The organism is Rhodovarius lipocyclicus, from assembly GCF_009900765.1.
Classification (GTDB): Bacteria; Pseudomonadota; Alphaproteobacteria; order Acetobacterales; family Acetobacteraceae; genus Rhodovarius; species Rhodovarius lipocyclicus.
The window spans coordinates 1-53724 of sequence record NZ_JAAABL010000020.1; the positions used below are offsets into that span (position 1 = coordinate 1).

Annotated in this window: 61 protein-coding genes (1 of these 61 only partly in view); 30 read left to right on the forward strand and 31 right to left on the reverse strand. The window is 69.3% G+C overall.

Translation table 11 applies throughout. The annotated features are described in order from the left end of the window. The first annotated feature begins 367 nt into the window (after positions 1–367). Positions 368–1009, forward strand: a complete 642-nt coding sequence (locus tag GT007_RS13605) for a histidine phosphatase family protein (protein WP_160122172.1) — start codon at positions 368–370, stop codon at positions 1007–1009. Here the strand turns inward: GT007_RS13605 and GT007_RS13610 are convergent, their stop codons facing one another. Further along, positions 1010–1297: a putative quinol monooxygenase gene (locus GT007_RS13610; protein ID WP_160122173.1), complete on the reverse strand. Its 288-nt coding sequence runs from the start codon at positions 1295–1297 to the stop codon at positions 1010–1012. A gap of 81 nt (positions 1298–1378) precedes the next feature. Here GT007_RS13610 and aat point away from each other — a divergent pair, with 81 nt between their 5' ends. Beyond that, positions 1379–2083 carry a leucyl/phenylalanyl-tRNA--protein transferase gene (gene aat, locus GT007_RS13615; protein ID WP_160122174.1) on the forward strand — a complete coding sequence of 235 codons (705 nt, stop codon included), beginning with the start codon at positions 1379–1381 and terminating at the stop codon, positions 2081–2083. On the opposite strand, the gene ada is transcribed toward aat, so the two are convergent. From ada to GT007_RS13665, 10 genes are all read right to left on the reverse strand, one after another. Continuing rightward, the gene (gene ada, locus GT007_RS13620; RefSeq protein ID WP_160122175.1) at positions 1971–3077 is read right to left on the reverse strand and encodes a bifunctional DNA-binding transcriptional regulator/O6-methylguanine-DNA methyltransferase Ada; all 1107 of its coding nucleotides are present in this window, start codon (positions 3075–3077) and stop codon (positions 1971–1973) included. The two genes, aat and ada, sit on opposite strands and share 113 nt — an antisense overlap. Before the next feature lie 64 nt (positions 3078–3141). Beyond that, positions 3142–3453: a type II toxin-antitoxin system RelE/ParE family toxin gene (locus GT007_RS13625; protein ID WP_160122176.1), complete on the reverse strand. Its 312-nt coding sequence runs from the start codon at positions 3451–3453 to the stop codon at positions 3142–3144. Beyond that, on the reverse strand, positions 3454–3705 hold the full coding sequence (locus GT007_RS13630) for a type II toxin-antitoxin system ParD family antitoxin (RefSeq protein ID WP_201451917.1): 252 nt from the start codon (positions 3703–3705) through the stop codon (positions 3454–3456). A gap of 60 nt (positions 3706–3765) precedes the next feature. Next, positions 3766–4350 (reverse strand): tetratricopeptide repeat protein, encoded by a 585-nt coding sequence (locus tag GT007_RS13635; protein WP_160122177.1) that lies wholly within the window; start codon positions 4348–4350, stop codon positions 3766–3768. A gap of 271 nt (positions 4351–4621) precedes the next feature. Then, a complete protein-coding gene (locus GT007_RS13640; RefSeq protein WP_160122178.1) occupies positions 4622–5617 on the reverse strand; it encodes a Bug family tripartite tricarboxylate transporter substrate binding protein in 996 nt (331 codons plus the stop codon). Further along, entirely contained in the window at positions 5614–6798 is a 1185-nt protein-coding gene (locus GT007_RS13645) for a pyridoxal-phosphate-dependent aminotransferase family protein (RefSeq protein WP_160122179.1), read from the reverse strand. The genes GT007_RS13640 and GT007_RS13645 overlap by 4 nt, the downstream gene beginning before the upstream one ends. A gap of 34 nt (positions 6799–6832) precedes the next feature. Further along, a complete protein-coding gene (locus tag GT007_RS13650; protein WP_160122180.1) occupies positions 6833–7231 on the reverse strand; it encodes a VOC family protein in 399 nt (132 codons plus the stop codon). After that, positions 7232–7621 carry a RidA family protein gene (locus GT007_RS13655; protein WP_160122181.1) on the reverse strand — a complete coding sequence of 130 codons (390 nt, stop codon included), beginning with the start codon at positions 7619–7621 and terminating at the stop codon, positions 7232–7234. Beyond that, a complete protein-coding gene (locus GT007_RS13660; RefSeq protein WP_160122182.1) occupies positions 7618–7860 on the reverse strand; it encodes a DUF1272 domain-containing protein in 243 nt (80 codons plus the stop codon). The genes GT007_RS13655 and GT007_RS13660 overlap by 4 nt, the downstream gene beginning before the upstream one ends. 5 nt (positions 7861–7865) lie before the next feature. Next, positions 7866–9515, reverse strand: a complete 1650-nt coding sequence (locus GT007_RS13665; RefSeq protein ID WP_160122183.1) for a fumarate hydratase — start codon at positions 9513–9515, stop codon at positions 7866–7868. Positions 9516–9602: 87 nt separating this feature from the next. Between GT007_RS13665 and GT007_RS13670 the strand changes: the two genes are divergently transcribed. Next, complete coding sequence (locus tag GT007_RS13670; RefSeq protein ID WP_160122184.1) at positions 9603–9953, forward strand: hypothetical protein; 351 nt, start codon at positions 9603–9605, stop codon at positions 9951–9953. Between the two features lie 158 nt (positions 9954–10111). On the opposite strand, the gene GT007_RS13675 is transcribed toward GT007_RS13670, so the two are convergent. After that, on the reverse strand, positions 10112–10618 hold the full coding sequence (locus tag GT007_RS13675; RefSeq protein WP_160122185.1) for an SspB family protein: 507 nt from the start codon (positions 10616–10618) through the stop codon (positions 10112–10114). Between the two features lie 128 nt (positions 10619–10746). On the opposite strand from GT007_RS13675, the gene GT007_RS13680 reads away from it, so the two are divergent. The 6 genes from GT007_RS13680 to GT007_RS13705 all read left to right on the forward strand — a co-directional run bounded on the left by GT007_RS13680 (position 10747) and on the right by GT007_RS13705 (position 16814). Continuing rightward, positions 10747–11226, forward strand: coding sequence for a hypothetical protein (locus GT007_RS13680; protein WP_160122186.1), 480 nt, complete (start codon positions 10747–10749; stop codon positions 11224–11226). Next, on the forward strand, positions 11223–12560 hold the full coding sequence (locus GT007_RS13685; protein WP_160122187.1) for a glutamate--tRNA ligase: 1338 nt from the start codon (positions 11223–11225) through the stop codon (positions 12558–12560). The genes GT007_RS13680 and GT007_RS13685 overlap by 4 nt, the downstream gene beginning before the upstream one ends. Beyond that, positions 12560–13978 (forward strand): cysteine--tRNA ligase, encoded by a 1419-nt coding sequence (gene cysS, locus GT007_RS13690; RefSeq protein ID WP_160122188.1) that lies wholly within the window; start codon positions 12560–12562, stop codon positions 13976–13978. The genes GT007_RS13685 and cysS overlap by 1 nt, the downstream gene beginning before the upstream one ends. A 258-nt stretch (positions 13979–14236) precedes the next feature. Beyond that, positions 14237–15028 (forward strand): RNA methyltransferase, encoded by a 792-nt coding sequence (locus tag GT007_RS13695; protein WP_160122189.1) that lies wholly within the window; start codon positions 14237–14239, stop codon positions 15026–15028. Continuing rightward, positions 15028–15852 carry an alpha/beta fold hydrolase gene (locus GT007_RS13700; protein WP_236571665.1) on the forward strand — a complete coding sequence of 275 codons (825 nt, stop codon included), beginning with the start codon at positions 15028–15030 and terminating at the stop codon, positions 15850–15852. Before GT007_RS13695 ends, GT007_RS13700 begins: the two co-directional genes overlap by 1 nt. Beyond that, complete coding sequence (locus GT007_RS13705) at positions 15849–16814, forward strand: Bug family tripartite tricarboxylate transporter substrate binding protein (protein ID WP_160122191.1); 966 nt, start codon at positions 15849–15851, stop codon at positions 16812–16814. The genes GT007_RS13700 and GT007_RS13705 overlap by 4 nt, the downstream gene beginning before the upstream one ends. A 7-nt stretch (positions 16815–16821) precedes the next feature. Here the strand turns inward: GT007_RS13705 and GT007_RS13710 are convergent, their stop codons facing one another. From GT007_RS13710 to GT007_RS13720, 3 genes are all read right to left on the reverse strand, one after another. Further along, entirely contained in the window at positions 16822–17067 is a 246-nt protein-coding gene (locus GT007_RS13710; RefSeq protein WP_160122192.1) for a hypothetical protein, read from the reverse strand. A gap of 111 nt (positions 17068–17178) precedes the next feature. Next, a complete protein-coding gene (locus GT007_RS13715) occupies positions 17179–18132 on the reverse strand; it encodes an NAD(P)H-dependent flavin oxidoreductase (protein ID WP_160122193.1) in 954 nt (317 codons plus the stop codon). Positions 18133–18142: 10 nt separating this feature from the next. After that, entirely contained in the window at positions 18143–18829 is a 687-nt protein-coding gene (locus GT007_RS13720; protein ID WP_201451918.1) for a Crp/Fnr family transcriptional regulator, read from the reverse strand. Positions 18830–19027: 198 nt separating this feature from the next. On the opposite strand from GT007_RS13720, the gene GT007_RS13725 reads away from it, so the two are divergent. The 6 genes from GT007_RS13725 (at position 19028) to rimI (ending at position 25202) form a co-directional block, all read left to right on the forward strand. After that, complete coding sequence (locus tag GT007_RS13725) at positions 19028–20005, forward strand: sensor histidine kinase (RefSeq protein ID WP_160122195.1); 978 nt, start codon at positions 19028–19030, stop codon at positions 20003–20005. Between the two features lie 53 nt (positions 20006–20058). Beyond that, the gene (gene uvrB / locus GT007_RS13730; protein ID WP_160122196.1) at positions 20059–22266 is read left to right on the forward strand and encodes an excinuclease ABC subunit UvrB; all 2208 of its coding nucleotides are present in this window, start codon (positions 20059–20061) and stop codon (positions 22264–22266) included. A gap of 296 nt (positions 22267–22562) precedes the next feature. Further along, positions 22563–23249: a fumarylacetoacetate hydrolase family protein gene (locus GT007_RS13735; RefSeq protein ID WP_160122238.1), complete on the forward strand. Its 687-nt coding sequence runs from the start codon at positions 22563–22565 to the stop codon at positions 23247–23249. Between the two features lie 110 nt (positions 23250–23359). Then, positions 23360–24157, forward strand: a complete 798-nt coding sequence (locus GT007_RS13740) for an exodeoxyribonuclease III (protein WP_160122197.1) — start codon at positions 23360–23362, stop codon at positions 24155–24157. Then, positions 24154–24774 (forward strand): tRNA (adenosine(37)-N6)-threonylcarbamoyltransferase complex dimerization subunit type 1 TsaB, encoded by a 621-nt coding sequence (gene tsaB, locus GT007_RS13745; protein WP_160122198.1) that lies wholly within the window; start codon positions 24154–24156, stop codon positions 24772–24774. The genes GT007_RS13740 and tsaB overlap by 4 nt, the downstream gene beginning before the upstream one ends. Further along, positions 24771–25202, forward strand: a complete 432-nt coding sequence (rimI, locus tag GT007_RS13750; RefSeq protein ID WP_160122199.1) for a ribosomal protein S18-alanine N-acetyltransferase — start codon at positions 24771–24773, stop codon at positions 25200–25202. The genes tsaB and rimI overlap by 4 nt, the downstream gene beginning before the upstream one ends. On the opposite strand, the gene GT007_RS13755 is transcribed toward rimI, so the two are convergent. Continuing rightward, positions 25189–25410, reverse strand: a complete 222-nt coding sequence (locus GT007_RS13755) for a sulfurtransferase TusA family protein (protein WP_160122200.1) — start codon at positions 25408–25410, stop codon at positions 25189–25191. The two genes, rimI and GT007_RS13755, sit on opposite strands and share 14 nt — an antisense overlap. A 102-nt stretch (positions 25411–25512) precedes the next feature. Between GT007_RS13755 and GT007_RS13760 the strand changes: the two genes are divergently transcribed. The 3 genes from GT007_RS13760 to GT007_RS13770 all read left to right on the forward strand — a co-directional run bounded on the left by GT007_RS13760 (position 25513) and on the right by GT007_RS13770 (position 27340). Then, entirely contained in the window at positions 25513–25944 is a 432-nt protein-coding gene (locus GT007_RS13760; protein WP_160122201.1) for a Ros/MucR family transcriptional regulator, read from the forward strand. Positions 25945–26047: 103 nt separating this feature from the next. After that, positions 26048–26521: a Fur family transcriptional regulator gene (locus GT007_RS13765; RefSeq protein WP_160122239.1), complete on the forward strand. Its 474-nt coding sequence runs from the start codon at positions 26048–26050 to the stop codon at positions 26519–26521. Continuing rightward, entirely contained in the window at positions 26522–27340 is an 819-nt protein-coding gene (locus tag GT007_RS13770) for a GNAT family N-acetyltransferase (RefSeq protein WP_160122202.1), read from the forward strand. On the opposite strand, the gene GT007_RS13775 is transcribed toward GT007_RS13770, so the two are convergent. The 5 genes from GT007_RS13775 to GT007_RS13795 form a co-directional block, all read right to left on the reverse strand. Continuing rightward, positions 27329–28354, reverse strand: coding sequence for a glycosyltransferase family 4 protein (locus tag GT007_RS13775; RefSeq protein ID WP_160122203.1), 1026 nt, complete (start codon positions 28352–28354; stop codon positions 27329–27331). The genes GT007_RS13770 and GT007_RS13775 overlap by 12 nt on opposite strands. Further along, on the reverse strand, positions 28351–29364 hold the full coding sequence (locus tag GT007_RS13780) for a glycosyltransferase family 4 protein (protein ID WP_160122204.1): 1014 nt from the start codon (positions 29362–29364) through the stop codon (positions 28351–28353). The genes GT007_RS13775 and GT007_RS13780 overlap by 4 nt, the downstream gene beginning before the upstream one ends. A 244-nt stretch (positions 29365–29608) precedes the next feature. Continuing rightward, a complete protein-coding gene (locus GT007_RS13785) occupies positions 29609–30373 on the reverse strand; it encodes a glycosyltransferase family 2 protein (RefSeq protein ID WP_160122205.1) in 765 nt (254 codons plus the stop codon). Then, the gene (locus GT007_RS13790) at positions 30370–31299 is read right to left on the reverse strand and encodes a glycosyltransferase family 9 protein (protein WP_160122206.1); all 930 of its coding nucleotides are present in this window, start codon (positions 31297–31299) and stop codon (positions 30370–30372) included. The genes GT007_RS13785 and GT007_RS13790 overlap by 4 nt, the downstream gene beginning before the upstream one ends. Positions 31300–31468: 169 nt before the next feature. Then, a complete protein-coding gene (locus GT007_RS13795; protein ID WP_160122207.1) occupies positions 31469–31960 on the reverse strand; it encodes a P-loop NTPase family protein in 492 nt (163 codons plus the stop codon). A gap of 54 nt (positions 31961–32014) precedes the next feature. Here GT007_RS13795 and ygfZ point away from each other — a divergent pair, with 54 nt between their 5' ends. From ygfZ to GT007_RS13815, 4 genes are all read left to right on the forward strand, one after another. Beyond that, a complete protein-coding gene (gene ygfZ, locus GT007_RS13800; protein WP_160122208.1) occupies positions 32015–32824 on the forward strand; it encodes a CAF17-like 4Fe-4S cluster assembly/insertion protein YgfZ in 810 nt (269 codons plus the stop codon). A 54-nt stretch (positions 32825–32878) separates the two neighbouring features. Then, positions 32879–34003: an S-(hydroxymethyl)glutathione dehydrogenase/class III alcohol dehydrogenase gene (locus GT007_RS13805; protein ID WP_160122209.1), complete on the forward strand. Its 1125-nt coding sequence runs from the start codon at positions 32879–32881 to the stop codon at positions 34001–34003. 118 nt (positions 34004–34121) lie between these two features. Further along, positions 34122–34379 (forward strand): type II toxin-antitoxin system prevent-host-death family antitoxin, encoded by a 258-nt coding sequence (locus GT007_RS13810; protein WP_160122210.1) that lies wholly within the window; start codon positions 34122–34124, stop codon positions 34377–34379. A gap of 4 nt (positions 34380–34383) precedes the next feature. Beyond that, positions 34384–34821 (forward strand): hypothetical protein, encoded by a 438-nt coding sequence (locus GT007_RS13815; RefSeq protein WP_160122211.1) that lies wholly within the window; start codon positions 34384–34386, stop codon positions 34819–34821. A 3-nt stretch (positions 34822–34824) separates the two neighbouring features. Here the strand turns inward: GT007_RS13815 and GT007_RS13820 are convergent, their stop codons facing one another. The 7 genes from GT007_RS13820 to GT007_RS13850 form a co-directional block, all read right to left on the reverse strand. Continuing rightward, on the reverse strand, positions 34825–37581 hold the full coding sequence (locus GT007_RS13820) for an ATP-dependent DNA helicase (RefSeq protein WP_408015551.1): 2757 nt from the start codon (positions 37579–37581) through the stop codon (positions 34825–34827). An 89-nt stretch (positions 37582–37670) separates the two neighbouring features. Then, entirely contained in the window at positions 37671–38498 is an 828-nt protein-coding gene (locus tag GT007_RS13825; protein WP_160122212.1) for a DMT family transporter, read from the reverse strand. A gap of 23 nt (positions 38499–38521) precedes the next feature. Further along, a complete protein-coding gene (locus GT007_RS13830; RefSeq protein ID WP_160122213.1) occupies positions 38522–40213 on the reverse strand; it encodes a polysaccharide biosynthesis/export family protein in 1692 nt (563 codons plus the stop codon). Continuing rightward, positions 40203–41255, reverse strand: a complete 1053-nt coding sequence (locus GT007_RS13835; protein WP_160122214.1) for a capsule biosynthesis protein — start codon at positions 41253–41255, stop codon at positions 40203–40205. The genes GT007_RS13830 and GT007_RS13835 overlap by 11 nt, the downstream gene beginning before the upstream one ends. A 151-nt stretch (positions 41256–41406) precedes the next feature. Next, positions 41407–42060 (reverse strand): ABC transporter ATP-binding protein, encoded by a 654-nt coding sequence (locus tag GT007_RS13840; RefSeq protein WP_160122215.1) that lies wholly within the window; start codon positions 42058–42060, stop codon positions 41407–41409. Positions 42061–42073: 13 nt separating this feature from the next. Then, a complete protein-coding gene (locus GT007_RS13845) occupies positions 42074–42904 on the reverse strand; it encodes an ABC transporter permease (protein WP_160122216.1) in 831 nt (276 codons plus the stop codon). A gap of 2 nt (positions 42905–42906) precedes the next feature. Further along, entirely contained in the window at positions 42907–43308 is a 402-nt protein-coding gene (locus GT007_RS13850) for a DVU3141 family protein (protein WP_160122217.1), read from the reverse strand. A 116-nt stretch (positions 43309–43424) separates the two neighbouring features. Between GT007_RS13850 and GT007_RS13855 the strand changes: the two genes are divergently transcribed. Continuing rightward, the gene (locus GT007_RS13855; RefSeq protein ID WP_160122218.1) at positions 43425–44891 is read left to right on the forward strand and encodes a capsular polysaccharide export protein, LipB/KpsS family; all 1467 of its coding nucleotides are present in this window, start codon (positions 43425–43427) and stop codon (positions 44889–44891) included. Further along, on the forward strand, positions 44888–45652 hold the full coding sequence (locus tag GT007_RS13860) for an SDR family NAD(P)-dependent oxidoreductase (RefSeq protein WP_160122219.1): 765 nt from the start codon (positions 44888–44890) through the stop codon (positions 45650–45652). Before GT007_RS13855 ends, GT007_RS13860 begins: the two co-directional genes overlap by 4 nt. On the opposite strand, the gene GT007_RS13865 is transcribed toward GT007_RS13860, so the two are convergent. From GT007_RS13865 to GT007_RS13875, 3 genes are all read right to left on the reverse strand, one after another. Continuing rightward, the gene (locus GT007_RS13865) at positions 45630–45908 is read right to left on the reverse strand and encodes an RNA-binding S4 domain-containing protein (protein ID WP_160122220.1); all 279 of its coding nucleotides are present in this window, start codon (positions 45906–45908) and stop codon (positions 45630–45632) included. The genes GT007_RS13860 and GT007_RS13865 overlap by 23 nt on opposite strands. 254 nt (positions 45909–46162) lie before the next feature. Beyond that, entirely contained in the window at positions 46163–46498 is a 336-nt protein-coding gene (locus GT007_RS13870) for a DHCW motif cupin fold protein (protein ID WP_160122221.1), read from the reverse strand. After that, positions 46495–46899 (reverse strand): ketosteroid isomerase-related protein, encoded by a 405-nt coding sequence (locus GT007_RS13875; protein ID WP_160122222.1) that lies wholly within the window; start codon positions 46897–46899, stop codon positions 46495–46497. Before GT007_RS13875 ends, GT007_RS13870 begins: the two co-directional genes overlap by 4 nt. Positions 46900–46964: 65 nt before the next feature. On the opposite strand from GT007_RS13875, the gene GT007_RS13880 reads away from it, so the two are divergent. The 6 genes in view from GT007_RS13880 to GT007_RS13905 are tightly spaced (at most 51 nt apart) and all read left to right on the forward strand, a layout consistent with a single transcriptional unit that may run on beyond the window. Continuing rightward, positions 46965–47822: a glycine--tRNA ligase subunit alpha gene (locus tag GT007_RS13880; protein ID WP_160122223.1), complete on the forward strand. Its 858-nt coding sequence runs from the start codon at positions 46965–46967 to the stop codon at positions 47820–47822. A 27-nt stretch (positions 47823–47849) separates the two neighbouring features. Continuing rightward, positions 47850–48098: a type II toxin-antitoxin system VapB family antitoxin gene (locus GT007_RS13885; protein ID WP_160122224.1), complete on the forward strand. Its 249-nt coding sequence runs from the start codon at positions 47850–47852 to the stop codon at positions 48096–48098. Between the two features lie 2 nt (positions 48099–48100). Then, on the forward strand, positions 48101–48484 hold the full coding sequence (locus tag GT007_RS13890) for a type II toxin-antitoxin system VapC family toxin (RefSeq protein WP_236571664.1): 384 nt from the start codon (positions 48101–48103) through the stop codon (positions 48482–48484). After that, the gene (glyS, locus tag GT007_RS13895) at positions 48484–50622 is read left to right on the forward strand and encodes a glycine--tRNA ligase subunit beta (protein ID WP_160122226.1); all 2139 of its coding nucleotides are present in this window, start codon (positions 48484–48486) and stop codon (positions 50620–50622) included. Before GT007_RS13890 ends, glyS begins: the two co-directional genes overlap by 1 nt. Positions 50623–50634: 12 nt before the next feature. After that, positions 50635–53295 carry a pyruvate, phosphate dikinase gene (gene ppdK / locus GT007_RS13900; RefSeq protein WP_160122227.1) on the forward strand — a complete coding sequence of 887 codons (2661 nt, stop codon included), beginning with the start codon at positions 50635–50637 and terminating at the stop codon, positions 53293–53295. A 51-nt stretch (positions 53296–53346) separates the two neighbouring features. Next, positions 53347–53724, forward strand: the start of a protein-coding gene (locus GT007_RS13905; protein ID WP_160122228.1) for an NAD-dependent epimerase/dehydratase family protein. The gene runs 624 nt beyond the window's last position; 378 of the gene's 1002 nt are visible here — the first part of the coding sequence; its start codon is at positions 53347–53349; the stop codon falls past the right edge of the window.

The window sequence follows — 53724 nt, forward strand, 5'->3', positions numbered from 1 at the left end:
GATTTCCTCTCGCCACACTCGACCTCAGGGACGAAACACCCCATCTCAAAACCGTCAGGGATGTCTCCGTACACCTGTCAAACATCTCTCCAGTCTGAACAGCCCCCGAACCCCCAGTCAGGGGCTCTGCCCCTGACAACCCCGCCAAAGGCCGAAAGGCCCTTGGAACCCAGGCGTTTGGCGCCCATCCTGACAGGCAGGGCGCCAATTATGTTATAAATATCAATAAGAAACACGTTTTCAGGATGTGGCGCCAACTGCTCGGGGTCCAGGGCCGCTACGGTCCTGGCGGGGGTGTCGGGGGCGGAGCCCCTGACGGCTGCCTCCCTCGCTTGACCCCGCCCCGCAACCCCTGCATGCACCCCCTATGCCGATCACGCGTTTCTTCCTCATCCGCCACGCCATCGTCACCCCTGCCGCCCGCGGCATTCTCTATGGCAGCATGGATGTCGCGCTCTGCGACATCGCCATGGCGCAGGAGGCCGCGCTGTACCGCTGGCTGGCCTTCCGCCTGCCGCATGGCGCGCATTGGGTGACCAGCACGCTGGCCCGCACCCAGGCCACGGCCGAGGGGATTTTCGCCGCGGGCTACCCCCGCACCCCCCTGGTGCGGGAGCCGGAGCTGGTGGAGCAGCATCTGGGCGAATGGCAGGGCATCACGCATGAGGAGCTGGTGGAGCGCCTGACGGAGCCCGCCCACCCCTTCTGGCCGCATGGCGCGGGTGAGCGCCCGCCGGGCGGCGAGGCCTTCGACGATGTGGTGGAGCGCGTGGGCCCGGTGCTGGACGGCCTGGCCGACAGCCACCCGGACCGTGACGTGGTGATCGTGGCGCATGGCGGCTCGATCCGCGCGGCGCTCGCCCATGCCACGGGCATCAGCGCGCACCAGGCCCTGCAATTCAGCATCAAGAATCTGGGGCTGACGCGGCTGGAACGCCATGACGGCGACTGGCGCGTGGCCGCGGTGAACGAGGAGCCCTGGACCCCGCCCCCGGAAAGCGCGGCCTGATCAGCCGACATCCATCACGGTGAAGTGCGGGGCCTCCATCGAACATTCCAGCGCGGTTTCGATCATGTCCGCCGTATGGGCGGTTTCGTGATGGGCATTGGCGGCGGCCCGGTCGCGCCAGCGCCCGACGCTGCACAGGTCCAGCGGGTCGGTCGCGGAGACGAGGACATCGAAGTCGATGCAGCCCGGTTCCGCCCGGGTGCCGGCGACGAAGCCGGGGATGACGGCCATCATCCGCGCCCGCTTTTCGGGCTTCATGCGCAACTGCACCAAGACCAGAACCGGCATCCTTGATTCCTTCCGGCCGAGTTCGCGGTTGCGGCACGGCCCCCTTCAGGCGTTGGATATCATCTCCGAGGTAAATGCCGCATGAGCCGACGTGGCGTCGAGATCACTCCCGAACTCATGCTCCGCGCCTATCAGGCCGGGCTGTTCCCCATGGCCGAGAAGCGGGAAAGCAACCGCCTGTACTGGCTGGACCCGGAGCTGCGGGGCGTGCTGCCGCTGGATGGCTTCCACCTGCCCCGGCGGCTGCTGCGCACGGTGCTGTCCGGCCCCTATGCCGTCACGGCCAACCAGGCCTTCGCCAACACCATACTGGGCTGCGCCGAACCCGCCCCGGGGCGGGAGGAAACCTGGATCAACCCGGAAATCGAGCGCCTGTTCAACGCCCTGCACCATATGGGCCACGCCCATTCGGTGGAGGTGTGGCAGGGCAACGCGCTGGTGGGCGGGCTGTATGGCGTGGCGATCGGCGGCGCCTTCTTCGGCGAGAGCATGTTTAACCGGGCGCGCGATGCCTCCAAGGTGGCGCTGGTGCATCTGGTGGCGCGGCTGCGGCTGGGCGGCTTCACCCTGCTGGACACGCAGTTCCTGACCAGCCACCTGGCGCAATTCGGCACGCGGGAAATTCCCCGCGCCGCATACAAGGCCCAGCTGGAGGCCGCGGTGGCGCGGCCCTCTAACTGGCTTTCCGCGCCGGAACCGGCGGCGCTGGAGGAAGCGATCCGTGCGCTGCGGCCTCACTCGCCAGCAGACGCGCCTTGTTCGGCACCCCCCAGCGATAGCCCGTGAGGTTGCCGTCCGCCGCCACCACCCGGTGGCACGGCACGGCGAGCGACACGGGGTTCTGCGCGCAGGCCCGCGCCACGGCGCGCGTGGCGGCCGGCGTGCCCATGCGGGCGGCCAGGCCGGAATAGGTGGTGGTCTCGCCCAGCGGGATGGCCTGCAGGGCCTCCCACACGCGGCGCTGGAAGGCGGTGCCGCGCAGGTCCAGCGGCAGGCGCAGCGCGGCCTGGGGCTCCGCGATGAAGGCCACGATCTGGCGCATGGCATCGGCCAGGGCCTCGGGCGCTTCCTCGATGGCGGCGGCGGGGAAGCGGTGGCGCAGATCGCCTTCCAGCGCGTCCATCTCCTCACCGAAGCCGAGGAAGCAGATGCCGGCGGCGGTGGCCCCCACCAGCAAGGGCCCCATGGCGGAATCGGCGCGGGCGATGCGGATCACCTCTCCGGCGCCGCCGCGCCGGGCGGCGCCTGGGGTCATGCCCAGATGGCGGGCGGGGTTTTCGTACACGCGGCTTTCGCTGCCAAAGCCGGCGCCGGCGACGGCATCGGCCACGCGCTCCCCCTTCGCCAGCGCGGCCGAGAGGCGGCGGCCGCGCGCGTTCTCAGCGTAGGAGCGCGGGGTCAGGCCCGTGATCTCCTTGAACAGGCGCAGGAAATGGTGGCGGGCGTACCCCGCGCGGGCGGCGAGCGCGGCGAGGGAGGGGATATCCTCCGCTTCCTCGATCATGCGCATCGCGGCCTCGATGGCGGCGCGGTGCAGGGCAGCGCGATCGCCCTTGGGGTCGCAGCGCTTGCAGGCGCGGAACCCCCCGGCCTCGGCGGCGGGGATATCGGCGAAGAAGCGGGTGTTGCGGCGCAACGGCGCGCGAGAGGGGCAGCCCGGCAGGCAGAACACCCCCTGCGTCGTCACGGCATACAGGAAGGGGCCGCAGGCGGGGGCCGCGTCACGCGCCACCACCGCCTGCCAGCGGGCTTCGTCGAGGGAGAGGGTCAGCGTGTCCATGCGGGGGTTGTGGCCTGGGTGGGGGGTGGGGTGCCATCCGGTTGGTGCGGTGGTGTGTGGGCGCTCACCCCGCATCGTCGCGATAATAGGCCAGGATATCGCGATGGCCTTCCAGGATGTTCACCACTTCCAGCGCCTCCGCGCCGTATCGGAAGAAGATCACATAGCTTTTGAAGGCGAAACTGCGCATGCCCGGGCGCAGTTCCTCCCGCGGGCGGCCCAGCGTGCCCGGCAGGGCGGCCAGCCTGGCGCATTGGCGGTACAGCACCTCGGCAAAGCCCCGGCCCGTCGCGGCATTCGCGCTTTCCCGGGTGATATGGGCCTGGATCGCCAGCAGATCCTCCAGCGCGGCATCCAGCAGGATCAGCTGGCGCACTCAGAAGCCGGCCTTACCCAGCTCCTCGGCCTTGGCATCCAGGGCGCGCAGCACGGCGGCCTCATCGTTGCGGCCGCCTCGCGCCAGGGAGGCATCCAGCGTTTCCCGCAGCGCCGCCAGCCTGGCTTCGCGTTCCTCCACCAGCCGCAGCCCGTCGCGATAGACTTCGCTGACCGTCGTGTAGCGGCCAGTGCGGACCATCCGGGCCGCGAATTCTTCCCAGTGGCTGCCTACGGATACGTTGGCCATCATGCCCTCCTGATCGGTGCAGCGTGGCACAATAACGAAAATGGTGCAATTTTCGTTATCGGGTCACGCATCCTCACCCAGCGCCCGCCGGCGTAGGTCCCGCACCCGCTGCGCGCCGCCCGTCAGGAAGGGATGGATCGTCAGCGCCGCCTCCTGGCTGCGCAGGGCGCCCGCGAAATCCCCCCGTTCCTCCTGCCATTGCGACAGCAGCAGCAGCGCGCCCCAGAGCCGGGGCTCCAGCCGCAGGGCCTGTTGCAGGTCGGCCAGGGCGGCGGCGGTCTCGCCGGTCGCGTGGTTGGCCTGGGCGCGAGCCAACCAGGCATCGGGGAAATCGGGCGCCAGGGTAATGGCGGCGTCGAAATCCTCCAGCGCGTCGGCGGGCTGGTGGGCGGCCATGTTGCGCTGGCCGCGCGCCAGCAGCAGCGTGATGGCCGGTGTGGCACGGGCGGACAGCAATTGCAGCAGCCGGCGCTCGACCAGCGCCGCGCCCTCGGCATCCGGCGCGGTGCGCAGGGCGGCGAAGGCGCTGTCCAGCTCCTGCGCCGGGTTCGGGGCGGGGGCAGCCGCGGGCGGGCGAGGCGCCGGGCGCTGCTGCGCCATCGCGGGGGTCGCCAAGGCCAGGGTCAGCAGAAAGGGTGCCACGCGCATGGCACAGCATGTGCGCAGCAGGGTGGGGGGCGTCAATGACGGATACAGGCGGATTGAGGGGGCGCCGCCCCCTCAAACTCCCCCGCCAGGAGCCGAAAGGCCCCTGGACCCCATGAGTTTGGTGCTGACCTTGGGAAGGTGTTTCCCTTTGATATTTATAATATAATTGGCGCCCCACCTGCCAGGATGTAGCGCCAATTCCTGGGTTCCAAGGGCCTTTCGGCCTTTGGCGGGGAGCCCGAGGGGCAGAGCCCCTCGGCCTTTTACGCGTTCACCCTCGCCCCAGCTGGATCCCCGCCTGATCCACGATCCGCCGGAACTTCTCCAGCTCCGCCGTCAGGAAGGCCCGGGTGCTGTCGGGTGTGCTGGGCGCCGCCGGGTCCACCCCGGCCTCACGCAGGCGCCGGGCCGCGTCGGGTTCGGCCAGCACGGCGTTCACCTGGGTGCTGATGTGCCGCGCCAGGCCGGGTTCCATCCCGCGCGGGGCCAGAAGCACGTTCCAGGTCGTCACCTCGAAGCCCGGCAGGCCGGATTCGTTCAGGGTCGGGATCTCCGGGAACAGCGGGTGCCGCGCCAGTGAGGTCACGGCCAGCCCGCGCGACAGCCCGTCGCGCAGGTGGGCGGCGGTGCTGGCCAGCACTTCCAGGCTGTATTGCACCTCGCCCTTGGCCAGGGCTTCCATGACGGCGGAGCCGCCGCGATAGGGCACGTGCTCCGCCACCAGCCCGCCGGCCGCGATCTTCATGTATTCGCCGGTCAGATGGCCGATGCCCCCGGCGCCGGAGGTCGCCCAGCTGTCCCGCCCCGGATTGGCACGGATATGCGCGAACAGTTCCTGCGCGGTGCGGAAGCGGGAGGTGCCGGGCACCACCAGCACCATCGGCCCGCCGCCGACCAAGGCGATCGGGGTGAAATCCGCCACCGGGTCATAGGGCGTCTGGCGCGGCAGGGCCGCGGGGTTGCTGCCGTGGGAGGACGCGGTGCCCAGCAGCAGCACCGCGCCATCGGGGGCGCGGTTCTTCACCCATTCGCTGCCCACGGCGCCGCCGGCGCCCGCTCGGTTTTCCACGATGACGCGCGCCTGCGGGCCCAGGCGGGGGGAGATCCGCTCCGCCAGGATGCGGGCCGCGATATCCGTGCTGCCGCCCGCCAGGAAGGGGACGACGAGGGTGATCGGCCGGTCCGGCCAGCCGGCGGGCTGGGCGGAGGCACCAAGGGGGAATACAGCGGGGGCGGCCAGCGCCCCCAGCAGGGCGCGGCGCTTCATGCCGTCAGGGCCTCCATCGCGGCGGCCACGCCGCCGGGGCGGTGCGGCACGTTGTTCAGCTTCAGGGCCATTTCCACGCTGGCCAGCGTGCCCAGGATCATCGGCTCATTCAGGTCGCCCAGATGGCCGATGCGGAACACGCGCCCGGCCAGCTTGTTCAGCCCGGCCCCCAGCGAGACATTGAACCGGTTGCGGCAGACGGCGCGCAGGGCGTCGGCGTCATCGCCCTCCGGCATCAGGATGGCGGTGACGCTGTCGCTGGCGCGGGTGTCGTCCTGGCAATACAGCTCCGGACCTTGTCCATTGCCGGACCAATGCTTCACGGCGGCGCGCACGGCCCGCGCCAGGCGGGTGTGGCGGGCCCAGACCTGCTCCAGCCCTTCTTCCTCGATCAGGCGCAGGGATTCCGCCAGGCCATAGAACAGGGTGGTGGGCACGGTGCCGATGAAACTGCGGTGGCGGCGCGTCAGCATCTCCGACCAGTCGAAATAGTGCTTGGGGATGCGGGAGTTCTTGTGGGCCGCCAGCGCCTTCTCCGACACGCCGGTGAAGGCGAAGCCGGTGGGCAGCATCAGCCCCTTCTGGCTGCCGCCCACCACCACATCCACGCCCCAGGCATCCATCTCGAACGGCAGGGAACCCAGGGAGGAAATGGTATCGCCCAGCAGCAGGGCGGGGTGGCCGGCCGCGTCCATGGCGGCGCGCACGGCCGCGATGTCCAGCACGGTGCCCGCCGCCGTCTCGTTGTGCACGGCGCAGACGGCCTTGATGCGATGTTCCGTGTCGCCCGCCAGCTTGGCACGCAGCGCTGCGAGATCCGCGCCGCGGCGCCAGTCGGCGGGCAGGGTGTCGATGCACAGGCCCAGCGCCTTGCCCATCTTCGCCCAGGATTCGGAAAAATGCCCCGTCTCGATCACCAGCAGCGTGTCGCCGGTGTTGAACAGGTTGGCCATGCTGGCTTCCCACGCGCCATGGCCGGAGGCGGTGTAGAAGAACAGGTGCTGGCTGGTGCGCAGCACCCGCTTCACCCCCGCCACGCACCGCTCATACAGCTCGAAGAACTCCGCATCGTTGAAGTCGATGCTGGCATGGGCGACAGCGCGCAGAACGCTGTCCGGGATGTTGGTCGGCCCCGGGTTGGCGAAGAACAGGCGGCCCCTGGGCTTGGCGATGGCGTTCATTGTTTCTGTGTTCCCCCCCTGCGCCCGGCGACGCTCAGTCGCCGTAGCTGCTGATCTCGATCAGGTTCCCGTCCGGGTCCCTGCAATAGACGCTGTTCATGGGCCCCAGCGCGCCGAACTTCACCACCGGCCCGTCCAGGATGGCGATGCCGCATTCCTGCAGATGCTCCACCACCTGCTCCGCCTTCACCGTCACGATGAAGCACAGGTCCTGCGAGCCCGGCGCGGTGTTCATGCCGGAGTGCCATTCATCCTGCGTCTTGTCGCTGGGGCGCAGGTTGATCTTCTGGCCGCCGAAGCGCAGCGCGGTGCGGTGGTCCTTGCCGAAGGTCTCGCGCTCCATCCCCAGCACGCGCTGGTACCAGGAGGCCGAGACCTCCACGTCCTTCACATTGATGACCAGGTGGTCCAGGCGATCGACGGCGAAACGCATTCAGGCGTCCTTTTTCAGGCGGGCGGTGACTTCGATCTCGATGCGCATCACGTCGGTCTGCAACCCCGCGTGAATGAGGGTGGAGGCCGGGCGAGCGATGTTGAAGTATTTGCGCACGATGGGCCAGCAGGGTTCCCAATCCTCCCGCCGGGGCACGATGAAGGTGGCGCGCACCACATCGTCCAGGCTGGCGCCGGCCTGTTCCAGGGCCATCGCGATGTTGCGGAAGCACTGGTCCGCCTGGGAGACGACATCCTCGGCGATGGTCATGGTGGCGTAGTCGTAGCCGGTGGTGCCGGAGACGAAGACGAAGCCCCCATCCACCACGGCACGGGAATATCCGATCTGCTCCTCGAAGATGGAGCCGGAGGAGATGAGGCGGCGGGTCATCGGGCGCATGTCTCCGGGCGGTGTTTGCGTTCGGTGCTGGCAGGGAATTTCGCCAGCATGGCGGCGGGGCGGATGGGCCTCGCCACCAGATTGCCCTGGCAGTTCGGGCAGGTCATGCCCAGGCGCTGCTCGGCGCATTCCCGGCACCAGGTGCATTCGAAGGTGCAGATCAGGGCCTGGTCGCTGTCCGGCGGCAGGTCCCGATTGCAGCATTCGCAATTGGGACGCAGCGCCAGCATCGCGGTTACTCCAGCCCGTCGTAGAAATCGTTGCCCTTGTCATCCACGACGATGAAGGCCGGGAAGTCCACCACCTGGACCTTCCACACCGCTTCCATGCCCAGCTCCGGGTATTCCAGCACCTCGACATGCTTGATGCAGTCCTGCGCCAGCCGGGCCGCCGGGCCGCCCACGCTGCCCAGGTAGAAGCCGCCGTATTTCTGGCAGGCATTGCGCACGGCCTTGCTGCGGTTGCCCTTGGCCAGCATCACCAGCGAACCGCCCGCGGCCTGGAAGCCCTCGACATAGCTGTCCATGCGCCCGGCCGTGGTGGGGCCGAAGCTGCCGGTCGCCATGCCCTCGGGCGTCTTGGCGGGGCCGGCGTAATAGACCGGGTGGTCCTTGATGTATTGCGGCAGGCCCTCGCCACGGTCCAGCCGCTCCTGCAGCTTCGCGTGGGCGATGTCGCGCGCCACCACGATGGTGCCGGTCAGCGAGACACGGGTCTTCACCGGATACTGGCTCAGCGTGGCGCGGATGGCGTCCATGGGCTGGTTCAGGTCGATCTTGACCACGTCGCCGCCCAGGATGTCCTCCGTGTGCTCCGGCAGGTAATGGGCCGGGTCGGTCTCCAGCTGCTCGAGGAACACGCCTTCGGGCGTGATCTTCGCCTTGATCTGGCGGTCCGCGCTGCACGACACGCCGATGCCGATCGGCAGGGACGCGCCATGGCGGGCCATGCGGATCACCCGCACGTCATGGCAGAAATACTTGCCGCCGAACTGCGCGCCGATGCCAAGGTTCTGCGTCAGCTTGTGGATCTCGGCCTCCAGCTCCGGGTCGCGGATGGCGTGGCCGGACTTGTCGCCCGAGGTCGGCAGGGCATCGAGATACTTGGTGGACGCCAGCTTCACCGTCTTCAGGTTCATCTCGGCGCTGGTGCCGCCGATGACCACCGCCAGATGATAGGGCGGGCAGGCGGAGGTGCCGAGCGTCTTGATCTTCTCCTCCAGGAAGGCCAACAGCTTGGGCTTGTTCAGCACCGCGCGGGTCTGCTGGTACAGGAAGGTCTTGTTGGCCGACCCGCCGCCCTTGAGGACGAATTGCAGGAAGAATTCGTCGGCGTGGTAATCGCCGGGGCTGGCCATGATGTCGAACTGCACCGGCAGGTTGTTGCCGGTGTTCACCTCATCGAACATGCCGATGGGGGCCATCATGGAATAGCGCAGGTTCGTCTCGGTATAGGTGCGGGCGACACCCCAGGAGAGCGCCTCCTCCTCATCGCCCTCGATCCAGACGCGCTGGCCCTTCTTGCCGAAGACGAGCGCCGTGCCGGTGTCCTGGCACATGGGCAGCACGCCGCCGGCGGCGATGTTGGCGTTCTTCAGCAGGTCGAGCGCCACGAAACGGTCGTTCCCGCTCGCCTCCGGGTCCTTCAGGATGTTGGACAGCTGCTGCAGATGCGCGGGGCGAAGCAGGTGGGAGACATCGTGGCAGGCGGCGAAGGCCAGCTTCTCCAGCACCTCCGGCTTGATCTTCAGCACCGTCTTGCCATCGACCTGGACGGTGGAGACGCCCTCGATGTCCAGCTTGCGGTATTGGGTGGTGTCCTCGCCGAGCGGGAACATGGTGCTGAAGGCGTAACCCTGAGGACGGGCGGGCTGGTCGAGCGGCATGGGCGGCCCCTGAAGCTGGCTGGTTTGTGAATGAGTCTATAGGCCCAGCCGGGGCGTGGGAACAGGTGCGGGAAGGGAGCGGGGGCGATGAGCGTGCGGACGGATCTCATCGAGGATCTGATCGAGGAGGGCAAAATAGATTATGTGAGCCTCTCCGATGTATTATCGGAGGCCGAACAGCAGGGGGCGCAGATATCCGGCTCCGACGAATTCGAGCGCGCGATGTTCTTGCTCGAACAGATGCTGGAGTACGGTTTTGTCGCCGTCGATCTGGGCCCCGAGGATGGCAGTTGCACCCCGTGGAAGGACCAGGACCATCAAGCCATCCTCGCCCGTGTCCGTCACGCCTGGAACACCGGCCCAGACCAGGACCTCGTTGCGCTGACCCACTGGTTCTGGCTGCCCGAGCATCTGCACGGAGATCCCGCAGCCGGATGAGGCGCCAATTCCTGGGTTCCAAGGGCCTTTCGGCCTTTGGCGGGGTGCCCGAGGGGCAGAGCCCCTCGGTCTTTACGCCCTTTGGGGGCAGAGCCCCTCGGTCCTTACGCCCTTTGGGGGCAGAGCCCCTCAGTCTTTACGCCCTTTGGGCGCTCACCTCAGTCCCGCTTCCGCCTGAACGCATCCAGGCTCACCACCTGCGCCGGTGCTTCCGGCGCGGGGGCGGCGTCATCCTTCGCCTCGGGTTCCGGTGCCGCTTCCGGTTCCGGCTCCACGGCTTCCGCCTCGGCTTCTTCCGGCTCGAAGCGCAGGCCGAAGCGCACATGCGGGTCGTGGAAGGCCGTCAGCGCGTTCAGCGGCACCACCAGCTGCGCCGGGATGCCGCCGAAGCTCAGCCCCACGGAGAAGCCGGGCTTCTGCCGGTCCACCTTCAGGTCCCAGAAGCGGTGTTGCAGCACGATGGTGATCTCGTGCGGGTATTTCGCCTTCAGGTGCGGCGGGATGGACACGCCGGGCAGATCGGTGCGGAAGCTGATGTAATAGTGGTGCTCGCCGGGCAGGCCGTGCTCGGCGGCATAAGCCAGCGCGTCCAGGACCACGGCGCGCAGGGCGTTCTCGGTCCAGCGCTCATATGGCAGCAGGCTGTCGGGGGGCTGATCGCTCATGCCGCGCAACTTAAGGCCGCACGCCCCCCCAGGGAAGGCGCCCCCCGGGCCTGGAATGCCCAAAAATCCGCCCTGGCCTGTCGCACGGGCGGGTGCGGAAAGCCGCGCCACCGGTTACAAGCCGCCGGATGACCAGCGACGATGCGATCGACCCGATCTTTTCCCCCGCCCCCGCGCCCGGGCTGTGCGTGCGTATCATGGACCTGTCCGGCGCCAATGGCAGCGATCCGATCGAGGTCGTGACCGGCTTCGGCTCGCTGGGCCATGCCAACACCTTCGCGCGGCGCTATGTGCGCGACAGCCTGGAACGCTGCCGCATGCCGGGCATGAGCGCGGATGAGGTGGTCGCCGCCTGGTTCGCCTTCGGCGAGGACGCCGAGGTGGAGGGCGGCGCCGAGGGCGCTGTCTGGCGCACGGAAACCGAACTGCACGATTTCGCCGCCCGCGCGCTGGAGGACGGCGCCGAGCAGCGCGACTGGCGCATGCTGGACCCGCGGCGCGACGGCGCGGACGCGCCCTTCGCCCTGCATGACGGGCTGGACGACGAGGAAGACGAGGAAGACGACGCGGACGAGGAAGAAGACGCGGATGCGGAGGACGAGGCATGAAACTGCGCTTCGCCCCCTCGCCGACCGGCTGGCTGCATGTGGGCAATGCCCGCATTGCCATCGTCAACGCCCTGCTGGCCATCCAGCGCCAGGGCCAGCTGATCCTGCGGCTGGATGACACGGATGTGGAACGCTCCCGCCCCGAATACGCGGCGGGCATCGAGGAAGACCTGCGTTGGCTCGGCATTTCCTGGCAGGGCTTCCAGCGCCAGCAGGACCGCACCGAACGCTATGCCCTGGCCGCCGAGAAGCTGAAGAAGGCCGGCTTGCTCTACCCCTGCTTCGAAAGCGAGGAGGAGCTGAAGTTCAAGCGCGAGTTGCGCCTGCGCCAGAACAAGCCGCCCTTGTACGACCACGCCGCGCTGAAGATGACGCCCGAGCAGTACGAGCGCGCGCTGGCCAACGGCAAGACGCCCCACTGGCGCTTCAAGCTGGGCAACAAGCCCCGCCGCTGGGACGACGGCGTGCTGGGCGAGCGCCAGGTGAAGCTGACCGCCATCAGCGACCCCGTGCTGGTGCGCGCCGATGGCAGCTACCTCTACACCTTCTGCTCGGTGGTGGATGACCTGGAGATGGGCATCACCCACATCGTGCGCGGTGAGGACCATGTGACCAACACCGGCGTGCAGCTGGATATCTATGAGGCGCTGGGCGGCCGGCCGGACCGGCTGGCCTTCGCGCATCTGCCGCTGCTGACCGATGCCGATGGCGGGCCGCTGTCCAAGCGCATCGGCTCGCTCTCCCTGCGGCAGATGCGCAAGGATGGCGTGGAGCCGCAGGCGCTGGTGGGCTACCTGGCCGCGCTGGGCACCGCGCAGGACCCGGTGCCGGGCCTGCCGGCCGATCTGGCGGCGCGGTTCGACATCCATGCCGTGTCCAAATCCAGCGCGCGCTTCGACCCGCGGCAGATGCTGGGGCTGAACAAGAAGCTGCTGCACGCCCTGTCCTTCGAGGACGCGAAGCCCCGCCTGCCGGAAGGCGCCACCCCGGAATTCTGGAACGCCATCCGCGGCAATCTGGACATGCTGGCCGAGGCGCGCCTGTGGTGGGAGGTGGCCACCGGCCGCATCGCCCCCCCGGTGCTGGACGGCGAGGGCGAGTTCCTGAAGGCCGCGCTGGCCACCCTGCCCGCCGGCCCCTTCGACGCCACCAGCTGGTCCGTCTGGACCGAGGCCCTGCGCGCCGCCACCGGCCGCAAGGGCAAATCCCTGTTCCTGCCCTTGCGCCTGGCCCTGACCGGTGAAGAACATGGGCCGGACCTGAAGGACATGCTGCCCCTGATCGGCCGCGACCGCGCCGAGGAACGCCTGCGCCACGCTGGAGCGACGTCGTAATGCAACTGCACTTCCACAACAGCCTGACGCGCCGCAAGGATGCGTTCACGCCGATCGACCCCCAGCATGTGCGCATGTATGTCTGCGGCCCCACCGTCTATGACCTGGCGCATCTGGGCAACGCCCGCCCGGTGGTGGTGTTCGACGTGCTGGCGCGGCTGCTGCGCCGAACCTTCCCGCGCGTGACCTACGCCCGCAACATCACGGACGTGGACGACAAGATCAACGCCCGCGCCCGCGAAAGCGGCCGCCCGATCGCGGAGATCACCGCCCGCACCACGGCCGATTTCCACGCCGACATGACGGCGCTGAACAACCTGCCGCCCGACGTGGAACCCCGCGCCACCCAGTACATCCCGCAGATGGTGGGCATGTGCCAGCGGCTGATCTCGCGCGGCCACGCCTATGCCGAACAGGGCCATGTGCTGTTCAGCGTCCCCAGCTTTCCCGAATACGGCCAGCTCTCGGGCCGCACCCCGGATGAGTTGCTGGCCGGCGCCCGGGTCGAGGTCGCGCCCTACAAGCACGACGCCGGCGATTTCGTGCTGTGGAAGCCCTCGGACGCCGAAACCCCCGGCTGGGATTCCCCCTGGGGCCGGGGCCGGCCGGGCTGGCACATCGAATGCTCCGCGATGTCCGAGGACATTCTGGGCCCGGAATTCGATATCCATGGCGGCGGGCATGACCTGATCTTCCCCCACCACGAGAACGAGCTGGCCCAGAGCTGCTGCGCCAACAACACCCGCCGCATGGCCAATTACTGGGTGCACAACGGCATGCTTCTCGTGGATGGCGAGAAGATGTCGAAGTCGCTCGGCAATTTCCTGACGGTGCGGGACATCCTGGCGCGCGGCCCCTGGGCCGGCGAGGCCTTCCGCCTGCTGCTGCTGCGCACCCACTACCGCTCGGCGCTGGATTTCAGCTTCGCCGCGCTGGAGGAATGCAAGGCCGAGCTGGACGATTTCTACGCCATGCTCGCCCGCCCGGCGCCCGAGGCCCGCGCCCATATGGGCATGGTGAACTGGGTGCTGGAACCGCTGGCCGACGACCTGAACACGCCGCTCGCGCTCGCGCGCCTGCGGGACCTGCGCACGCTGGAAAACGTGGCGAATGTCGGCGGCTCGGCCGCCGCCGTGCACGCCCGCACCCCCTTCCCCTGGGACCCCGCCCCCGGCGAGGCCCGGGCGGCGGCACTGGAAGCCGCCAGCGTGCTGGGCCTGCTGTGGCAAGACCCCGCCGCCTGGCGCCAGGGCGGCGACGCCGACGACGCCGCCGAAATCGAAGCCGCCATCGCCGCCCGCCAGGCAGCCCGCGCGGCGAAGAACTGGGCGGAAGCGGACCGCATCCGCGGGGAACTGACCGCGAAAGGCGTGGTGCTGGAAGATACTGGGGGGGTGACGACCTGGCGCAGGGGGTAGAAGGCTGAGGGGCTCTGCCCCTCAGACACCCCGCCAGGAGCCGAAAGGCCCCTGGACCCCAACCGTTTGGCACCGCACCGGGCAACGGGTTTCTATTTGATTTTTATAAATGAATTGGCGCCCCACCTTCCAGGATGAAGCGCCAATCCGATGGGTTCCAAGGGCCTTTCGGCCTTTGGCGGGGTGCCCGAGGGGCGGCGCCCCTCGGCCTTTTGCTCCCTTGGGGGCAGAGCCCCTCGGACCTTTCCTGAGGACCACATGAGCAAACGCGACGACGGCGCAGACCTTCACCCCATCCCTGGCGAGAGCCCCATCATCGTGCTGGTCGAGCCTCAGATGGCCGACAATATCGGCATGGTGGCGCGTGCCATGGCCAATGGCGGCTTGTTCCATTTGCGCCTGGTGAAGCCGCGCGACGGCTGGCCGAATGAGCGTGCGGTGATCGTTTCCTCCGGTGCGCAGCGCATCCTGGAGAAAGCGACGGTGCATGAGAGTGTGGGCGATGCGGTGGCCGACTGCCATCGGGTCTTCGCCACCTGTCCGCGCCCGCGCCACATCGTGATCAACACCCGCAACGCGCGTGCGGCGGCGGAGGATCTGCGCGCCGCCAATGCCCAGGGCCAGCGCGTGGCGGTGCTGTTCGGGCCCGAGCGCAACGGGCTGACGGCGGAGGATATCGCGCGCGCCGACACGCTGGTGAAGTATCCGCTGAACCCCGCGCACAATTCGCTGAATCTGGCCCAGGCGGTGATGATCCTGTCCTATGAATGGTGGATGGCGGAGGAGAAGACCCCGCCGCGTGCCTTGCAGACGCACAACACCGCCGTCGCCACCAAGGGCGAGCTGGACAATTTCATGGGTCATCTGCTGGATGAGCTGGACGCCTGCGGCTTCCTGCGGAACGAGGCCAAGCGCCCCGGCATGGTGCGCAACCTGCGCCACTGGTTCGAACGCGGCGAGGTGACGGAGCAGGAGCTGCGCACCCTGCATGGGGTGGTGGCGGAACTGTCGCGCGGGCGGATGATCCGGGGCAGGAACGAGGACCGGTGATGCTGGATTTCCTGGAACTCGACGCGGCCGCGCTGGGGCTTTCGGGGCCGCGCCTGTCCTATCAGGCGGCGGGCGAGGCCGGGCCGCCGGTGCTGCTGCTGCATGGCATCGGGGCGAATTCCACCGGCTGGCGGCACATCATGGCGGGATTGGCCGCGCGCGCGCGCGTGTTTTCCTGGAACGCGCCGGGGTATTTCCTATCCGATCCCTTCCTGGCGGAGGCCCCCCGCGCCGAGGATTACGCCGATGTGGCGCTGGCCATGCTGGATGCGCTGGGCGTGACGGGGCCGGTGCATCTGGTGGGGTCGTCCTTCGGCTCCATGCTGGGGGCGTGCTTCGCGGCGCGGCATCCGGGGCGGGTGGCGACGCTCAGCCTGTTCGGCACCTCACGCGGGCAGCGGTGGAAAGGGGCGGAGGCCCGGGCCGCCATGCTGGCCATGCGCGCGGAGAGCATCCGCGAGGGCGGGGTGGCGCTGGCGCGCACGCGCTCGGCGAAGCTGGTGGCGCCCGATGCCTCGGCCGCGGTGCTGGCGGAGGTGCGCCGCATGGTCGCCGCCACCGATGCGCGCGGGCTGATGCCCGCCGCCCGCTGCACCGACGCGGTGGATGTGGTGCTGGATTTCGCGCCCCGCATCCAGGCGCCCACCCTGGTCGTGACCGGCACCAGGGATGCGGTGAACCCGCCCGATGTCGCCATGGCGGTGGCGGATGCCATCACCGGCTCCGTGCTGGAACTGCCGGAGGGGCTGGGCCATCTGCCCGAAATAGAGTCGCCCGATTTCGCCTTGAATTTGCTGCAAAGGCACATGAACCTGGGTTCATGAAGGTTCCAAGACGGGTTCTGCCCGCCATCACGCTCGCGCATCCGGCCGCCGCACGTGCTCAAGGCTGGCCCGCGCGGCCCGTGCGGCTGATCATTCCCTTCCCGCCCGGCGGCGGGCTGGATGCGCTGGGCCGCGCGATCGCGGAGCGTGTCTCGGCCGCCACCGGCCAGCCCGTGGTGGTGGACAACCGGCCCGGCGGCTCCACCGTGCCGGGGGTGGATGCGGTGGCCAAGGCCGCGCCCGATGGCCACACGCTGCTGATGACGGCGGACAATTCCATCACCTCCAACCCGCTGCTGATCCCCGGCCTGCCGCATGATCCGATACGGGACCTCGCCCCCGTCTCCTTCCTGCTGGAGACACATCAGATGGTGGTGGCGCATCCGCGCCTGGGCGTGCGCGGCATCCCCGCGCTGATCGAGGCCGCCCGCACCCAACGGCTGAACTATGGCAGCTATGGCCAGGCCAGCCAGCCGCATCTGCTGTTCGGCGCGCTGGGCGCCCAGGCGGGGGTGGAGTTCACCGAGATCCCCTATCGCGGCCTGACGCCGGCCGTGCTGGCCACCGTGGCCGGCGAGGTGGACCTGACCCTGTGCGGCATCGCCTCAGCCGGGGAGCACCTGGCCGCCGGCACGCTGCGCGCCCTGGCGGTGGGCCGGGCGGAGCGCCTGCCGCAATTGCCCGATGTGCCGACGCTGGCCGAATCCGGCCATGGCGATGTGGACCCGCGCACCTGGTTCGGCCTCTTCGCCCCGGGCGCGACCCCGGCGGAGCTGCTGTCTCGCATCCATGCCCAGGTGGCGGCCGCGATGGCCGACCCCGCCCTGGTGCGGCGCTTCCTGACGCCCAATGGCTATACGGTGCACACCGCGACGCCCGAGGCATCGCGGGCGCTGATCGCGGCGGACCTGGACTACAAGCGGGGGCTGATGCGGCGGGCGGGGCTGAACCCCGCCCCCTGAGCGTCCCTCAGCGGCGCCCGTTCCGCACCGCCACCCGGGCACCGCGCTGGCCCATGCTCTGCTGGATGGCCTGCCGGCGGGCGCGCTCCTGCGCGAAGGTGGTGGTCACCGCGCCGATGGTGGGGGTCATCATGGACGTGTCCTGGCCCATCACCCAGTTCTGGCCCACCACCAGGGTCTGGCGGGCTTCCGCTGCGCCGCCGATGCCCATGCCCGCCGCCAGGACCAGGGCCATGATCGTCATCTTGTGCATGTCACCGTCTCCATTCGCTGCGGAAGTCCGTGGTGGCCTTCCCTCTGGAGACAGGTGTATCCGCACCAAGTGATAGATAAAATAAGATGGATTATATGTTTTCGATAGACATTATCTATTGAAAGCCTGCAACCGCGTGAGGCCCGCCTCGGCCTCCGCCATCATCCGGCGTACCACCTCTCCGGCGGGCAGGATCTCGTGGATCACGCCCACGCATTGCCCGGCCCAGACATAGGAATCCTCCATCTCCCCGCCCTCGACCCCGCGCGCGTTGGCGGCGCCGGAGATCAGGGGCAGCAGCTCCTCCCGCCCCGCGCCGCTGGCCTCGCATTCCAGGATGTGGCGCACATGGGCGGAATCCAGCGCCCGGCCGGGCTGGCCCAGGCTGCGCTTGATCAGGGTGGTGTCGGAGGGCAGGGCCTCGGCCAGCGCCCGCTTGTAGGCGGGGTGGGCACGGGCTTCCTCGGTGGCGACGAAGCGGGTGCCCATCTCCACCCCCTCCGCGCCCAGGGCCAGGGCGGCCAGCAGGCCGCGCCCGTCGGCGATGCCGCCGCTGGCCAGCACCGGGATCTTCACCGCATCCACCACGCGCGGCACCATGACCATGGTGGTCTCATCCCCCCGGCCGATATGGCCGCCGCCCTCGAAACCCACGGTGGCGACGATGTCGGCGCCCGCGGCCTCGGCCTTCTTCGCCAACTCGGGGCCCGCGATCAGCACCAGGGTGCGCACGCCATGCCCCTCGCAGCGGCGCAGCCAGGGGGCGGGGTTGCCGGCGGTGAAGGCGATCACCGGCACCTTTTCCTCCAGCGTCACCTCCAGCAGGGCGGTGATGTCGGCGCGGCCGAGGGGGAAGTTCACGCCGAACGGGTGCGGCGTCAGCGCCCGGCAGCGGCGGATCTCGGCGCGCAGCGCCTCCGGCTCCTGCAAGGTGGCGGTGTTGATCTGCCCGCAGCCCCCGGCATTGGACACGGCGGCGGCGAGTTCCGCATAGGCCACGCGGGCCAGCCCGCCCTGGATGATGGGGTGCCGGATGCCCAGCAATTCGGTGACGCGGGTGCGCATGGGATGTGTCCTACAGCAGGGGCCGGCGCGGGGCCGGCTGTTCCCAATAGTCGGCCACTCGGCGCAGCGCGCGCAAATCCCCCACCGTCAGCACGCCCTCCTTCAGGGAGACCAGGCCCTGACGCCGCAGCTGCTGCAGCACGCGGTTGGTGTGCACGGCCGACAGGCCCAGCAGATCGGCGATATGCCCCTGGGTCAGCGGAAAAGGCACCCCGCCATCCGGCCGCTTCAACCCGCTGCTGGCCGCGCGGCGGTACAGCAGCACCAGCAGCATCGCCATGCGTTCCATGGCGCTGCGCCGGCCCACGCTCAGCAGCACGTCGTCGGTTAGGCGCTCGCCATGCGCCGACAGCCAGGTCAGGTCGAGCGCGAGGGATGGGTGATCGCGGAACAGCTCCCACACCATGTCGCGGCGGAAGGCGCAGAGCGTGACCTCCGTCAGCGCCTCCACCCCGTGGGGGGAGGCGCTCATCAGCTCCGCCTGCAAGCCCACCACATCGCCGGGCAGCAGGACGTTCAGGATCTGCCGGCGGCCGTCGGGCAGGCTTTTGTAGCGGAAGGCCCAGCCGCGCAGCAGCGTATAGATGCGCTCGTCGGTGGCGCCCTCGGCGATGATGGTGTCGCCGGCAGCATGGGGGTACTCGGCGCGCTTCTGGCGGCTGATCCAAGCCAGCTGTTCCGGGGTGAATTCCCGCATGTCGGACAGGGCGCGCAAGGGACAAGCTTGGCAGGGCAGCATAGGGGGTCGCCTGGGGTTACGAGAAACACATTGGACACAACAGCTTGATTGTCCCACAAAAAGCACACCGCATTAACACATGTTATCGTTCCGGAACGTGTCTCCGTTAAGATCGCGCAGTCTCACCAAGGTCCATTTGCTGGCATGCAACGCATATTGAGGGTTTCGCCTCTGCGGGACCGCCCAGCGGCTGGTTTCGGCTTCGGCCTTCTGAGTTTCGTGGCGGCTTTCGCGCTACGCTACTGGGCCGGGGAGGCGATGGGCAATCTGCCCTTCGTCACTTTCTTCCTGGCCGGCTTGGTCACCACGGTGGTCGCTGGCTGGCGGCCGGCGGTGCTGGTGATCGCGCTGTCCTTCTTCGCATCATGGTATTTCTTCCTGCAGCCCTTCGCCAGTTTCGCCCTGCCCTGGCCCCAGGGCTACATCGCGCTGGGCTTCTTTCTGGCGGTGTCGGTGAGCGAGACGGTGGTGCTGGCCTTTCTGCAACGCACGCTGGAGGAGTTGGCGCGGGAACGCGAGCGGGTGGAGGCCCTGCTGCGCCACCAGAAGCACCTGTACCATGAATTGCAGCACCGGGTCGCGAACGGCATCCAGTCGCTCGCCTCCATCCTCTCCATCCAGGCCGCCACGATCGCCGACGCCGAGGACGCGGAGCAGGCGCTGCACGACGCCGCCCAGCGCCTGCGCGGCGTGGCCGCCGTGCACCGCCGCCTGCATGATCCGGAACTGGCCGGGGCCGGCTTCGGCAAGGTGCTGGAGGGGCTGGCGCGGGACATGCTGGACAATGCCGGCATGGAGGACGTGACGCTGGAGGTGTCCGTGGCGGTGCCCCCGCCGGACCAGGATAGCGCGACCACCCTGGCCATGGTGGCGCTGGAAGCGTGTTCCAACGCCATCAAGCATGCCTTCGCGGAAGGCGGGACCGGCCATCTGCGGATCACGCTGCACCCGGAGGGCGACCGGCTGGTGCTGACGGTGCGCGACGACGGCCCAGGCCCGGGGCCGGCGCGCGAGGGCAGCCTGGGCATGACCATCATGCAGGGCTTCGCCCAGCGCCTGGGCGGCGAGGTGGCCCTGGGCCACGCGGCGGAGGGCGGGGCGGTGCTGCGGCTGACCATGCCGCGAAATCGATAAGAACATCGCGGGAACAGGGTGCGAAAACGCCGCGCCGCGCCTAGATTGGCGGGATGAACCACGTCCTCGCCCCTGTCACCTTCATGCCGGAGCGCCGGCCGGTGCCGGAATTCACCAAGGCCCTGAAGGTGGTCAGCCCCTTCGAGCCCAATGGCGACCAGCCCCAGGCGATCAAGGAGCTGGTGGCGGGCGTGGAGGGTGGCGAGCGCGACCAGGTGCTGCTGGGCGTCACCGGCTCCGGCAAGACCTTCACCATGGCCAAGGTGATCGAGGCGGTGCAGAAGCCCACCCTGATCCTGGCGCCGAACAAGACCCTGGCCGCGCAATTGTATGGGGAGATGAAAAGCTTCTTCCCCGACAACGCGGTGGAATATTTCGTTTCCTACTACGACTACTACCAGCCGGAAGCCTATATTCCGCGCACCGACACCTATATCGAAAAAGACAGCCAGATCAACGAACAGATCGACCGCATGCGGCACAGCGCCACCCAGGCGCTGCTGGAACGCAACGATGTGGTCGTCGTCGCCTCGGTCAGCTGCATCTACGGTATCGGCGGGGTGGAAACCTACTCCCGCATGGTGGTGAAGCTGGAGCGCGGCGGGCGGATCGACCGCGACGTGCTGATCAAGGGGCTGGTCGAGCAGCAATACCGCCGCAACGACAACGCCTTCCAGCGCGGCACCTTCCGCGTGCGCGGGGAGAGCGTGGATCTGTGGCCCTCGCAGCTGGAGGACCGGGCCTGGCGCGTCTCCCTGTTCGGGGATGAGGTGGACGGCATCCGCGAATTCGACCCGCTGACCGGGGAGGTGACGGCCGAGCTCGACAAGGTCTCGATCTACGCCAACAGCCACTACGTGACGCCGCGGCCCACGCTGAGCCAGGCCATCGCCCGCATCAAGGTCGAGCTGAAGGAGCGCCTGCGGGAGCTGGAGGCCGAGGGCAAGCTGCTGGAGGCCCAGCGCCTGGACCAGCGCACCACCTTCGACATCGAGATGATGGAGACCACCGGCAGCTGCAAGGGCATCGAGAACTACAGCCGCTACCTCTCGGGTCGGAACCCGGGCGACCCGCCGCCGACCCTGTTCGAATACCTGCCCAGCGACGCGCTGCTGGTGGTGGACGAAAGCCATGTGACCGTGCCGCAGATCGGCGGCATGTACCGGGGCGACTTCGCGCGCAAGGCGATCCTGGCCGAGCACGGCTTCCGCCTGCCCAGCTGCGTGGACAACCGGCCGCTGAAATTCGAGGAATGGGACGCCTTCCGCCCGCAGAGCGTCTTCGTCTCCGCCACCCCCGGCCCGTGGGAGATGGAGCGCACCGCCGGCGTCTTCGCCGAGCAGGTGATCCGCCCCACCGGGTTGCTGGACCCGGTCTGCGACATCCGCCCGGTGGAAGGCCAGGTGGACGACCTGCTGGCCGAATGCCGCCTGGTGAACGGCCAGGGCGGCCGCGTGCTGGTCACCACCCTGACCAAGCGCATGGCCGAGGACCTGACCGAGTACATGACCGAGGCCGGCATCCGCGTGCGCTACCTGCACAGCGACGTGGACACGCTGGAGCGCATCGAGATCATCCGCGACCTGCGGCGCGGCGTGTTCGACGTGCTGGTGGGCATCAACCTGCTGCGTGAGGGGCTCGACATCCCCGAATGCGCGCTGGTCGCCATCCTGGACGCGGACAAGGAAGGCTTCCTGCGCAGCACCACCAGCCTGATCCAGACCATCGGCCGCGCCGCGCGCAACGCCGAGGGCCGGGTGGTGCTGTATGCCGACCGCATGACACAGAGCCTGAAGAACGCCCTGGGCGAGACCGAGCGCCGCCGCGCCAAGCAGATCGCCTATAACGAGGCGCACGGCATCACCCCCACCACCATCCGGCGCGAGATCTCGGACGTGCTGAAGGATGTCAGCCAGGGCGACTACGTGACGGTGGAGGCGGTGGAAGGCGACGCCACCGCCGAATTCGTCGGCAAGGACCTGCGCGCCAGCATCGCGGAGCTGGAAAAGCGCATGCGCGCCGCCGCCGCCGAGCTGGAGTTCGAGCAGGCCGCGCGCATCCGCGACGAGATCAAGCGGCTGGAGAACCTGGAGCTGGGGCTGGATGGCGGCATGCAGCCCAACCTGGCCGGCCGTTCCCTGCAGGACAGCACGCCCGCCGGCACCAAACCCAAGCGCGCCAAGGCGGATTGGAAGCCAAAACCGCTGGGCCCCGGCGGCGGCGGCTACGACCCCGCGAAGATGAAAAAGCGTGGACGTTGAATCATGCAACCATCACGCGATTCTGCTTTTGCCAGCCCGTGAGTCTTGGGCTAGTATCCGTGCATCCGGTGCCTGTTGAACGCCGGTGAGCGACCCGGTATCCCCTGCCGGCTCGCCCTACCATTCCGATCGGAAGTACAACAATGGGCGCCCGACCACCCCCCTGGTCGGGCGCTTTTTTGTTGAATAGATACTTCTGGCGCTCGTTCCTCAGATTTTACTTTAAGTGGTACGCCCTTCCCGTTGGCGCCCGGCGCTGGTAACCCTTGCGGGCATCCTTGCGCAAAGAGGCCCCGATGCCCGAATACGTGATCCCCGCCCCGCCGCAGGCCGTCCTCCCCATCAAGGGGTCGGATGCGGTGTTCCCGGTGCGCCGCATTTTCTGCGTCGGCCGCAACTACGCCGAACACGCGATCGAAATGGGCAGCGACCCGACGCGTGAGCCGCCCTTCTATTTCACCAAACCCGCCGACGCGGTGGTGACCGGCGGCGCCGACATGCCCTACCCGCCCGCGAGCAAGGAGCTGCATCATGAGATGGAGCTGGTGGTCGCGATCGGCGTGGGTGGCGCCAACATTCCGGTGGCCGACGCGCTGAAGCATGTGTGGGGCTATTGCTGCGGCCTGGACATGACCCGGCGCGACCTGCAGAACGCCGCCAAGAAGACCGGCCGCCCCTGGGACATGGGCAAGGGCTTCGACCAGTCCGCGCCGATGGGCCTGCTGGTGCCGGCCGCGGGCGTCGATGCCTCCAAGGGCAAGATCGAGCTGACGGTGAACGGCAAGGTCGTGCAGACCTCCGACCTGTCCAAGCTGATCTGGTCGATCCCCGAAGTGATCGCGAACCTGTCCGAGCTGGTGACGCTGGCCCCCGGCGACCTGATCATGACCGGCACGCCCGAGGGCGTGGCCGCCGTGCAGAAGGGCGACGTGCTGGAAGGCTTCGTCGAGGGCGTGGGCACGATCAAGACCAAGATCGTCTGAGACGCGCCGGGGGAAAGGAATTTCCCCCGGGCCTTTTTTTCGGTTCCGGGCCGCCCTTACCCCCGCACGGGGCCGCGAGGGCGCCCCTTCCCAGGAAGCGGGACATCACCATGCGTATCGCCACCTGGAACATCAACTCCGTCCGCCTGCGCCTGCCTCTGCTGGCGGGCGTGCGCGATGCGCTGTCCCCCGATGTGATCTGCCTGCAGGAAACGAAGTGCCCGGATGAGCTGTTCCCGCTCGAAGGCATCAAGGCCCTGGGCTACGAGCACATCGCGATGCGCGGCATGAAGGGCTACAACGGCGTGGCGGTGTTGTCGCGCACCCCCTTCACCGTGCTGCCGGACACGCCCGACTGGTGCCTGAAGGGCGATTGCCGTCATCTGGGCGTGCTGCTGGACAGCCCGGCGGGCCCGCTGGAACTGCACAATTTCTACATCCCGGCCGGCGGCGACATCCCGGACCGCGAGGCCAACGTCAAATTCGCGCACAAGCTGGATTTCCTGGCCGAGGCCACGGAATGGTCCCGGACGCGCGCCAGCGCCCCCCGCCGCGTGATGCTGGGCGACCTGAACATCGCGCCGCTGGAACATGACGTGTGGTCGCACAAGGAATTGCTGAAGGTCGTCTCCCACACACCGATCGAGGTGGAGGCGCTGACCCGCTGGCAAAACGAGGGCAACTGGCACGACGCGCTGCGCCATTTCGTGCCGGCGGACCAGAAGCTGTACACGTGGTGGTCGTACCGCGCGCAGGATTGGGCGGCCTCGAACCGCGGGCGGCGGCTGGACCATGTATGGGTCTCGCCCGACCTGGCGCCCAGCCTGAAACAACACCAGGTGCTGAAGGAAGCGCGCGGCTGGGAGAAAGCCAGCGACCATGTGCCCGTGATGGTGGAACTGGGATGATCCTGGCGCTGGAATCCTCGGGCGCGCGGTGCTCCGTGGCGCTGTGGGACGGCACGCTGGTGGCGGAGGCGGCGCGGGATGAGGCGCGGGGCCATGCCTCCATCCTGCCCGTGCTGGTGGAACAGGTGCTGGTGGAACAGGTGATGGGCCAAACGGCGGTCACGGCGGTCGCGGCCGGGGTGGGCCCAGGCGGCTTCACCGGGCTGCGCGCCGGGCTGGCCGTGGCGCAGGGCCTGGCGCTGGCGCTGGGCGTGCCCGTGCTGGGCGTGACGACCGGCGAGGCGCTGGCCGCCGAGGCCGACAACCCGGCGAACCTGCCCATCTGGGCCGCGCTGGACAACAAGCGCGGCCGTATCTTTCTGGAGCGCCCCGGCGAACCCCCCGTGGCGGTGGAGGAGGACGCCTTGCCCCTGCCCGCCGGGCCGGTGCTGCTGGTGGGCGATGCGGCGGAACGCGCGGCGGCGGCGCTGGCGGCACGCGGGGCCGTGGCGCGCGCCGTGCCGCCCGCCCTGGCCCATGCGCGCGGCGTGGCGCGGGTGGCCGCGGCCATGCTGGCGGGCCAATGCCCCCGCCGGGCCGCGGAGCCGCTCTATATCGACGCGCCCGCCACCACATGAGCAATCCCGTACCGGCCGGGGTGGAGGACGCGCCGGCCCTGGCCGCGCTGCACGCCACCGCCTTCACCGGCGATGAGGCCTGGGACGCCGATGCGATGGCGGAACTGCTGGAGGGCCTGGGCTGCTACGCGCTGTGGGTGCCGGGCCAGGGCTTCATCATGGCCCGCGCGATCGCCGGAGAGGCGGAGGTGATGACCATCGCCGTGGCCCCCGGCTTCCGGCGCCAGGGGGTGGGTGCCGCGCTGATGCGCGGCGCCATCCAGGTCGCCAAGGCCTATGGCGCGGAAACAATTTTCCTTGAGGCAGCAGAAAACAACAACGCCGCATTACAACTTTACCACCTATTAGGCTTTGAAAAAGCCGGCATCAGGCGGCGCTACTACAGTGATGGGACTGACGCATTGTTGCTGTCCCTCAACCTTTGCTGATGATTAAGCGTCCATTTTCATGCAAAAGAATGCGATGCCCTTGTTCAGTAACGGTTTTCGGTAAGTTTTTGGCGGGTTCGTCACCGCTGTACAGCACCTCCAGAACCTCGCCTGCGGCCATACGATCCAGCATCAAACGTGTGCGCACAAAGGTCATGGGACATGTTTCGGAACGTATATCGATCTGCTGGTCCGGCGTTTCTGACATAATTTTCAACACTCCACGGCTAAGTTTTACCTCTATAGTCTATTGCGTAGACGCGGGAGTTTCCCGTATCGGTATTCATCATCCAAACTGGGGATGGCTCCCATGCTAGAGAATGATTCGGCTCAGGATCTCCTGGGTCTCACCGCTGAGATCGTGTCCGCTCACGTCTCCAACAACCCTGTTGCCATGGCCGATCTGCCTGGGCTGATCGCGCAGGTCCATAATGCGCTGACCAATCTGGGCAAGCCCGCGCCGGAGCCCGAGGCGAAGAAGCAGGAACCGGCGGTGCCGGTGAAGAAATCCGTCACGGCGGATTATCTGATCTGCCTTGAGGACGGCAAGAAGCTGAAGATGCTGAAGCGCCACCTCAAGACCGCCTACAACATGACCCCGGAGCAGTACCGCGACAAATGGGGCCTGCCCAGCGACTACCCCATGGTGGCCGAGGCCTATGCGCAGAAGCGTTCCGACCTGGCCAAGCAGATCGGCCTGGGCACCAAGCCGCGCGGCCGCCCGGCGCGCGCGAAGGGCTGAACCTGCGCGGATCGGGCCCACCCCGGGCCATCCCCGCTTTGCGATGGACGGAACAACCATTATGTTCCGCCCATAGCGCGGGAGATCACAGCACTTGGCGTTGATGACGCAGCCAGGCCCGGCGCGACGGCCCAGGGCGAATTCCGATATTCGCCCTGCCTCGCGAATCGAGCAGATGTGTATTGAGCGTGGCCTGAAGATGACAGGCCAGCGCCGCATCATCGCGCGGGTGCTCAGTGAAAGCGAAGACCACCCGGATGTGGAGGAGCTGTACCGCCGCGCGGTCGCCTTCGACGCCGGCGTCTCCATCGCCACCGTGTATCGCACCGTCCGCCTGCTGGAGGAAAAGGGCATCGTCGCCCGCCGCGATTTCGGCGAGGGACGGTCGCGCTATGACCCCACCGACCGCGGCCAGCACCACCACCTGATCGATGTCGATACCGGCAAGGTGATCGAATTCGAGGACGAAGCCCATGAGGCCCTGGCCCGCGAAATCGCGGCCAAGCTGGGGTTTGAGCTCGTTGATGTGCGGCTGCAGCTCTTCGCCAGGCGGCCCGAACAGAAGAAGTCGAAGTAGATGGCACTGCCCTTCGAGGAGATCCGCGCCGGCAACCTCGGCGTGCGGATCGCTAACCGGGAGGCTGAGATCATCGCCAGCCAGCGGCTGCGCTACAAGGTTTTCGTCGAGGAAATGGGCGCGAGCCCCGACGAGACCGCGCGCGCCACCGGCCTCGATGCCGACATGTTCGATACGGTCGCGGACCATCTGCTCGTGCTCGACCACAACAAGGGCGAGGGCGAGGAATCGGTCGTCGGCAGCTATCGCCTCATCCGCCGCGCGGGTGCCGCCCAGGTCGGCCGCTTCTACAGCGCCGACGAATACGACATTTCCTGCATGGAAAACTTCCCCGGTGAGGTGCTGGAGCTGGGGCGGTCCTGCGTCGCGGTGGATTACCGTAACCGCGGTTCCATGCAGCTGCTGTGGGAAGGCATCGCCGCCTACGTATCCCATTACCGCATCGAGGTGATGTTCGGCTGCGCCAGCCTGCCCGGAATCGACCTGGACGCCAACGCAGCGCAGCTTTCATATTTGTATCACAACCACTTGGCGCCCGAGCAGATCCGCCCCGTGGCCCTGCCCAGCCGCTATGTGCCGATGGACCGCCTGCCGCGCGATGCCTATGACGCCAAGCGCGCCCTGCTGGACCTGCCGCCGCTGATCAAGGGCTATCTGCGCCTCGGCGGGTTCGTGGGCGATGGCGCGGTGCTGGATGTGCCGTTCAACACCACCGATGTCTCGATCGTGGTGAAGACCGACCTGATCACCAGCAAATATTCCAAGCATTACGAGCGCAAGCTCGGCGCCGACGACGCCAGCTTCAAGTCAGGGAACTGACAGCAGCGCCAGGTAACGCGGCAGCACGGCCTTCCAGCTGAGGTCGTGCTCCACCCGCGCGCGGGCGGCCGCCCCCAGGCGCAGGCGCAGGGGCTCATCGGCCAGCAGCCGGGCCAGCGCGCCGCGCACGGCCTCGGCATCGGTGCCATCCACCAGCAGGCCAGTCTCGCCATCCAGCACGGCATCGGCCGCGCCGCCCTCCAGCCCCGCCACGCTGGGCAGGCCGAACCAGGCGGCCTCCAGATAGGCGATGCCATAGCCCTCCACCGAGGCGCCCTCGCGCCGCGCCGGCATGGCGAAGATGTCGGCGGCCGACAGCAGGGCGGCCTTGCGGGTGTCGTCCACCGCGCCCGCCAGCCGCACCCGCTCCTCCAGCCCCAGTTCGCGCACCAGCGCCTCCAGCCGCGCACGGTCCGCGCCCTCGCCGATGATGGTGTAGCGGGCGTCCGGCAGGGTGGTCAGGGCGCGGATCACCATGTCCATGCCCTTGCGCGGTTCGAGGCGCCCCAGGCTGACGATGTGATCGCCGCGCCGGGCCACGCGGCCGCCGGGCGGCGGCGGGCTGACCGGCAGGTTGATCACCTGGACATTGGGGTGCAGCCCGGCGAGCAGCCCGGCGGTGTAGCGCGAATTGGCCGCCACCACCGTGGCGCGGGCCAGCGCCGCGCGGATGCGCTCGCCCCGCGCGCCCTCCGTCCGCAGCAGCTCATTGCCATGGGCCAGCACCAGCACGGGGCCGGTGCGGGCGGGCAGGGATTCCAGGGATTTCCAGCTGTCGGCGATGACCGGGCCGCCGCCCACAGCGCGTGCCTTGCGCCAGCGCCGCCAGGGGCGCGGCCCGCCGAAGCGCCGCACCGGAAACGGCCAGGCTGGCTCCGGCGCGCCGCCCCGGATATGGTCGGCCAGCACCGTCACGGGGTGCCCGGCCGCGTGCAGCGCCTGGGCGAATTGGCCCATCAGCGTCTCGATCCCGCCATGGTCGGGGGGGAAGCATTGGGTCAGCAGGGTGATCATCGCGCGAGTTCCACGAAGCGGGCCGCGACCTCATTCCAATCCGCCCCCGGGCTGCGCGCCAGCGCCCCGCGGTGCAGGGCCCGCCAATGCGCGTCATCGCGCAGCAGCCGGATCGCGGCCTCGGCGAAACGGTCCTGGTCGGGGGCCAGCACGCCGGTTTCGCCATCGGCGATGCGCTCGGGCACCGAGCCCTCAAGCCCCAGCACGCAGGGCAGGCCCATGGCCTGGGCCTCCGCCACCGCCAGGCAGAAGGTCTCCCCGGCATCGCCCAGATACAGCATGGCCCGGGCGCGAGCGTATTGGCGGGCCAGCACCTCCCTCGGCTGCGGGCCGCGCAGCACCACGCCGGGGGTGTTCGCCGCGCGGTCCAGCACCGGGGCAACGCGGGCGGCCAGCTTGGCATCCCCGGCATAGACGCCGGGGCCCGAGAAGACATGCAGCCGGGCCTCCGGCACCGCGGGCAGGATGCGCCCGGCCCACAGCGCCAGCAGCGAATCGAGCCCGCGCATCGGGTTGGAGGCGAAGACCGCCACCGGGGGCGGGGCCACCGCCTGCTCCTGCCCGCCGGCATCGAAGGGCGGCGCCACGGCCAGAGGGATCTCCACCGCGCGGCCCGCCACGATGCGCGGCAGGGTGGAGCGGTGATACCCCCCCAACACCACGATGCGCGGCCAGGCCAGCAGCAGCGGCCACATGTGGCGCGGCTTTTTCAGATAGCGCGCGGGGTTGTGCAGCCACAGCACCCGCCGGCCCTGCGGCAAGGCACGGAACAGTTTCGGCGCGCGGTTGGCGATGACCAGATCGGCCGGCCCCTCGGCGGCCGGGGCCCAGAGCACGCCATCCGCGTCGCGCTCGGCAAGGGCGGCGCCGGAGAGCACGGTCACGTCATGCCCGGCGCGGGCAAAGGCCCGGACCAGCAGGGCGGTGGCGATCTCGACCCCGCCGCAGGGCGCGGAGAGGGCGCGTTCGGCCGGCAGGCGAGGGGTCTCGGTGGCGAGCACGATCCTCATGGGTGGCTCCGCAGGGGGCGTTGCCCCCTGGACCCCCACCGAGGGGCTCTGCCCCTCGGAACCCCGCCAAAGGCCGAAAGGCCCTTGGAACCCATCGGATTGGTGCCCATCCTGACAGGTCCGACGCCAATTATATTATAAAAATCAATAAGAAACACGCTGCCAGGATGTGGCGCCAACTGTTCGGGGTCCAGGGCCGCTACGGTCCTGGCGGGGGTGTCGGGGGCGGAGCCCCTGACAAGCCTCACGGCCTGTGCCTTTCCGGCTCCAACCGTGCCTTCAGATGCGACAGCAGCGGGAACAGCCCGGCGCAGAAGGCCAGCAGCAGCCCCCAGCCGCCTTCCCGCCACCCGCCCCGGCTGACCAGGGATTTGATGAAGCGGCTGACGAAGCGCCGGATATTGTTGGGCAGGCTGCCGATATCGCCGGAAGCCAGCAAATCGGTCGCCTTCAGGCTGGAATAGCGATCCAGCCGCCGCAGCATGTCGGAGATATCGGCATCCACCTCATGCCGGATGCCATGGGCGGTGATCTTGGCGCCCTCGGTGCCGGTCCATTGCAGAGAGGGATGCACGCGCTGCCGCCCCCACACCTTCACCCCGCGCCGGAACAGGATGGGCTTGCTGGTGGTGCCGAAGCTGCCGGCCCAGCCATGCTTCACCAGCCGCTCGCCGATGTAGTTGTCGATGCGCACCTGGTGGCGGTCGGCGGTGCTGGCGGCGATGGTCTGCCGCACCAGCGCGCCGAGTTCGGGCGGCACGATTTCGTCCGCGTCCACCTCCAACACCCAATCGCCGGTGCAGGCGGCGATGCCGGCGTTGCGGCGGTCGCCCTCGACCTCCCACGCGCCTTCCAAGGTGCGGGCGCCGGCGGCCTGGGCGATGGCGGCGCTGGCATCGGTGCTGCGGTCCAGCACCACCACCACCTCATCCGCGAAGGACAGCGCGGCCAGGCAGCGCGGCAGGCGCGCCACCTCGTTGCGGGCGACGACCAGGGCCGAGAGCTTCATGCCGGCACCGGCAGCAGGTCCAGGACGGCGGCCAGGGCACGTTCCACTGGCAGGTTCTCCATGAAGGGGAAGCGCGTCAGGTCATCGGCGCCGGGGGGGTAGTCGTGCTGGTCGGCCAGCACCACCCGGGCGCGGGGGCCGGCGGGGCCGTATTCGTCGGCGGGGGTGGGGCCGAACAGGCCCAGCGTGGGCGCGCCCGCGGCGGCGGCTAGGTGCATCAGCCCCGAATCATTGCCCACGAACAGCGCGGCGCGGGACAGCAGGGCAGCCACCTGCGGCAGGGTCAGACGGCCCATCAGCTCCGTGGCCTCCGGCAGGGCGGCCAGCACGGGGGCGGCCATGGCGGCCTCCGCCTCACCCGGGCCGCCCAGGACCAGCACCGGCAGCCCGGCCAGCGCGCCGCCCGGGCCTGTCAGCGCCCGGGCCAGCGCCACAAAATTCTCGGCGGGCCAGACCTTGCGCGCCCAGTTGGCGGTGGGCGCGATGGCCAGGAAGCGTTGCGGCAGATGCGCGACGGCGGCGGCGTCCTCGGCGTTCCACCAGGCCACCGGCAGGGGGGGCGGGTTCAGCCCCAGCACCTGGCCCAGATGCAGCAGCCGGTGGCCGGGGCGGCGGCCGCCGCGCATCACCACCCGCCGCTTCGCCCACAGCACGAAGGACAGGGCCGAGCCGCGCAGATCCACCACCAGATCCCAGCGCGTGCCCGCCACCTGGCGCCACAGCGCCCACCAGTGGCGGGAATGGCGCTGCTTGCGGACCAGGATCAGCCGCTCCAGCCCCGGCATGCGGGTGAACACGCCTTCCGCGACCGGGCCGCAGGCGACGGTGAAGCGCGCGCCCGGGTATTGCGCCATCAGATGCGCCAGCAGGCCGGTGGACAGCACCGCATCGCCGATGCGGGTGGAGGAAACGAACAGGATGCGCACCCCCGCTGCGTAAGCCGGGAAGCCGCGCGCTGCAATCGGTTGATGCCCGTGGCCGGCTTCACCACCCCTCAGACGCCGGGCGCGAACCTCCGGTTCGCTGGGCTTCGCCGGACCGCCGGCGGGCCGCATCCGCGGCCTTGGGACAGGGTTTGGGCACAGGCCGTTGGCCTCAGAGCGCCGCCAGCCACGCCCGCAACTGCCGGGGGCCGCAGAACCGGTGCACCGTGCCGGAAAATCCGGCCAGCGGCCGCATGTCCCGCGCGCGGTGGCGCTGGCGGTATCGCAGCGTATAGCCCAGGAATTCGCGGTCGAAGCGCTCCGGGCAGCCGGGCGGCAGCTCGCCCGGGCGCTGGCCCCACAGGATGCGCCGCACCACCCGCGCGAAGCAGAGCCAGGTGGGGAAATCCAGGTGGATCACCGTATCCGCGCGCGCCAGCCGGGCGGGCAGCGTGCCGGGGTAATTGCCCTCGATGATCCAGCGCGGCTCGGCCACCAGGCGGTTGACCGTGGCGGTCCAGGCGGCGGGCTCGCTGTCCTGCCAGCCGGGGTGCCAGTAGTGGCGGTCGAGATGCACCAGCGGCAGGCCGGTGGCGCGCGCCAGCTGCCGCCCCAGGGTGGATTTGCCCGCGCCGGGCTGGCCGATGATCAACACGCGCCGCATGCCCGCTTCTACCCCGTCTTGCGCCACCGGCGCATCACGCCCAAATACAGGACCATGCCGGTATCCATTCTACCCCAGCGTGGCGTCGTGGTCCTTTCGGGCGCCGATCGCGTGCATTTCCTCCAGGGCCTGGTGAGCAATGACGTGGCGCAGGCCGCGCCCGGCCGGGCCGTGTGGTCCGCGCTGTTGACGCCGCAGGGCAAGTGGCTGGCGGATTTCTTCGTCTTCGCCACCGATGACGCGCTGCTGCTGGATGTGGAGCGCGAACAGGCGCCCATGCTGGTGGCGAAACTGTCCAAATTCCGCCTGCGGTCGAAGGTGGCGCTGGAGGATGCCTCCGACCGGCTGGCGGTGCTGGCGGGCTGGGGCGAGGCCCCGATGCCCGAAGGCGCCGCCCCCGACCCCCGCCTGCCGGAGGCCGGCTGGCGCGCGCTGGTGCCCCCCGGCTCGGCGCCCGAGGACCCCTTGGCCTATGCCGCGCACCGCCTCTCACTGGGCCTGCCGGATGGCAGCGCGGACATGCGGGCCGAGCAATCCGTGCTGCTGGAGGCGGGCTTCGACGAGCTGCACGGCGTGAGCTGGGAGAAGGGCTGCTACATGGGCCAGGAGCTGACGGCCCGCACCAAGTATCGCGGCCTGGTGAAGCGCCGGCTGGTGCCGGTGGCCGTCGAGGGCCCCCTGCCCGCCCCCGGCACCCCCGTGCTGCTGGCGGGCGAGGAGGTGGGCGAGATGCGCTCGGGCCAGGGCGCGCGGGGCATGGCGCTGTTGCGGCTGGCGGCGCTGGGCGCGCCCGCGCTGGAATGCGGGGGCGCCACGCTGCGGCCGGAGACCCCCGCCTGGATGAAGCTTCCAGCCCAGGCTTGAGCGGCCACGGGCCACTGCGGCACACTCCCGGCCGAAAGCTGGGAGCACTCACTCATGGAAACCCGCGCCGCGGTGGCCTGGGCCGCCGGAAAGCCGCTGACGATCGAGACCATCAAGGTCCAGCCCCCCAAGGAAGGCGAGGTGCTGGTGGAAATCATGGCCACCGGCGTCTGCCACACCGACTACTACACCCTGTCGGGCGCGGACCCGGAGGGGCTGTTCCCCGCCATCCTGGGCCATGAGGGCGCGGGCATCGTGCGCGAGGTGGGCAAGGGCGTGACCAGCCTGGCGGTGGGCGACCATGTCATCCCGCTCTACACGCCCGAATGCCGGCAGTGCAAAACCTGCCTGTCCCAGCGCAGCAACCTGTGCACGGCCATCCGCGCCACCCAGGGCAAGGGGCTGATGCCGGACAGCACCAGCCGCTTTTCGTGCGAGGGCGTGGGCGGGTCGAAGGACGTGTTCCACTACATGGGCTGCAGCACCTTCGCCAATTTCACCGTGCTGCCCGAGATCGCGCTGGCGAAAGTCCGCAAGGACGCGCCCTTCGACAAGATCTGCTACATCGGCTGCGGCGTGACCACGGGCATCGGCGCCGTGATCAACACCGCCAAGGTGTGGCCGGGCGCCAATGTGGCCGTGTTCGGCCTGGGCGGCATCGGGCTGAATGTGATCCAGGGTGCCCGCATGGTGGGTGCCGACAAGATCATCGGCATCGACCTGAACCCCGCCAAGGTCGAGATGGCGAAGAAGTTCGGCATGACCGACTTCATCAACCCCAATGAGGTCGGCAACGACAAGGTCGTGCAGGCCATCCAGGACCTGACGGGCGGCGGCGCGGACTTCACCTTCGACGCCACCGGCAATGTGAACGTGATGCGCCAGGCGCTGGAAGCCTGCCATCGCGGCTGGGGCGAGAGCATCATCATCGGCGTGGCGGATGCGGGCAAGGAAATCGCCACGCGGCCGTTCCAGCTGGTGACGGGCCGGGTGTGGAAGGGCACGGCCTTCGGCGGCGCGCGCGGGCGCACCGATGTGCCGAAGATCGTGGACTGGTACATGGATGGCAAGATCGAGATCGACAGCCTGATCACCCACACCATGCCGCTGGACGACATCAACCACGCCTTCGACCTGATGCACGAAGGCAAGTCGATCCGGAGTGTGGTGGTGTACTGAGGGGGCGCCGCCAAGGGCCGGTAAGGCCTTTGGCGGCCTGTCCACCGATACGCGGTTTCGCTTGAGGGCACACAGATTATCTGTATAATTCGTATTATATGAATTTTGAGGCGCCGACATGATCCGCGTTTCCGCCGCCGAGTTCCAGCGCCACCTGGCCACCTACCATGATGCCGCCCTGCGGGAGGGTGTGGCCATCCTGCACCATGGCCGGGAGCGCACGGTGCTGATCTCCGCCGAGGAATACCAGCGCCTCAAGCGCCGCGACCGCCAGGTGATGGCGCTGGACGACTTCACCGAGGCCGATCTCGCCGCCCTGGAAGCCACCCGCGCCCCCGAGGCCAGCAAGGCCTTCGACGACGAAACGACCGCCTGACCGCGTGGCCTTCCCGCCGCCGGCGGCCGGCCTCGTCATCCGGTACAGCTATCTCTGGACGCATCAGCACGCGCGCGGGCAGGAGGAGGGCGTCAAGGACCGCCCCTGCGCGATCATTCTGCTCACGGCCGGCAGCGGCGGCGAACAGGTGGTGACGGTGCTGCCCATCACCCACAGCCCACACGCCGACCCATCGCTGTCGGTCGAAATCCCGGCGGCGACCAAGCGGCGCCTGGGGCTGGATGATGCACGAAGCTGGGTGGTGCTGACCGAGGCGAACCGCTTCATCTGGCCCGGGCCCGATCTCCGGCCCTCCCGGCCGGGGGACGCCGCCAGCGTCGTCTTCGGCCCCCTGCCCCATGCGCTGTTCGAGGAGATCCGGCTGAAGTTCATCGCGGCGGTGCGGGCGTGCGCCGCCCGCATGGTGCCGCGCGGGGAATAGCCCTCACTCCCCCCGCAGAAACGCCTCCGTCTCCGCCACCGCTTCCTTCAGCGTCACCCGCCGCGCCGGCACCGGCAGCCCCGCCAGCAGCCGGCTGGGCGCGCGCGGGTCCAGCAGCACGAACACACCCTTGTCGTCCGTCCGGCGGATCAGCCGGCCGAAGCCCTGGCGCAGCCGGTGCCGCGCCTCCGCGTCGTCATAGCCCTTGGGGTTCCCGCCCGAGAGATGGATGCGCCGCTCCCGGTGCAGGATGGTCGGGCGCGGCCAGGGCACGCGCTCATACACCAGCAGCCGCAGGGAACGGCCGGGCACGTCCACGCCGTCGCGCATCGCGTCGGTGCCCAGCAGGCAGGAATCCTCCTCGGCGCGGAACACATCCACCAGGGTGGAATTGTCCATCGCGTCCATGTGCTGGGCATAGAGGGGGATGCCCTCGGCCTGCAGCGGCGGCGCGATCTGCCGCGCCACCTCCCGCAAGCGCCGGATGGCGGTGAACAGCCCCAAGCCCCCGCCGCCCGAGGCCTGGAACAGCGCCTTCATGGCATTGCCCACCTGCTCCGTGCGGCTCTTGTCCACATCGGTCACGACGAAGGCACGGGTCTGCGCCGGATAGTCGAAGGGGCTGGGCACCGCCGCGCGGATGGCGGGCATGGCCATGTGCTGGGCGCCGGTGCGGGCCTCCGCGGCGCGCCAGGCGGCGTCCTCATCGGCGTTGGGGGCGCGGTCGCGCAGCGTGGCGCTGGTGATCAGCAGCCCATGCGCCGGGCCCGCCAGCTGCGTGGCGAAGGGGATGGTCGGGTCCAGCCAATGGCGGCGCATGCCGGCATCCACGTCCCGCGCCTCACGCCGCGTCAGCTCGAACCAATCCACCAGGCGCGGGCGGGTGCCGGGCTCGGGCTCGTTGCCGATCTCCTTCACCATGCCGCGCCAGGCGGCCAGCGGCATCAGCGCCCGGCGCTCCAGCCCCCGGATCGCGGTTTCCAGCCGGATGCGGTCCGAGGCCTCCAGCTCCTCCGGCGCCTGGTCGATGCGCGCCTGCAAGGCACGGCAGAGGTCCTTCAGCGGGTCCTCCAGGGCCGAGAGCGCGCGGTTCAGCTCCTGCGCCGCCTCCTCCACCCCGGGGTTCAGGGGGTGGATGTCGGCCTCCAGCCCGTATTGGCCGTCATCCTCCGGCGCGCGGGCCAGCACCTGGGCGCGGGCGGCGGCCAGGAAGGCCTCGGTGGGGTTGGCGCCGCCGGTGCCCTCGGCCAGGCGGGACTGCCAGCCGGGGCCGGGCAGCCCCTGCGCCGCGTGCAGCGCCGCCTGCATGGGGCCCAGCAATTCATCGGCCTCGCCCGCCAGGTCCTCGATGCGGCGGGACAGGCCCTTGGCGCGGCTGCGCCCGCCCTCGGCGCCCAGCAGCCAGCGGCGCAGCTCGGCGGTCTCGAACCCGGTAATGGCCGCCGAGAAAGCGCCATCGGCGGCATCGAAGATGTGGTGGCCCTCGTCGAAGACATAGCGCAGCGGCTTGCCATCCTCGCCCCCGCCGAGGGCCGCCTGCACCATCACCAGCGCATGGTTCGCCACCACCAGCCGGGCGTGCCGCGCGCGGCGGATGGAATGCTCCACGAAGCATTTCTTGTAATGCGTGCAGGCGGAGCGGATGCACTCCCCCCGCCGGTCCGCCAATTGGCCGATCAGGGCGGGGCCGAACAGCTCCATCATCCAGCCGGGGAAATCCCCGCCCAGTATGTCGCCCTCCCGCGTGTGGGTGGCCCAGCGGCTGGCCAGCGCCAGGGGCAGCACGCTCTCCTTCAGCGTCATCTGCCCCTGCACCTCCTCCAGGTTCAGCAGGCACAGGTAGTTCTCGCGCCCCTTGCGCAGCACGACGCGGGCGCGGCGCTCTTCCGGGTCCGGGTACAGGCGGGCCAGTTCCTGGTCCAACTGGCGTTGCAGGTTGCGGGTGTAGGTCGACAGCCACACCGGCGCGCCGTTGCGTTCCGCCCACAGGCTGGCGGGGGCGATGTAGCCCAGCGTCTTGCCGGTGCCGGTGCCGGCCTCGGCCAGTACCAGCCGGGGTTCGCCCTCGGCCTCACGCGGGGCGAAGGCCATGGCGGCGGCGGAGGCATAGTCGGCCTGGCTGGGGCGTTGTTCGGCACCTTCACCCAGGATTTCGGCCAGCCGCTGCCGCGCCTCGGTGGCGGAGACACCGAAGCTGGCCGGCGGCGGCGGGGGCGCGTCGTCCTCCCATTCCGGCAGGCGGCGCCAGGGGCGGAAGGCGTTGCGGTCGGGCTTGGCGTCCGGCGCGCCGAGGGCGGCCAGCACGGAATCGGCCCAGCCCCAGCGGATGGTGGCCCCCAGCTGCGCCGCCATGGCCGCGGCATCGGCGCCGGCGGCGGTGGCGCGGGTTTCGGCCAGGGCGCGCAGCAGGCGGGTCGCGATCTCGGGCAGCAGGGCGGCGGCGTCCGCATCCTCATGCGGGGGGGTCAGGCCCAGGGCGGCGGCCAGGCCGCGCGGGGTGGGCGCGGCCAGCCGGGCGGGCAGGGCGAAGGCGAACAGCTCCAGCAGGTCATAGCTGTCGAGGAAGGGTGGGATATCCAGCCGGCGCGCGGTGGCGGGGGCGTGGACCAGGATCGGCGGCGGGTGCAGGGCCAGGGTGTTGGCGATCTCCGCCCCCTCCAGCACCAGCAGCTCGCCATCCGGCGTCAATAAGGTCGCGCGGCCGGGACCAGCCACCAGCGCGGGGGAATCAGGCAGGAGAAGGCGCGGCGGGGCAGGCACGGGAATGCTATAGCGCGGGCGCCCGGCAGGGGCACCATCGGGGAGGGCGCGGCCTCCCTCAAACCGTCAAAAATAAAGGCCGGGGGGCGCTATCGCCGCCCCGCGCTGCGGGCCAGGTACAGGCTGGCGCCCAGCATCAGCGCGACGCCGACTGGCAGGCCCCAGCCCGGCATCTCGCTGAACACCAGCCAGCCCAGCAGCGCGCCGGAGGGGATCTGCGCGTATTCCATCGGCGCCAGCAGCCCGGCCTCCGCCCGCCGCGCCGCCATGGAGACCATGTAATCGCCCACCACCGACATCAGCGTGCCGAACACCAGCAGCCCCACCGCCTGCCAGCTGGGCGTCACCCACAGCATGGCCGTCAGCGGGGCCCAGCACACGGTGCTGGCGATGGCATACCAGGCGATGATGCGCATCGGCGGCTCGGTGGTGGCCAGCTTCTTCAGGGAGATCAGGACCAGCGCGCCCGAGATCCCCGCCCCCACCGCCGCCACCAACCCCCAGGAGAAATGCCCGCCCGGGTTGGCGATGATCAGCACGCCGAGGAACCCTACCGCCGCCGCGACCACCCGGTCCCGCCGCAATGCCTCATTCAACAGCAAGGCGGCCAGGCAGATGGCCCAGATGGGCCGCGCCTGGCCAATCGCCACCGCATCGGCCAAAGGCAGCAGCAACAGCGCCAGCATGGAGCACTGGAACGCCACCAGCCCGGCGACGCAGCGCCAGGTCATCAGCCAGGGGCGACGGGTGACCATGCCCGCGCCCCCCACCCGCAGCAGCCAGGGCAGGATGATCAGCAGCGTGATGACCCCACGCGCGAAAGGGGCCGCCGGTGTCGGCAGCCCCTCCTGCAAGGCGACGCGGTAGCAGGCGCCCATCACGGAAAACAGCAGGGAGGCGCCCACCATGAGCGCCATCCCCATCAACGGGTTAGGCAAGATCAGAAATTCTGTAGCGACCGCGCCGCGTAGGCCAGCTGGAACACGATGGAGCTGAAATCCGTGAACAGCTGCAGCACGCGCCGGTCCAGATAGGGCAGCGCGATCAGCTCATCGCCCGGGCGAGGCTGCTGGCTGGCATCCAGCACCAGTTCGCCGCTCGCGCGCCGGATCATCAGGGAGGAGGCATTGCCGCGCGGCGACAGCCCACCCGCCTGGCGGATATAATCCGCGGGCGACAGGTTCTGCTGCCACAGGATGGCGCGCGGCGCGTTCACCTCGCCGCTGACCAGCACGGTCTGGCTGCGCTCGGGGATGACGATCACGTCGCCGTCCTCCAGCCGGACAGGCGCGCAATGGCCAGTGGAATCCATCACGACCACCAGCCCGTCGGGCCGGGTGCGGCGGGCGCGCTGGATGTACTGGCCGACCAGCTGCGCCTCCGCGCTGCGGATCTGGGAGACGCCGGTGGTGGGGGAGGTGGCGAGGAACAGCTGGCGCTCCAGCCGGTCCAGCGCTTCCTCCATGGTGCGCTGCTGCTGGGCGGCCACGCGCTGGCGCAGCAGGAACACGCCCTGGGTGTTGGCCAGCGCCGGGTCCACCGCCACATAGTCCAGCAGCGAGCACAGCTGGGTGTCGCGGTCCGCCACCAGCACGGAGGGGCCGATGCGGCTGCCCTCGATCATCACGCGGATGGTGCGCGACGGGCTGTCGGTGATGAAGCTGACCGTGTCCTGGTCCGACAGGCTGACGGAGGACAATTCGCTGAGCGTGACATAGCGGCTGAAGGGCCGGCCATTGCGGCTGCCCTGCACCACGGCATTGGTGGCGGCGGGCAGCGGGCGGGAATATTCCACCAGCTCCCGGCCGGTCATGATGCGGGCCGGCACCTCGAACAGGAAGTTGTTGCGCACGGCGCCGTCGGCCCCGACCAGCGCGCGCTGGCGGCCGACCACGATGGTGTCGCCCTCCTGCAGGCGCAGGGCGGGCAGGCGGCCCTCGATCAGGAAGTTGTAGAGGTCCACCGTGGCGACATTGCCGCCATTCCGCCGCACCACGATATCCCGGTAGGACCCGCGAGAGGCATCCACGCCGCCCGCGCGCACCAGGAAGTCGATGACGGAATCGGCGGCGGAACCGCCGAAGCGGCCCGGCGTGCGCACGAAGCCCGTGACGAACACGCCGATGCGCTGGGTGGAGAGCAGCACGGCATAGACGTTCACATCCTGGGTGTAGATGCGCCGCACCTCGGTCTCGACCGTGCGCTGCAGGTCGCCGGCGCGGGTGCCGGCCAGCCGCACCGGGCCGATCTGCGGCAGGAACATCATGCCCGCGCTGTCCACCTGGCCGTTCACCTCGGCCTCGGTCGCGCCCCAGACGCGGATGGAAACGCGGTCCCCGGGGGTGATGATGTAGTTGGGGTTCGGCGCATCCGACACGGTGGTGGCATCGCGCGTGAACAGCGCGGAACCGAACACGGCGGTGGCGGGGCCGGGGGCGCGCTGGCCCGCGCCCAGCGGCAGCACGGCCACGGCGCCGGCCTCGGCCTCGGTGGCGGAGCCCACGCGGTTGGTCACACGCGCGCCGGCCTCGACCCGGCCGGGGGTCAGTTCCTGGGCGCCCTGCGCATGCACCAGCCCAGGCAGCAGCAAGGCGGCCAGAACAGCCGCCACGACAGACTTGTTAAGCCGCATGTTCCTTGACCCCCGCGATCAGTAGCCAGCCCAGACCGTAAATCACGGAAAGGCCAATAAATACATAGAGGACAGAAGTGAACCTTTTGGGATAAAGGTTCTGTTCCGCCAAGTTGGGTTCCACCACGCGCTGCAGGAAGATCTGCTGACGCAAGGTGCTGTTCAGTGCGCTTTCCAAGGTGGCCGTGGCCGTGGTCAACTGCCGCCCGGCGAATTCCAGCTCCAGCCGCAGCCGTTCATAGGCGGCGACCTGCTGGGTAAAGCCTTCGTTATTGCCCGATGAGGTGCGGCGGCGCTCCTCGTCGATCTGGGTCTGCAGGGCCTGGATGCGGTTCTGCAGCACCTGCACCTGCGGGTTGTTGTTCCGCGCATAACCTTGCAGGGTCTGCAACTCGCTGCGGGTCTGGGCCAGGGTGGCTTGCAGGCGGCCGATATTCTCCACCGCGATGCCGGCGGAGCGCGTGGGGTCCAGCTGCCGCTCACGCTCACGGAAGCTGGAGATCGCCTCGGTGGCGCCGGTCACACGTTCCTCGGCACGCGCCACTTCCCGCCGCGCGGCCGCGATGGTGTCCTGCTGGATGCGGGCGTTCAGGCCGTTCACCAGATGCTCGCTCATTTTCAGCAGCGCCTCGTTGATCTGCAGGCTGTCCACGGGGCGGAAGCTGCGGACCTGCAGGGTGGCGATGCCCGAGCTGGTGTCGATCGCGGCCGTGACCATGCCGCGATAGAAGGAGAGCAGCCGTTCGGCGGGCGGATCATTATACCAATGGCGGGCCCAGAGGTCCGCTTCCGGCCGCCGGAACATCGCCACCAGGTCCATCTGCCGCCGCAGTTCCTGCACCGCGTCGTGGGAGGCGATGAAGTCCCGCACCATGATCGCGTCCTCGGGCGCCGATCGGAAGCCGGCGCTGTTCAACGCATCCGACAGCAGGGAGATGCCGCCCTGGGTGCGGGAACGCACGACGAAGCGGCTCTCGGACACGTATTGCGGGGCGGCGATCAGCCAGAAATAAGACGCCGCGATGAGTGTCGGCAACAGCACGATCAGCCAGAACGGGTGCGCGCGCCCCCAGGCCTTCAGGCGCTCAAGCGGTCCCCCGGGCCGCACATCCAGTGCGCCGAAGCCGCCGAGGACCAGCCCGGCGTCGGATTGGCCCCGAGGAGCGAGCTTCCGGCCGCGGCCGGCTGCGCCCTCAGAGCCTTTCGTAGATGGCGATAGCCTCGTCCAGATCTTCATGAAAGGCGAGTCTTCCCTCGTGGAGAATGGCGGCGGAGGTGCATAGGTCTTTGAGAATACTGGTAGAGTGCGACACGACGATGACAGTGCTGCGCTTGCGCCGCTCCTCCATCGCCATGCGGAAGCGGCTCTGGAAACGGGCATCGCCGGCGGCGATCGCCTCATCCACCAGATAGCAGTCGAAGTCGATGGCCATGGACAGGGCGAAGGCCAGGCGCCCGCGCATGCCGGAGGAATAAGTGTTCACGGGCTGGTGCATGAAGTGACCCAGCTCCGCGAATTCCTCGACCTGATGCTCGATCTCATACGGGTCGCGGTCATAGATGCGGGCGATGAAACGGGCATTGTCCGCGCCGGTGATGGACCCGTGGATGGCGCCGCCGAAGCCCAGCGGCCAGGAGACCCTGAATTCCGGATCGCGCAGGAATTTGCCGCGGCTGGGCTGCAGCCGGCCGCTCAAGACCTTCACCAGGGTGGATTTGCCCGCGCCGTTGCGGCCCATGATGCCCACGGCATCGCCCCGCCAGAAACTGGCGTTGACGCCGCGCAGCACCAGATGCTCCCTCCCGTGAACCTTGTAGCCGGCCCAGACGTCCCGCAGCTCCATCATCGGCGCGGCTCCGTCACACGTCGCTCAGATAGGGGTATTTGTGCCCGGCCGCCTTCAGGCACAGCAGGCCCAGCACATTGGTGATGGCCACGGCGCTGATGACGTAGGTCAGGTCATAGTAATACGGGACGATGGGACCGAAATGCCCCTCCCGGATGTATTCGAACAATTGGATCGTCGGGTTCAGCAGCATGATCTGCTGAAAGTCGGAGGGAAACCACCACACCATGGTGAAGGCACCCACCAGCGGGATCATCAGATAAGTCATGGGGTGGATGAAACGGTCCACTTCTTCCATGCCGATGACGGTCGCCGAGGTGATCATCATGGAAATACCATGACAGAACAACCCCATCAGCACCACGCCCACCGCGATCTGCGCCGGGTTGACCGGAAACTGGTTGTTGAACACGCCCACCGCGTAGAGCAGGAAGAGCTGCGCGAACAGCACCGCCACGATCTCCAGCAGGTTGCGGGCGATGATCACATCCAGATAGGTCACCTGTTTGTGATAGAACAGCGGCGCATTGGAATGCAGCGCCCCGCCCGAGCGGTTGAGGATGCCGCGGAACAGGTAATAGGGCACATAGCCGGTCAGGTAGAAGCCGACGACGTTCATGTCGCCGGGCATACCGTGGCCAATGACCGCGTGCAGGCCGGCGATGCATCCGGCCAGCATCATCGGCTCGAAGAACAGCCAGACATAGCCGCCGTGATGGCGGCCAAAGCGCGTATGCAGTTCGCGCAGCACCAGCGCGCCGATCACGCGCATCTGCACGCGGAAAGCCCGCATGAATTCCCGCAGCGCCCCGAGCGAACCGTCCGGACGGAGGCTGGCGGACATGGTCAGAGAGCCCCACCGCCACGCAGCAGCGGCGGTGTCAGATGCGTGCCTTCGGGGCCCGCGCAGACCAGCTGGGTGCGCTCATCCAGGCCGGAGCCCAGCAGCACTTCCCGGCAATCGCGGCCGGAGGCGGAGGCATAGCGGCGGCCGACCCGGGCGCGCACCGTGCTGCCGCTGGCGAGCGTCACGCTGCTTTCGGTACCGGGGGCCGCACTCATGGCGAAGATGGCCAGCGGGTCCGTCGGCGGGGCGGGGGTTGCGGGCACCGCGCCCACCGGCGGGGGAACCCGCGCCGAAGACAATTCGGACACCCAACCACCACCCGGCAGGTTGTCGCAGCCCATCAGAGGCAACAAGGCCAGCAGCCACAAGGCATGCCGGAAGCCAGTCTCGGTTTGCACCATGCCAAAATCACCTCATGTCCCGGGACGGGTATCCAGGCGCGGAATGAAGGCCCAATAAAGACCGCGCCGGCAACCGCCGCCTCCCCCTTATACAGGATGCCGTGGAAAAACACGACATGTTGCACCGCCCACAACTCCGCGTGCCGCCGGCGTTGCTGCGGCGCTGGCCGCATCTGCCTGGCTTCCTGCCGGATTACACACTGCTGCCCGGCCAGGCGGCGCCCGGCGAAACCACGCTGGGCGAGGGTGCGGGCCGCTTCGCCGAAGGGCCCTGGGCCGCGCCGGCCTTCGGCGGTGCACAACGTCCGGTGGCGCTGGTTTTTCCCGGCCTGCCGCCGCACCGGGAGACCCCGCCGGCCGCCCCCCTGGCCGCCATTCTGGGGGTGGAGGACCCCGCCCCGCTGGCCGCCGCCCTGCCCCGCACCCGCTTCGCCTGCCCCTTCACCGGCCGCCCGCTGACCCCCGCCGAGGGGGTCGCGCTGCTGGCCCTGTGGCGGGGGCGCGCGGCGGAAAACATTCGCGTGAACTTCCTGCTGCATATGCAGGCATGGAAAAGGCGGGACATCGCGCATGTCTTCGGCACCCCGGACGGCCATCCCCCCTTCGCGGAGACCGCCGCCGAGGCCATGCGGCCCGGCGCCGTGGTCGCCGCCTGGGCCGCGCGGCTGACCCCGGCGGAGGAAGCCCTGGCCGCCCGCCAGGGCACCGAGATCTGGCGGGTGGAGGATGGCTTCCTGCGCTCGGTGGGGCTGGGGGTGAATTTCGCCCCGGCGGCCTCGCTGGCGGTCGATCCGCTGGGGATTCACTATGATCCCGCCCGGCCCTCGGCGCTGGAGCGCATCCTGTCCGGCACTGATTTCGACGTGCCCCTGCTGGCGCGGGCGGCGGCGCTGCGGGCCGCGATCACGGCGCGCAACATCACCAAATACAATGTGGCGGGCCACGCCGCCCCGCTGCCGCCCAGCCCCGGGCGGCCGCGCATCCTGGTGGTGGGGCAGGTGGAGGACGATGCCTCCATCCGGCTGGGGGCGGCGGAGGTGCGCACCAATCTCGGCCTGCTGGCGGCGGTGCGGGCGGCGCATCCGGGTGCCTTCATCGCCTTCAAGCCGCACCCGGATGTGGAGACCGGATACCGCCGCGGCCATGTGCCGGACCGCGAGGCGCGGCGCTTCGCCGATACCGTCACGCGCGCGCCCATCGGCGGCCTGTTCGCGCAGGTGGGGGCGCTGCATTCCATCACCAGCCTGGCGGGGTTCGAGGCGCTGCTGCGCGGGCTGTCCGTCACCTGCTGGGGGCGGCCCTTCTATGCCGGCTGGGGGCTGACGACGGACATGGCGCCCCCGCCCCGGCGCGGCCGCGCGCTGAGCCTGGACGCGCTGGTGGCCGGCTGCCTCATTCTCTACCCGCGCTATCATGACCCGGTGACGCAACTGCCCTGCACGCCGGAGATCGTGCTGGAACGCCTGGCCGACCCCGCCGCCTGGCCGGCCTTGCCGCCCGGGCGCCGGGCGTATCTGCTATGGTGGAAACTCCAGGGCCGGCTGCTGAAGCTGGCCCGCCAGACGGGGCTGTGGCGGCGATGAGCGCGATCGTGATCAGCGGGGCCTCCCGCGGGCTGGGGGCGGCGCTGGCCCAGGGCTGGGCGGGCCCGGGCGTGACCCTGCACCTGATCGGCCGCGACGCCCCGGCGCTGGAGGGCGTGGCCGGGGCCTGCCGCGCGCTGGGGGCCACGGTGCGCACCGCGCTGCTGGATGTGCGCGACGCCCCGGCCCTGGCCGCGCAATTGCTGGCCTGGGACGACGCCGCCCCCACCACCCTGGTGGTGGCCAATGCGGGCGTGACCGGCGGCACCCGCCCCGATGGCGGGATGGAGGGGCAGGACAGCGTGCAGCGCGTGCTGGGCGTGAACCTGCTGGGGGCCGTGAACCTGGTGGAGCCGCTGCTGCCGCGCCTGGTGGCGCGCGGGGCGGGGCGGGTGGTGCTGATCTGCTCGGTCGCGGGGTTCCGGGGCCTGCCGGACAGCCCGGCCTATTCCGCCAGCAAGGCGGGGCTGTGGGCCTATGGCGAGGCGCTGCGGGCGCTGCTGGCGCTGCGCGGGGTGGGGGTGACGAATGTGGCCCCGGGCTTCTTCCGCTCGGAGATGGGGGCGCGCTTCCTGGGGAAGCACCCGTTCGAGGTCTCGGTGGAGCGGGCGGCGGGGCATGTCATGCGGGCGGTGGCGCGGGGTGCCGGGCGCTGCGTGTTCCCCTGGGGCTTCGGGCTGATGCTGCGGCTGCTGGAATTGCTGCCGGCCCCGCTGGCGGACAAGCTGACCCGGCTGTTCAGGTTCCGGGTGGATTCCTGAGATCCTCATACAGCGCCCGCGCTTCCTCCGGCGGGCCGCGCCGGGTGCCCAGCGCCAGGATGCGCCACACCCGCACCTCCTCCCCCCAGGCGAAGGTCAGCACATCGCCCACGCGCAGCCTGGCGTGGGGCTTGTCGGTGGGCTGGCGGTTCAGGCGGAAGCCGCCCTGTTCGACCAGGCGCGAACACAGCGCGCGGGTCTTGGCCAGGCGGGCCTGCCAGAGCCAGGTGTCAAGGCGGATGGCGGGTTCGGGCATCGGGGCTGGGGTGGGTGACGTGCCTCAGCTTGCCGGATCGGGCGGGCGGGCGCCAGGGATTAGGTCTTGTGGCCAGTTGGCTTCGGGATGCGGTTGGCGAGGGATTTTTCGCGCTGGCCAGGAAGAAGCCGAAGCCAATGCTGGGGCATTGGCGAGGCTTCTGACGCCGCCAGCGCGGAAAAGCACCGCCAGACGCGCCCGCAAGCCAACTGTCCACAGGACCTAGGGTGGGCGCCTCAGCGCCCGCCCGCCCCTCAATCCACGATGAACAGCTTGGCGCCCTTCGCCCCGGTCTTGGACCGGTGGGGCGAATCCCCGAAATCGGACACCTTGTAGCCATGGCCCGGCGTCATCGGGAATTCGCGGCCGTCCTTCAGCTCGCTGGTCAGCTCGCCTTCCAGCAGCAGCATGATGTGGCCGCGGTCGCACCAATGGTCGGCCAGGTAGCCCGGCGAATACTCCACGATGCGGATGCGGATATCCCCCATCATCACGGTGCGCCACAGCGCGGTGCCGGTCGTGCCCGCGTGCTCGGTGGGTTCGACCTTGGACCAGTCGATGGCGGTAAAGGGTGTCTCGGGGAGTTTCATGCGCCCACCTGCTGCAGCCAATCGGCCAGGTTGTAGAAATTGCTGACGCGCGCGATGCGCCCGCCGCGGATGTCGAAGAAGGCACCCGCCGGCAGAACATAGCGCTGGCCGGTGGCGGGCGGCAGGCCCTCGTCGGTGGCCTTATAGGTGCCATGCACGGTGAACTCGGCTGCGGCGCGGGTGCCGTCCGGCGCCGCCATCACCACGATATCGGCCAGTTGCTCGGAATAGGACGCATCCATGCGCGCCAGGAAGGCGCGGAAGGCCTCCACGCCGGTTTCGCGGCCGCCCTGGTTGATGTCGTGCGCCACGTCCTCGGTCAGCAGGGACAGCATGGTTTCCCACGCGCCCGCGTTGAAAGCGGCGTAATAGCGGTGGATCAGGTCTTCCGTCGGGGTCATGGTGGCTTCCGGGACAGGGGTCAGGTCGTTATGTTGCGACGCCCAAGAGTGCGCCAGACCCGGATATGACCAAAACCCTCTCCTTCCAGGACATGATCCTGACGCTGCACCGTTACTGGTCCAGCCAGGGCTGCCTGATCCTGCAGCCGTACGACATGGAAATGGGGGCGGGCACGTTCCACCCCGCCACCACGCTGCGCGCCCTGGGCGGCGCGCCGTGGAAGGCCGCCTATGTGCAGCCCAGCCGCCGCCCGTCGGATGGCCGGTATGGCGAGAACCCGAACCGCCTGCAGCACTACTACCAGTACCAGGTCATCATGAAGCCGAGCCCGCGCGACCCGCAGGCCCTGCTGCTGAACAGCTACAAGGCGCTGGGCCTCGATCCCGCCTTGCACGACATCCGCTTCGTCGAGGATGACTGGGAAAGCCCGACGCTGGGCGCCTGGGGCCTGGGCTGGGAAGTGTGGTGCGACGGCATGGAGGTGACGCAGTTCACCTATTTCCAGCAGGTCGGCGGCATCCCGTGCGAGGTGCCGAGCTGCGAGCTGACCTACGGCCTGGAACGCCTGGCCATGTACATCCAGGGTGTCGAGAACGTCTACGACCTGCGCTTCAACGATGAGGGTGTGACCTATGGCGACGTCTTCCTGCGCGCCGAGCGGGAATACAGCGCCCACAATTTCGAATTCGCCAACATCGACCTGCTGAAGAAGCAGTTCGAGGAAGCGGAGCAGGAATGCCTGGCGCTGGTGGAGAAGGGCGTGGCCCTGCCGGCCTATGACCACTGCATCAAGGCCAGCCACCGCTTCAACCTGCTGGACGCGCGCGGCGCCATCAGCGTGACGGAGCGCGCGGCCTATATCGGCCGGGTGCGGGCGCTGGCGAAGGCGTGCTGCGAATGCTGGCTGGCGAAGGCCGCCTGAGGTAGAAGCACGGCCGGAGGTTCTACCATGGGGCAGTTGAACATCAAGGACGAAGCTCTGGTCGCCAGGCTGAAGCAGCTGGCGGAACGGCGCAGCACGTCCGTGACCGATGTTCTGCGCCAGATGGTCGAACAGGAACTGCGCCGGGATGAGACCGAGGTGGCCCGGCGGCTGCAGGCCATCCGCGCCATCACCCGCGAATCCCGCAAGCTGTTTCCGGCGGACTGGGATGGCGACCATTCCTATCTTTATGACGAGAACGGGCTGCCGAAGTGATCGTGGACAGTTCGATCTTCATCGCCGTGCTGCGCGGGGAAGCCGGTTGCGAGGCGTATGAGGCGCTGCTGGTCGGCCCGCGCCCCGTGGTCACCTCCGCGGCCACCCTGGTCGAGGCCGCCATCGTCGCCGAAGGCAAGGGCGGGGAGGGGGCCGGGGCGGATCTGGATGCGCTGATCCGCGATGCGGAGATCGACGTCATTCCCTTCACCGCCGAGCACGCCGCCCTGGCCCGCGACGCCTGGCGCCGCTACGGCAAGGGCCGCCATCCCGCCGGGCTGAACCTGGGCGACTGCTTTTCCTACGCGCTCGCCAAGAGCCGCAACGAACCCCTCCTGTTCAAGGGCGAGGATTTCGCCCGGACCGATGTGAAGGCTGCGATCTAGTGCCCGAACTGCTTCTCGAACTCCTCACCGAGGAAATCCCGGCCCGTATGCAGGCCCGCGCGGCGGAGGATCTGTGCCGCCTGGTCGGCGCCGCCCTGGCGCCGATCGCGCAGGGCGCCCCGCGCGGCTTCCATGGCCCCCGCCGCATCGGGCTGGTGATGGAGGTCGCGGCCCGCGCCGAGACCGCGCCGAAGGAAGAGCGCGGCCCCCGCGTGAACGCGCCCGAGGCCGCGCTGACCGGCTTCCTGCGCAAGCATGGCGCGGCGAAGGAAGACCTGACCCAGCAGGGCGATTTCTGGGTGCTGGTGAAGCCGGGTTCCAGCGCGGAGGCCGCGGCGCTGGTCGCCGCCGCCCTGCCGGGCGTGCTGTGGTCCTTCCCCTGGCCCAAGTCGATGCGCTGGGGCATCAGCGGCTTCACCTGGGTGCGGCCGTTGCAGCGCATCCTGTGCCTGCTGGACGGCGAGGTGGTGCCCTTCGCCCTGGCGCGTGAGGACGACGCGGCGCATGGCATCGCCTCCGGCAACGAGACCGAGGGGCACCGGGTGCATGGGCCTGGGGCGATCCGCGTCTCGGGTTACGCGGATTATGTGAAGAAGCTGCGCGGCCGTTTCGTGGTGGCGGAACCGGAGGAGCGGCTGGCCGCGATCCGCGACGGCATCATGGCGCTGGCCGCCGTCGAGGGGCTGGAAGTGGTGCCCGACGAGGGCCTGCTGAATGAGGTGGCCGGGCTGGTCGAATGGCCGGTGCCGCTGCTGGGCCGCATCGACGATGATTTCATGGATTTGCCGGCGGAGGTGATGCGCACCTCCATGCGGGTGAACCAGCGCTATTTCGCGCTGCGCAGGCCGGATGGGTCGGCGGCGCCGCGCTTCGCGCTGGTGGCCAACATCGCGGCCGAGGATGGCGGGGCCGCGCTGGTGGCGGGCAATGAGCGCGTGCTGCGGGCGCGCCTGTCGGATGCGCGGTTCTTCTGGGACCACGACCTGAAGGCGCCGCTGGAAAGCCTGCTGCCGAAGCTGGATGGCGCGGTGTTCCATGCCAAGCTGGGCACGCAGGGTGCCCGGGTGCGGCGGCTGGAAAGGCTGGCGGCGCATATCGCGCCCCTGGTCGGCGCCGACCCCGCGCTGGCGGCCCGCGCCGCGAAGCTGGCCAAGGCGGACCTGGCTAGCGGCATGGTGGGCGAATTCCCGGAATTGCAGGGCATCATGGGCGGCTACTACGCCGCGAAGGGCGGCGAGGCGCCGGAGGTGGCGGAGGCCATTTCCCAGCATTACCGCCCCGCTGGCCCGGGCGATGCCGTGCCGGCCGGCCCGGTGGCCATCGCCGTGGCGCTGGCGGACAAGCTGGACCAGCTGGCCGGCTTCTTCGCCGCCGACGAACGCCCGACCGGCTCGGGCGACCCCTTCGCGCTGCGCCGCGCGGCGCTGGGCGTGATCCGCATCATCCGGGAAAACGGGCTGCGGCTGCCGCTGGCCGATGTGATCGGCGAGGCCTTCTTCGGCTTCCCGCAATCCACCGGCACCACGGCCAACCCCGAATTCGGCATGGCCGTGGCGCAGGAGCGGATGAAGGCCGGCACCGTGCCGCCCAGCCGCCACCCGCCCATGGTCGCGGCCTTCGCGGCGGGGGTGACGGACTTCATCCTCGAACGCCTGCGCGTCCAGCTCCGCGCCGAGGGCGGGCGCCACGACCTCGTCGCCGCCTCCATTGGTACCGACGACGACATCCTGCGTATCCTCGCCCGCGCCGCCGCGCTGCAATCGCTGGTTGAAACCGACTCGGGCGCGGCGCTTCTGGCTGCCGCGCGCCGCGCGCAGAACATCCTGCGCATCGAGAACAAGAAGGACGGCCCCCACAACGGCCCGGTCGACCCGGCCCTGTTGACGGATGCCGCCGAAAAGTCCTTGTTCGCCGCGCTGGAAGAGGTGGAGCCGGCCGCGCAAGCCGCGCTCGCCAACGAAGACTTTACTGGTGCGGTCCAAATTCTCTCGGGGCTTCGCATGCCACTCGATGCATTCTTCGAAGGCGTGATGGTGAACGACCCCGACCCCGCCCTGCGCAGCAACCGCCTGCGGTTGTTGTCCCGTCTCGCCACATCCATGGAAGCTGTGGCAGAACTCTCGAAGATCGAAGCCTGAGGAACAGCGCGTATGACCAAATGGGTGTACAGCTTCGGCGCCGGCCGCAATGAAGGCCGCGCCGATATGCGTAACCTGCTGGGTGGCAAGGGCGCCAACCTGGCGGAAATGGCCAGCATCGGCCTGCCGGTCCCCCCAGGCTTCACCATCACCACCGAAGTCTGCACCTTCTATTACGCCAACAAGGAAACCTACCCGGCGGAACTGACCGCCGAGGTGGAAGCCGCCCTGGCCCATGTGGAACAGGCCGTGGGCCTGAACTTCGGTGATCCGGCCAAGCCGCTGCTGGTCTCCGTGCGCTCCGGCGCGCGGGCCTCCATGCCCGGCATGATGGACACGGTGCTGAACCTCGGCCTGAACGACAGCACGGTCGAGGGCCTGGCCAAGGCCAGCGGTGACGACCGCTTCGCCTGGGACAGCTACCGCCGCTTCATCCAGATGTTCGGCAATGTCGTGCTCGAGGTGGACCACCACCGCTTCGAGGAAATCATCGAGCACGCCAAGCTCTCCCGCGGGGTCGCCGAGGACACGGAGCTGACCGCCGCCGACTGGCGCAGCGTCGTGGCCGAATACAAGGAAATGGTGGCCGAGGTCACCGGCAAGCCCTTCCCGCAGGACCCCAAGGAGCAGATGTGGCGCGCGATCGGCGCCGTGTTCGGTTCCTGGATGAACCAGCGCGCCATCACCTATCGCCGCCTGCATGAAATCCCCGCCGAATGGGGCACCGCCGTGAACGTCCAGGCGATGGTGTTCGGCAATATGGGCCTGGATTGCGCCACGGGCGTCTGCTTCACCCGCGACCCCTCCACCGGCGAGAACATCTTCTACGGCGAATACCTGGTGAACGCGCAGGGCGAGGACGTGGTGGCGGGCATCCGCACCCCCCAGCCCATGAGCAAGGCCAAGGCCAAGCCCGGCGAGAAGCCGATGGAAGACGTCATGCCGGCCGCCTACGCCGAGCTGGTGCGTGTCCGCGAGACGCTGGAAAAGCACTATAAGGACATGCAGGACATCGAGTTCACCGTGCAGCAGAACAAGCTGTACATGCTGCAGACGCGCACCGGCAAACGCACCGCCGCCGCCGCCCTGCGCATCGCGGTGGACATGGCCAATGAAGGCCTGATCAGCCGGGACGAGGCGATCAACCGCGTGGCTCCGGCCTCGCTGGACCAGCTGCTGCACCCGATGCTGGACCCGAAGGCGCCGCGCACCGTGCTGTCGAAGGGCCTGCCCGCCTCCCCGGGTGCGGCCAGCGGCGCCGTCGTGTTCTCCGCCGATGAGGCCGAGCACCGCGCGGCCAAGGGCGAGGCGGTCATCCTGGTCCGCATCGAAACCAGCCCCGAGGACATCCACGGCATGCACGCCGCCCGCGGCATCCTGACCACGCGCGGCGGCATGACCAGCCACGCGGCGGTGGTGGCCCGCGGCATGGGCCGGCCCTGCGTGGCGGGTGCCGGCGGCATCACGGTGGACTACAACGCCCAGGCCCTGTCGGCCGGCGGCCACATCGTGCGCGCCGGTGAGACGCTGACGATCGACGGCGCGACCGGCGAGGTGTTCGTGGGCGCGGTCGCGATGATCGAGCCCAAGCTGTCCGGCGATTTCGCCACGCTGATGGTGTGGGCCGACGCGGTGCGCCGCATGAAGGTGCGCGCCAACGCCGAAACCCCGCTGGACGCCGACACCGCCCGCAAGTTCGGCGCCGAGGGCATCGGCCTGTGCCGCACCGAGCACATGTTCTTCGACCCCGCGCGCATCAACGCCGTGCGGCAGATGATCATGAGCGAGACGGTGGAAGGCCGCCGCAACGCCCTGGCGAAGCTGCTGCCCTTCCAGCGCGACGACTTCCGTGAGCTGTTCACCATCATGGCCGGCCTGCCGGTGACCATCCGCCTGCTGGACCCGCCGCTGCACGAATTCCTGCCGCATGGCGAGGCCGACATGGCCGAGGTGGCCGCCAGCCTGAACACCGATGTGGCGACCATGAAGCGCCGCGCCGAGGATCTGGCCGAAGCCAACCCCATGCTGGGCCATCGCGGCTGCCGCCTGGGCGTGTCCTTCCCGGAAATCTATGAGATGCAGGCCCGCGCCATCTTCGAGGCGGCGGTGGCCGTGGCCAAGGAAACCGGTGCCGCGCCGGTGCCCGAGATCATGATCCCGCTGGTCGCCACCAAGAAGGAGCTGGAGATCACCCGCGCCCAGGTCGACAAGATCGCGGCGCTGGTCTTCGCCGAGACCGGCACCACGGTGGAATACCTGGTCGGCACCATGATCGAGCTGCCGCGCGCGGCCCTGACCGCCGACAAGATCGCCGAAAGCGCCGACTTCTTCAGCTTCGGCACCAATGACCTGACGCAGACCACCTTCGGCCTGTCCCGCGACGATGCCGGCAAGTTCCTGCCGGATTATCTGGAGCAGGGCATCTTCGCCCGCGACCCCTTCGTCTCCATCGATGTGGAAGGCGTGGGTGAGCTGGTGAAGATCGGCTCGGGCAAGGGCCGTTCCGTGAAGAACGGCCTGAAGCTGGGCATCTGCGGCGAGCATGGCGGCGACCCGGCCTCCATCAGCTTCTGCGAGACGGTCGGCCTGGATTACGTGTCCTGCTCGCCCTATCGCGTGCCGGTGGCCCGCCTGGCGGCGGCGCAGGCGGCCCTGGCCAGCAAGAACGGCTGAGGGCGCGCAACGGGAGGGGCAGTGCCCCCTCCCGCACCACAGGGAGCCCCCATGCGCGTTCTGATCACCGGCAGTGCCGGGTTCATCGGCTTCCACCTGGCCCGCCGGCTGCTGGTGCGTGGCGATACGGTGGCCGGCATCGACAACATGAACGCCTATTACGACGTGGCGCTGAAGCAGGCCCGCCACGCCATGCTGGGCGAGAACCCGCGCTTCACCCCCCATGTGCTGGACATCACGGACCGCCCGGCGCTGGAGGGGGTGGTGCATGGCTTCCGCCCCGATCTGGTGGTGCATCTGGCCGCCCAGGCCGGGGTGCGCCACGCGCTGAAGTCTCCCGGCGACTACGTCTCCAGCAACATCCAGGGCAGCTTCCATGTGCTGGAGGCCTGCCGGAAACACCCGCCCGCGCATCTGCTGCTGGCCAGC

Excerpts from the sequence above, each read along its gene's own strand:
- ygfZ (WP_160122208.1), top strand. The coding sequence starts at position 32,015 with ATGCCGGTATCCATTCTACCCCAGCGTGGCGTCGTGGTCCTTTCGGGC.
- ppdK (WP_160122227.1), top strand. The coding sequence starts at position 50,635 with ATGACCAAATGGGTGTACAGCTTCGGCGCCGGCCGCAATGAAGGCCGC.
- GT007_RS13855 (WP_160122218.1), top strand. The coding sequence starts at position 43,425 with ATGTTGCACCGCCCACAACTCCGCGTGCCGCCGGCGTTGCTGCGGCGC.
- GT007_RS13845 (WP_160122216.1), bottom strand. The coding sequence starts at position 42,904 with ATGTCCGCCAGCCTCCGTCCGGACGGTTCGCTCGGGGCGCTGCGGGAA.
- GT007_RS13705 (WP_160122191.1), top strand. The coding sequence starts at position 15,849 with ATGAAGGTTCCAAGACGGGTTCTGCCCGCCATCACGCTCGCGCATCCG.
- GT007_RS13720 (WP_201451918.1), bottom strand. The coding sequence starts at position 18,829 with ATGCGGGAATTCACCCCGGAACAGCTGGCTTGGATCAGCCGCCAGAAG.
- GT007_RS13650 (WP_160122180.1), bottom strand. The coding sequence starts at position 7,231 with ATGCGTTTCGCCGTCGATCGCCTGGACCACCTGGTCATCAATGTGAAG.
- GT007_RS13870 (WP_160122221.1), bottom strand. The coding sequence starts at position 46,498 with ATGAAACTCCCCGAGACACCCTTTACCGCCATCGACTGGTCCAAGGTC.
- GT007_RS13865 (WP_160122220.1), bottom strand. The coding sequence starts at position 45,908 with ATGCCCGAACCCGCCATCCGCCTTGACACCTGGCTCTGGCAGGCCCGC.
- GT007_RS13605 (WP_160122172.1), top strand. The coding sequence starts at position 368 with ATGCCGATCACGCGTTTCTTCCTCATCCGCCACGCCATCGTCACCCCT.
- GT007_RS13665 (WP_160122183.1), bottom strand. The coding sequence starts at position 9,515 with ATGCCGCTCGACCAGCCCGCCCGTCCTCAGGGTTACGCCTTCAGCACC.
- GT007_RS13875 (WP_160122222.1), bottom strand. The coding sequence starts at position 46,899 with ATGACCCCGACGGAAGACCTGATCCACCGCTATTACGCCGCTTTCAAC.
- ada (WP_160122175.1), bottom strand. The coding sequence starts at position 3,077 with ATGGACACGCTGACCCTCTCCCTCGACGAAGCCCGCTGGCAGGCGGTG.
- GT007_RS13680 (WP_160122186.1), top strand. The coding sequence starts at position 10,747 with ATGACCAGCGACGATGCGATCGACCCGATCTTTTCCCCCGCCCCCGCG.
- GT007_RS13655 (WP_160122181.1), bottom strand. The coding sequence starts at position 7,621 with ATGACCCGCCGCCTCATCTCCTCCGGCTCCATCTTCGAGGAGCAGATC.
- GT007_RS13675 (WP_160122185.1), bottom strand. The coding sequence starts at position 10,618 with ATGAGCGATCAGCCCCCCGACAGCCTGCTGCCATATGAGCGCTGGACC.
- GT007_RS13805 (WP_160122209.1), top strand. The coding sequence starts at position 32,879 with ATGGAAACCCGCGCCGCGGTGGCCTGGGCCGCCGGAAAGCCGCTGACG.
- GT007_RS13700 (WP_236571665.1), top strand. The coding sequence starts at position 15,028 with ATGCTGGATTTCCTGGAACTCGACGCGGCCGCGCTGGGGCTTTCGGGG.
- tsaB (WP_160122198.1), top strand. The coding sequence starts at position 24,154 with ATGATCCTGGCGCTGGAATCCTCGGGCGCGCGGTGCTCCGTGGCGCTG.
- GT007_RS13740 (WP_160122197.1), top strand. The coding sequence starts at position 23,360 with ATGCGTATCGCCACCTGGAACATCAACTCCGTCCGCCTGCGCCTGCCT.
- cysS (WP_160122188.1), top strand. The coding sequence starts at position 12,560 with ATGCAACTGCACTTCCACAACAGCCTGACGCGCCGCAAGGATGCGTTC.
- GT007_RS13880 (WP_160122223.1), top strand. The coding sequence starts at position 46,965 with ATGACCAAAACCCTCTCCTTCCAGGACATGATCCTGACGCTGCACCGT.
- rimI (WP_160122199.1), top strand. The coding sequence starts at position 24,771 with ATGAGCAATCCCGTACCGGCCGGGGTGGAGGACGCGCCGGCCCTGGCC.
- GT007_RS13770 (WP_160122202.1), top strand. The coding sequence starts at position 26,522 with ATGGCACTGCCCTTCGAGGAGATCCGCGCCGGCAACCTCGGCGTGCGG.
- GT007_RS13670 (WP_160122184.1), top strand. The coding sequence starts at position 9,603 with ATGAGCGTGCGGACGGATCTCATCGAGGATCTGATCGAGGAGGGCAAA.
- GT007_RS13840 (WP_160122215.1), bottom strand. The coding sequence starts at position 42,060 with ATGATGGAGCTGCGGGACGTCTGGGCCGGCTACAAGGTTCACGGGAGG.
- GT007_RS13630 (WP_201451917.1), bottom strand. The coding sequence starts at position 3,705 with ATGATGGCCAACGTATCCGTAGGCAGCCACTGGGAAGAATTCGCGGCC.
- GT007_RS13810 (WP_160122210.1), top strand. The coding sequence starts at position 34,122 with ATGATCCGCGTTTCCGCCGCCGAGTTCCAGCGCCACCTGGCCACCTAC.
- GT007_RS13780 (WP_160122204.1), bottom strand. The coding sequence starts at position 29,364 with ATGAGGATCGTGCTCGCCACCGAGACCCCTCGCCTGCCGGCCGAACGC.
- GT007_RS13860 (WP_160122219.1), top strand. The coding sequence starts at position 44,888 with ATGAGCGCGATCGTGATCAGCGGGGCCTCCCGCGGGCTGGGGGCGGCG.
- GT007_RS13710 (WP_160122192.1), bottom strand. The coding sequence starts at position 17,067 with ATGCACAAGATGACGATCATGGCCCTGGTCCTGGCGGCGGGCATGGGC.
- GT007_RS13885 (WP_160122224.1), top strand. The coding sequence starts at position 47,850 with ATGGGGCAGTTGAACATCAAGGACGAAGCTCTGGTCGCCAGGCTGAAG.
- GT007_RS13660 (WP_160122182.1), bottom strand. The coding sequence starts at position 7,860 with ATGCTGGCGCTGCGTCCCAATTGCGAATGCTGCAATCGGGACCTGCCG.
- aat (WP_160122174.1), top strand. The coding sequence starts at position 1,379 with ATGAGCCGACGTGGCGTCGAGATCACTCCCGAACTCATGCTCCGCGCC.
- uvrB (WP_160122196.1), top strand. The coding sequence starts at position 20,059 with ATGAACCACGTCCTCGCCCCTGTCACCTTCATGCCGGAGCGCCGGCCG.
- GT007_RS13735 (WP_160122238.1), top strand. The coding sequence starts at position 22,563 with ATGCCCGAATACGTGATCCCCGCCCCGCCGCAGGCCGTCCTCCCCATC.
- GT007_RS13635 (WP_160122177.1), bottom strand. The coding sequence starts at position 4,350 with ATGCGCGTGGCACCCTTTCTGCTGACCCTGGCCTTGGCGACCCCCGCG.
- GT007_RS13715 (WP_160122193.1), bottom strand. The coding sequence starts at position 18,132 with ATGCGCACCCGCGTCACCGAATTGCTGGGCATCCGGCACCCCATCATC.
- GT007_RS13695 (WP_160122189.1), top strand. The coding sequence starts at position 14,237 with ATGAGCAAACGCGACGACGGCGCAGACCTTCACCCCATCCCTGGCGAG.
- GT007_RS13610 (WP_160122173.1), bottom strand. The coding sequence starts at position 1,297 with ATGCCGGTTCTGGTCTTGGTGCAGTTGCGCATGAAGCCCGAAAAGCGG.
- GT007_RS13760 (WP_160122201.1), top strand. The coding sequence starts at position 25,513 with ATGCTAGAGAATGATTCGGCTCAGGATCTCCTGGGTCTCACCGCTGAG.
- GT007_RS13825 (WP_160122212.1), bottom strand. The coding sequence starts at position 38,498 with ATGGCGCTCATGGTGGGCGCCTCCCTGCTGTTTTCCGTGATGGGCGCC.
- GT007_RS13640 (WP_160122178.1), bottom strand. The coding sequence starts at position 5,617 with ATGAAGCGCCGCGCCCTGCTGGGGGCGCTGGCCGCCCCCGCTGTATTC.
- GT007_RS13785 (WP_160122205.1), bottom strand. The coding sequence starts at position 30,373 with ATGAAGCTCTCGGCCCTGGTCGTCGCCCGCAACGAGGTGGCGCGCCTG.
- GT007_RS13645 (WP_160122179.1), bottom strand. The coding sequence starts at position 6,798 with ATGAACGCCATCGCCAAGCCCAGGGGCCGCCTGTTCTTCGCCAACCCG.
- GT007_RS13775 (WP_160122203.1), bottom strand. The coding sequence starts at position 28,354 with ATGATCACCCTGCTGACCCAATGCTTCCCCCCCGACCATGGCGGGATC.
- GT007_RS13795 (WP_160122207.1), bottom strand. The coding sequence starts at position 31,960 with ATGCGGCGCGTGTTGATCATCGGCCAGCCCGGCGCGGGCAAATCCACC.
- GT007_RS13830 (WP_160122213.1), bottom strand. The coding sequence starts at position 40,213 with ATGCGGCTTAACAAGTCTGTCGTGGCGGCTGTTCTGGCCGCCTTGCTG.
- GT007_RS13755 (WP_160122200.1), bottom strand. The coding sequence starts at position 25,410 with ATGTCAGAAACGCCGGACCAGCAGATCGATATACGTTCCGAAACATGT.
- GT007_RS13685 (WP_160122187.1), top strand. The coding sequence starts at position 11,223 with ATGAAACTGCGCTTCGCCCCCTCGCCGACCGGCTGGCTGCATGTGGGC.
- GT007_RS13765 (WP_160122239.1), top strand. The coding sequence starts at position 26,048 with ATGACGCAGCCAGGCCCGGCGCGACGGCCCAGGGCGAATTCCGATATT.
- GT007_RS13850 (WP_160122217.1), bottom strand. The coding sequence starts at position 43,308 with ATGGTGCAAACCGAGACTGGCTTCCGGCATGCCTTGTGGCTGCTGGCC.